This is a genomic window from Pseudarthrobacter sp. NPDC080039 (genome assembly GCF_040702335.1).
GTDB classification, from domain to species: Bacteria; Actinomycetota; Actinomycetes; order Actinomycetales; family Micrococcaceae; genus Arthrobacter; species Arthrobacter enclensis_A.
In genome coordinates this window covers 1-57671 of record NZ_JBFBKY010000017.1, presented here as the reverse complement: position 1 = coordinate 57671, position 57671 = coordinate 1, and the positions used below count along the sequence as shown (strand labels likewise).

At 64.9% G+C, this 57671-nt stretch carries 53 protein-coding genes and 1 pseudogene; 37 read left to right on the top strand and 17 right to left on the bottom strand.

Going from position 1 to position 57671, the window contains the following annotated elements; genetic code table 11:
- Positions 1-46: 46 nt before the first annotated feature.
- Complete coding sequence (locus AB0313_RS16350; protein WP_366306797.1) at positions 47-877, top strand: lysophospholipid acyltransferase family protein; 831 nt, start codon at positions 47-49, stop codon at positions 875-877.
- A gap of 96 nt (positions 878-973) precedes the next feature.
- Positions 974-2365, top strand: a complete 1392-nt coding sequence (locus AB0313_RS16345) for a class II 3-deoxy-7-phosphoheptulonate synthase (RefSeq protein WP_141940860.1) — start codon at positions 974-976, stop codon at positions 2363-2365.
- Between the two features lie 66 nt (positions 2366-2431).
- On the opposite strand, the gene pknB is transcribed toward AB0313_RS16345, so the two are convergent.
- Together pknB and AB0313_RS16335 are read right to left on the bottom strand one after the other, a co-directional pair.
- A complete protein-coding gene (gene pknB / locus AB0313_RS16340; protein WP_366306795.1) occupies positions 2432-4525 on the bottom strand; it encodes a Stk1 family PASTA domain-containing Ser/Thr kinase in 2094 nt (697 codons plus the stop codon).
- A 101-nt stretch (positions 4526-4626) separates the two neighbouring features.
- A complete protein-coding gene (locus AB0313_RS16335) occupies positions 4627-6024 on the bottom strand; it encodes a LysM peptidoglycan-binding domain-containing protein (RefSeq protein ID WP_366306793.1) in 1398 nt (465 codons plus the stop codon).
- Positions 6025-6272: 248 nt separating this feature from the next.
- Here AB0313_RS16335 and AB0313_RS16330 point away from each other — a divergent pair, with 248 nt between their 5' ends.
- Positions 6273-6626 carry an Rv2175c family DNA-binding protein gene (locus tag AB0313_RS16330; protein WP_174237489.1) on the top strand — a complete coding sequence of 118 codons (354 nt, stop codon included), beginning with the start codon at positions 6273-6275 and terminating at the stop codon, positions 6624-6626.
- A gap of 11 nt (positions 6627-6637) precedes the next feature.
- On the opposite strand, the gene AB0313_RS16325 is transcribed toward AB0313_RS16330, so the two are convergent.
- Positions 6638-7732, bottom strand: a complete 1095-nt coding sequence (locus tag AB0313_RS16325) for a polyprenyl synthetase family protein (protein ID WP_141940863.1) — start codon at positions 7730-7732, stop codon at positions 6638-6640.
- Entirely contained in the window at positions 7729-8253 is a 525-nt protein-coding gene (locus tag AB0313_RS16320; RefSeq protein ID WP_366306790.1) for a hypothetical protein, read from the bottom strand. The genes AB0313_RS16325 and AB0313_RS16320 overlap by 4 nt, the downstream gene beginning before the upstream one ends.
- A gap of 156 nt (positions 8254-8409) precedes the next feature.
- On the opposite strand from AB0313_RS16320, the gene dinB reads away from it, so the two are divergent.
- The 23 genes from dinB to dnaE all read left to right on the top strand — a co-directional run bounded on the left by dinB (position 8410) and on the right by dnaE (position 35285).
- On the top strand, positions 8410-9591 hold the full coding sequence (gene dinB, locus AB0313_RS16315; protein WP_366306810.1) for a DNA polymerase IV: 1182 nt from the start codon (positions 8410-8412) through the stop codon (positions 9589-9591).
- A gap of 250 nt (positions 9592-9841) precedes the next feature.
- Complete coding sequence (locus tag AB0313_RS16310; protein WP_141946250.1) at positions 9842-10213, top strand: DUF3040 domain-containing protein; 372 nt, start codon at positions 9842-9844, stop codon at positions 10211-10213.
- A gap of 355 nt (positions 10214-10568) precedes the next feature.
- Positions 10569-10997, top strand: a complete 429-nt coding sequence (gene mraZ, locus AB0313_RS16305; RefSeq protein WP_018763545.1) for a division/cell wall cluster transcriptional repressor MraZ — start codon at positions 10569-10571, stop codon at positions 10995-10997.
- A gap of 168 nt (positions 10998-11165) precedes the next feature.
- Complete coding sequence (gene rsmH / locus AB0313_RS16300) at positions 11166-12158, top strand: 16S rRNA (cytosine(1402)-N(4))-methyltransferase RsmH (RefSeq protein ID WP_141940865.1); 993 nt, start codon at positions 11166-11168, stop codon at positions 12156-12158.
- On the top strand, positions 12155-12865 hold the full coding sequence (locus tag AB0313_RS16295) for a hypothetical protein (protein WP_366306787.1): 711 nt from the start codon (positions 12155-12157) through the stop codon (positions 12863-12865). Before rsmH ends, AB0313_RS16295 begins: the two co-directional genes overlap by 4 nt.
- A gap of 47 nt (positions 12866-12912) precedes the next feature.
- Complete coding sequence (locus tag AB0313_RS16290; protein ID WP_141940867.1) at positions 12913-14718, top strand: penicillin-binding protein 2; 1806 nt, start codon at positions 12913-12915, stop codon at positions 14716-14718.
- Between the two features lie 95 nt (positions 14719-14813).
- Entirely contained in the window at positions 14814-16445 is a 1632-nt protein-coding gene (locus AB0313_RS16285; RefSeq protein ID WP_141940868.1) for a UDP-N-acetylmuramoyl-L-alanyl-D-glutamate--2,6-diaminopimelate ligase, read from the top strand.
- Between the two features lie 6 nt (positions 16446-16451).
- On the top strand, positions 16452-17915 hold the full coding sequence (gene murF, locus AB0313_RS16280) for a UDP-N-acetylmuramoyl-tripeptide--D-alanyl-D-alanine ligase (protein ID WP_141940869.1): 1464 nt from the start codon (positions 16452-16454) through the stop codon (positions 17913-17915).
- Entirely contained in the window at positions 17912-19021 is a 1110-nt protein-coding gene (mraY, locus tag AB0313_RS16275; protein WP_366306784.1) for a phospho-N-acetylmuramoyl-pentapeptide-transferase, read from the top strand. Before murF ends, mraY begins: the two co-directional genes overlap by 4 nt.
- A complete protein-coding gene (gene murD / locus AB0313_RS16270) occupies positions 19003-20580 on the top strand; it encodes a UDP-N-acetylmuramoyl-L-alanine--D-glutamate ligase (protein ID WP_174237490.1) in 1578 nt (525 codons plus the stop codon). The genes mraY and murD overlap by 19 nt, the downstream gene beginning before the upstream one ends.
- Before the next feature lie 2 nt (positions 20581-20582).
- On the top strand, positions 20583-21905 hold the full coding sequence (gene ftsW / locus AB0313_RS16265; protein WP_366306782.1) for a putative lipid II flippase FtsW: 1323 nt from the start codon (positions 20583-20585) through the stop codon (positions 21903-21905).
- A gap of 6 nt (positions 21906-21911) precedes the next feature.
- A complete protein-coding gene (gene murG, locus AB0313_RS16260) occupies positions 21912-23012 on the top strand; it encodes an undecaprenyldiphospho-muramoylpentapeptide beta-N-acetylglucosaminyltransferase (protein WP_366306780.1) in 1101 nt (366 codons plus the stop codon).
- Complete coding sequence (murC, locus tag AB0313_RS16255) at positions 23009-24388, top strand: UDP-N-acetylmuramate--L-alanine ligase (RefSeq protein ID WP_366306778.1); 1380 nt, start codon at positions 23009-23011, stop codon at positions 24386-24388. The genes murG and murC overlap by 4 nt, the downstream gene beginning before the upstream one ends.
- Positions 24381-25304 (top strand): FtsQ-type POTRA domain-containing protein, encoded by a 924-nt coding sequence (locus AB0313_RS16250; protein ID WP_366306777.1) that lies wholly within the window; start codon positions 24381-24383, stop codon positions 25302-25304. The genes murC and AB0313_RS16250 overlap by 8 nt, the downstream gene beginning before the upstream one ends.
- Before the next feature lie 185 nt (positions 25305-25489).
- Positions 25490-26743 (top strand): cell division protein FtsZ, encoded by a 1254-nt coding sequence (ftsZ, locus tag AB0313_RS16245; protein ID WP_141940876.1) that lies wholly within the window; start codon positions 25490-25492, stop codon positions 26741-26743.
- Between the two features lie 8 nt (positions 26744-26751).
- The gene (locus AB0313_RS16240; protein ID WP_366306776.1) at positions 26752-27441 is read left to right on the top strand and encodes a polyphenol oxidase family protein; all 690 of its coding nucleotides are present in this window, start codon (positions 26752-26754) and stop codon (positions 27439-27441) included.
- The gene (locus tag AB0313_RS16235; RefSeq protein ID WP_307310354.1) at positions 27434-28186 is read left to right on the top strand and encodes a YggS family pyridoxal phosphate-dependent enzyme; all 753 of its coding nucleotides are present in this window, start codon (positions 27434-27436) and stop codon (positions 28184-28186) included. Before AB0313_RS16240 ends, AB0313_RS16235 begins: the two co-directional genes overlap by 8 nt.
- Before the next feature lie 90 nt (positions 28187-28276).
- A complete protein-coding gene (gene sepF, locus AB0313_RS16230; protein WP_141940879.1) occupies positions 28277-28807 on the top strand; it encodes a cell division protein SepF in 531 nt (176 codons plus the stop codon).
- 132 nt (positions 28808-28939) lie between these two features.
- Positions 28940-29227 (top strand): YggT family protein, encoded by a 288-nt coding sequence (locus AB0313_RS16225; RefSeq protein ID WP_141940880.1) that lies wholly within the window; start codon positions 28940-28942, stop codon positions 29225-29227.
- A 176-nt stretch (positions 29228-29403) separates the two neighbouring features.
- On the top strand, positions 29404-30090 hold the full coding sequence (locus tag AB0313_RS16220; protein ID WP_141940881.1) for a DivIVA domain-containing protein: 687 nt from the start codon (positions 29404-29406) through the stop codon (positions 30088-30090).
- A 93-nt stretch (positions 30091-30183) separates the two neighbouring features.
- Positions 30184-30756, top strand: coding sequence for a signal peptidase II (gene lspA / locus AB0313_RS16215; RefSeq protein WP_366306773.1), 573 nt, complete (start codon positions 30184-30186; stop codon positions 30754-30756).
- Complete coding sequence (locus AB0313_RS16210) at positions 30749-31675, top strand: RluA family pseudouridine synthase (protein ID WP_141940883.1); 927 nt, start codon at positions 30749-30751, stop codon at positions 31673-31675. The genes lspA and AB0313_RS16210 overlap by 8 nt, the downstream gene beginning before the upstream one ends.
- Before the next feature lie 49 nt (positions 31676-31724).
- Positions 31725-35285, top strand: coding sequence for a DNA polymerase III subunit alpha (gene dnaE, locus AB0313_RS16205; protein WP_141940884.1), 3561 nt, complete (start codon positions 31725-31727; stop codon positions 35283-35285).
- Positions 35286-35374: 89 nt separating this feature from the next.
- On the opposite strand, the gene AB0313_RS16200 is transcribed toward dnaE, so the two are convergent.
- Positions 35375-35875 carry a flavin reductase family protein gene (locus tag AB0313_RS16200; RefSeq protein ID WP_366306771.1) on the bottom strand — a complete coding sequence of 167 codons (501 nt, stop codon included), beginning with the start codon at positions 35873-35875 and terminating at the stop codon, positions 35375-35377.
- Between the two features lie 127 nt (positions 35876-36002).
- On the opposite strand from AB0313_RS16200, the gene AB0313_RS16195 reads away from it, so the two are divergent.
- The 3 genes from AB0313_RS16195 (at position 36003) to nrdR (ending at position 38559) form a co-directional block, all read left to right on the top strand.
- Positions 36003-36536 carry a hypothetical protein gene (locus tag AB0313_RS16195; RefSeq protein WP_366306769.1) on the top strand — a complete coding sequence of 178 codons (534 nt, stop codon included), beginning with the start codon at positions 36003-36005 and terminating at the stop codon, positions 36534-36536.
- Between the two features lie 4 nt (positions 36537-36540).
- Positions 36541-37917: a histidinol dehydrogenase gene (gene hisD, locus AB0313_RS16190; protein ID WP_366306767.1), complete on the top strand. Its 1377-nt coding sequence runs from the start codon at positions 36541-36543 to the stop codon at positions 37915-37917.
- Between the two features lie 138 nt (positions 37918-38055).
- Entirely contained in the window at positions 38056-38559 is a 504-nt protein-coding gene (gene nrdR, locus AB0313_RS16185; RefSeq protein WP_141940887.1) for a transcriptional regulator NrdR, read from the top strand.
- Between the two features lie 51 nt (positions 38560-38610).
- Here the strand turns inward: nrdR and ppgK are convergent, their stop codons facing one another.
- A complete protein-coding gene (gene ppgK, locus AB0313_RS16180; protein WP_141940888.1) occupies positions 38611-39414 on the bottom strand; it encodes a polyphosphate--glucose phosphotransferase in 804 nt (267 codons plus the stop codon).
- A gap of 107 nt (positions 39415-39521) precedes the next feature.
- Positions 39522-40400 carry a type I methionyl aminopeptidase gene (gene map, locus AB0313_RS16175; RefSeq protein WP_141940889.1) on the bottom strand — a complete coding sequence of 293 codons (879 nt, stop codon included), beginning with the start codon at positions 40398-40400 and terminating at the stop codon, positions 39522-39524.
- 118 nt (positions 40401-40518) lie between these two features.
- Between map and AB0313_RS16170 the strand changes: the two genes are divergently transcribed.
- Positions 40519-40683, top strand: coding sequence for an SPOR domain-containing protein (locus AB0313_RS16170; RefSeq protein WP_018763572.1), 165 nt, complete (start codon positions 40519-40521; stop codon positions 40681-40683).
- Positions 40684-40855: 172 nt separating this feature from the next.
- Here the strand turns inward: AB0313_RS16170 and panB are convergent, their stop codons facing one another.
- The gene (gene panB / locus AB0313_RS16165; RefSeq protein ID WP_366306764.1) at positions 40856-41746 is read right to left on the bottom strand and encodes a 3-methyl-2-oxobutanoate hydroxymethyltransferase; all 891 of its coding nucleotides are present in this window, start codon (positions 41744-41746) and stop codon (positions 40856-40858) included.
- Between the two features lie 275 nt (positions 41747-42021).
- Between panB and glnA (AB0313_RS16160) the strand changes: the two genes are divergently transcribed.
- The 4 genes from glnA (AB0313_RS16160) (at position 42022) to AB0313_RS16145 (ending at position 47897) form a co-directional block, all read left to right on the top strand.
- A complete protein-coding gene (gene glnA / locus AB0313_RS16160; protein ID WP_141160830.1) occupies positions 42022-43362 on the top strand; it encodes a type I glutamate--ammonia ligase in 1341 nt (446 codons plus the stop codon).
- Positions 43363-43371: 9 nt separating this feature from the next.
- Positions 43372-46383 carry a bifunctional [glutamine synthetase] adenylyltransferase/[glutamine synthetase]-adenylyl-L-tyrosine phosphorylase gene (locus AB0313_RS16155; RefSeq protein WP_366306762.1) on the top strand — a complete coding sequence of 1004 codons (3012 nt, stop codon included), beginning with the start codon at positions 43372-43374 and terminating at the stop codon, positions 46381-46383.
- The gene (locus tag AB0313_RS16150; RefSeq protein ID WP_307310383.1) at positions 46373-46909 is read left to right on the top strand and encodes a GNAT family N-acetyltransferase; all 537 of its coding nucleotides are present in this window, start codon (positions 46373-46375) and stop codon (positions 46907-46909) included. The genes AB0313_RS16155 and AB0313_RS16150 overlap by 11 nt, the downstream gene beginning before the upstream one ends.
- A gap of 445 nt (positions 46910-47354) precedes the next feature.
- Positions 47355-47897 carry a hypothetical protein gene (locus AB0313_RS16145; protein WP_366306760.1) on the top strand — a complete coding sequence of 181 codons (543 nt, stop codon included), beginning with the start codon at positions 47355-47357 and terminating at the stop codon, positions 47895-47897.
- A gap of 559 nt (positions 47898-48456) precedes the next feature.
- Here the strand turns inward: AB0313_RS16145 and AB0313_RS16140 are convergent.
- The 5 genes from AB0313_RS16140 to AB0313_RS16120 form a co-directional block, all read right to left on the bottom strand.
- Positions 48457-48687 carry a hypothetical protein gene (locus AB0313_RS16140; RefSeq protein WP_366306758.1) on the bottom strand — a complete coding sequence of 77 codons (231 nt, stop codon included), beginning with the start codon at positions 48685-48687 and terminating at the stop codon, positions 48457-48459.
- The gene (locus AB0313_RS16135; protein WP_366306756.1) at positions 48687-50108 is read right to left on the bottom strand and encodes a phage major capsid protein; all 1422 of its coding nucleotides are present in this window, start codon (positions 50106-50108) and stop codon (positions 48687-48689) included. Before AB0313_RS16135 ends, AB0313_RS16140 begins: the two co-directional genes overlap by 1 nt.
- Positions 50109-50557: 449 nt before the next feature.
- The gene (locus AB0313_RS16130; RefSeq protein ID WP_366306754.1) at positions 50558-51157 is read right to left on the bottom strand and encodes a hypothetical protein; all 600 of its coding nucleotides are present in this window, start codon (positions 51155-51157) and stop codon (positions 50558-50560) included.
- Between the two features lie 2 nt (positions 51158-51159).
- Positions 51160-51882 (bottom strand): hypothetical protein, encoded by a 723-nt coding sequence (locus tag AB0313_RS16125; RefSeq protein ID WP_366306752.1) that lies wholly within the window; start codon positions 51880-51882, stop codon positions 51160-51162.
- Between the two features lie 312 nt (positions 51883-52194).
- Positions 52195-52371 (bottom strand): helix-turn-helix domain-containing protein, encoded by a 177-nt coding sequence (locus tag AB0313_RS16120; protein WP_366306750.1) that lies wholly within the window; start codon positions 52369-52371, stop codon positions 52195-52197.
- A 92-nt stretch (positions 52372-52463) separates the two neighbouring features.
- On the opposite strand from AB0313_RS16120, the gene AB0313_RS16115 reads away from it, so the two are divergent.
- Both AB0313_RS16115 and AB0313_RS16110 read left to right on the top strand, forming a co-directional pair.
- A complete protein-coding gene (locus AB0313_RS16115) occupies positions 52464-52952 on the top strand; it encodes a helix-turn-helix transcriptional regulator (RefSeq protein WP_366306748.1) in 489 nt (162 codons plus the stop codon).
- The gene (locus AB0313_RS16110; RefSeq protein ID WP_366306746.1) at positions 52933-54009 is read left to right on the top strand and encodes a tyrosine-type recombinase/integrase; all 1077 of its coding nucleotides are present in this window, start codon (positions 52933-52935) and stop codon (positions 54007-54009) included. Before AB0313_RS16115 ends, AB0313_RS16110 begins: the two co-directional genes overlap by 20 nt.
- Before the next feature lie 5 nt (positions 54010-54014).
- Here the strand turns inward: AB0313_RS16110 and glnA (AB0313_RS16105) are convergent, their stop codons facing one another.
- Positions 54015-55439, bottom strand: coding sequence for a type I glutamate--ammonia ligase (gene glnA / locus AB0313_RS16105; RefSeq protein ID WP_018763577.1), 1425 nt, complete (start codon positions 55437-55439; stop codon positions 54015-54017).
- A gap of 283 nt (positions 55440-55722) precedes the next feature.
- On the opposite strand from glnA (AB0313_RS16105), the gene AB0313_RS16100 reads away from it, so the two are divergent.
- Positions 55723-56160, top strand: coding sequence for an RDD family protein (locus AB0313_RS16100; RefSeq protein WP_141940893.1), 438 nt, complete (start codon positions 55723-55725; stop codon positions 56158-56160).
- Positions 56161-56253: 93 nt separating this feature from the next.
- On the opposite strand, the gene AB0313_RS16095 is transcribed toward AB0313_RS16100, so the two are convergent.
- The 3 genes and pseudogenes from AB0313_RS16095 to AB0313_RS16085 all read right to left on the bottom strand — a co-directional run.
- Positions 56254-56607: a DUF3817 domain-containing protein gene (locus AB0313_RS16095; protein ID WP_366306744.1), complete on the bottom strand. Its 354-nt coding sequence runs from the start codon at positions 56605-56607 to the stop codon at positions 56254-56256.
- A 117-nt stretch (positions 56608-56724) separates the two neighbouring features.
- A complete protein-coding gene (locus AB0313_RS16090) occupies positions 56725-57477 on the bottom strand; it encodes a DUF4191 domain-containing protein (protein WP_141940895.1) in 753 nt (250 codons plus the stop codon).
- A gap of 88 nt (positions 57478-57565) precedes the next feature.
- Positions 57566-57671 (bottom strand): annotated as a pseudogene (locus tag AB0313_RS16085) (lipoyl synthase); the annotation flags it as partial.

Genomic DNA, 57671 nt, shown 5'->3' with positions numbered 1-57671 from the left:
CGCCCGATGCCGGGCCTGGGGGCTGCCTTCCGGAGAGGTTCACCACGTGTTCTATTGGGTCATGAAGAGGATCTTCCTCGGTCCGGTGATCAAGTTGCTTTTTCGGCCGTGGGTCAAAGGCCTGGACAATATTCCGGCGCAAGGGGCGGCCATCATCGCCTCCAACCACCTGTCGTTTTCCGATTCGATCTTCATGCCGCTTATGGTCCGCCGGCCCGTGGTCTTCCTGGCGAAGGCGGAGTACTTCACCGGCACGGGTATCAAGGGCAGGCTGACGGCGGCCTTCTTCCGCCTTACCAACCAGCTCCCCATGGATCGCTCCGGTGGCGCCGCCTCAGCCGCGTCGCTGAACGCGGGCATGGAAGTGCTCAACGCCGGGGGCCTGCTCGGCATCTACCCGGAAGGCACCCGAAGCCCGGACGGGCGGCTGTACCGCGGAAAAGTGGGCGTGGCCAGGCTGGCGCTGCAGGCCGGTGTGCCCGTTATTCCCGTTGCCATGATCGGGACCGACAAGGTCCAGCCCATTGGCAAGCGGCTGCCCAACATCCGCAGGATCGGGATGATCTTCGGCGAGCCCCTCGACTTCAGCCAGTACCGGGACCAGGCCGGGGACAGGGCGGTCCAGCGCAAGGTCACTGACGAGATCATGGCCCGGCTGATGCGCCTTTCGGGGCAGGAATACGTGGATGAATACGCGGCCGTGGTGAAGCTTCGGCTCGCCGGCAAACCCGGGGAACGGCAGGCTGCGGCGGAACCCCTCGCGGCCCCGGTGGCCTCCCAGGGCGAGTTCGTGCAGGACGAGGCTGCGGCCAACGGCAGCCCGGCGTCCGCGCGCACGGTTGGAGACGACGACGCCGGGACAACAGCCGCCGGATAGCGGCACTTCCTGCCCGCCGCCATGGTTGTGACGGCGGGAGCGTGGAGCGTGACGGGCCGGTGCCCGCCGCTGCCGCCCTGCCGCTAGTCTTAGAGGGTGACTGAGCTATCTGCAAAACCTGCCTTTTCGCTGTCCAGCACCGCACAGAGCGGAGCCGCCAACTATCCGGGACTGGACAACTGGCGGGACCTTCCCATCTCCCAGCAGCCCAGCTGGCAGGACCAGGACGTTTTTGAGGCTTCCGTGAAGGAACTGTCAGTCCTTCCGCCCCTGGTGTTCGCAGGTGAAGTGGATGTGCTGCGCGAGCGGCTGGCCGCCGCCGCCCAGGGCAAGGCATTCCTGCTCCAGGGCGGCGACTGCGCCGAAACCTTCGACGCCGCCACAGCTGACAAGATCAGCGCCCGCGTCAAGACGATCCTCCAGATGGCCGTAGTCCTGACCTACGGTGCTGCGATGCCCGTCATCAAGATGGGCCGCATGGCCGGCCAGTTCGCCAAGCCCCGTTCCTCCAACGAAGAAACCCGGGACGGCGTAACCTTGCCCGCGTACCGCGGCGACATTGTCAACGGGTACGACTTCACGCCTGAGTCGAGGGGCCACGACGCTTCCCGGATGCTGCGCGCTTACCACACCTCCGCTTCCACGCTGAACCTCATCCGAGCCTTCACCCAGGGCGGTTTCGCCGACCTGCGGTCCGTGCACCAGTGGAACAAGGGCTTCACGGAGAACCCGGCCCACGCGCGTTACGAGTCACTTGCCCGTGACATCGACCGGGCCATCAAGTTCATGGATTCCTGCGGCGCAGATTTTGAAGCCCTGAAGCGCGTCGAGTTCTTCGCCAGCCATGAGGCACTGCTGCTGGACTACGAACGTGCCCTGACGCGCATCGACTCCCGTACTGGCTTCCCGTACGACACCTCCGCGCACTTCCTGTGGATCGGGGAGCGCACCCGGGAACTGGACCACGCCCACGTCGATTTCCTCTCACGGGTTCGAAACCCCATCGGCGTCAAGCTTGGCCCTTCCACCACCGGGGATGATGCCCTGCGCCTGATCGACAAGCTGGACCCGGAGCGCGAGCCGGGGCGCCTTACCTTCATCACGCGCATGGGCGCCGGCAACATCCGGGAGAAGCTGCCGGCCGTCGTCGAAAAGGTCACTGCCTCAGGAGCCCAGGTACTCTGGGTCACTGATCCCATGCACGGCAACACAGTCACGTCGCCCAACGGCTACAAGACGCGCAACTTCGACGACGTCATCGACGAAGTGCGCGGCTTCTTCGAGGTGCACCATGGCCTTGGGACGGTACCGGGCGGGTTGCATGTCGAGATGACCGGCGACGATGTGGCCGAGTGCCTGGGCGGCGCGGACCCGATTGACCAGGACGCCTTCCTGGACCGCTACGAGTCCGTCTGCGATCCCCGTCTGAACCATATGCAGTCACTCGAAATGGCCTTCCTGGTGGCCGGCGCCCTCACCAAGCACTAGGACTTCATCCAAACACCCGGCCAGCGGTCCGGGAGCGAAGGGGGCCGGCGCTGCCGACCCCCTTCGCTATACCACCGTGATGGTGACGACCGACCCCTCCGGTACCTCGCGGTCCACGGGCGACTGGTCCCGGACCGTCCCGAAAAAGCCGCCCAGGATGTTGTTGACCCGGACCTGGAAGCCCAAAGCCTCCAGCGCCTTACGTGCGTCTGACGCTTGTTTCCCGATATAGCTGGGGACCTTGACCATCCTTGGTCCCTTGGAAATGGTCAGCGTGACCGTTCCACCCCGGTTCAGCGTCCCGTTGGCAGGGGACTGGCTGACGACGGCGCCTTCAGGGACGTTTCGGTCGAACACTTCATCCGGAGCTACCTCAGCTGTCAGCCCTGCTGCCTGGACCGCAGCCACGGCGTCGTTCCTGGGCTTTCCGGTGACTTCGGGAACAGGGATGGGCTGCGGACCCTTGGAGACCCCGAGGGCCACGGGCGTGCCATGGCGCGCGGCGGTGCCGGGAGCGGGATCCTGGGACAGGACGGTGCCCGCCGGTGCGTTCTCGTCAAACCTTTCGGAGACGGTCCCCAGCGCCATCTCCGCCGCGTTGAGCGCCTTCTTCGCCGCGTCCAGGGTGCCGCCGGTGAGCTTCGGCAACGGGAAGAGCTGGGGCCCCTTCGACACCAGCAGGGAGACCGGCTGGAACTTCCGGATCTCGGTCCCCGCGGCGGGATCGCTGCCCACCACCAGCCCGGTGGGAACCTCGTCGTCGAAGACATCGCTGGTGCTGGAGTGGAAGCCGGCGCCACTGAGTAACTGCTGCGCCTGTGCCACGGTCTTGTTGGCCACGGCAGGGACGGCAGCGGCAGCACCCGGCCCCATGCCGAAGAACCATCCGGCGCCGGTTGCCAGGAGCGCGGCAACGATGAGGACCACGACCCAGAAGACGCCTCGGCGCCGCGGGTTCCCTTCACGCAGCGTACGCACAGGAGTGGACGCGGCCGCGGCGCGGAGCTTTTCGCTTTCCCTGTCAGCCCGGCGCTGGGCCCTCTTGCCCAGCCGCGGCGGCGGGGGAGACCAGCCGCCGTCGGCCTCGTCGTCGTCGGGCACTGTCAGAGCGCCACGCTGTTGGTACCGGACGTGGGCCGCCCCATGTCCCTCTGTGGTCCGGTCCGGTAACTGCCCGGATTGTCCGGGCGGATGCGCGGGCGCCGCCGGTCGCCCCGGTGGCAGTACGGTGGTTGGATGGCTGGCCCGGGCCAGGACCTCCGTCTGGTGCTGGCGTGCGGCGGCCGCTGCTGCAGGTGGTTGCAGGTCCAGTTCCGCATCGGTGAGGTTCGTCCGGATGTGCCGGAGTTCCTGGAGCAGCGCATTCCCGTCAACAGGCCGGTTCTCCGGGTCATTGGCGGTACACCACTGCACCAGTTCGTCCACCTCCCCGGCCAGCCCGGGCACCAGCAGCGACGGCGGTCCCACGGTGCCGTTGACATGCTGGTAAGCCACCTGGATGGGCACCTCGCCCTCGAACGGTTGCCGGCCTGTGAGCATCTCGTACAGCATGATGCCCACGGAGTAGACGTCGCTGCGGGCGTCCGCCGGCTTGCCCAGGACGAGCTCCGGCGAGATATAGGCCACAGTTCCAAGCAGGGCCCCGGTGCTGGTTGAGCTGGTGACCGCCCTGGCCAGTCCAAAGTCGCCAATCTTGATCCTGCCGTCATCGGCGATCAGGACGTTTTCGGGCTTCACGTCACGGTGGATGAAGCCGGCTGCGTGGGCAGCGCCCAGGCCCTCCACCACGGGGTCGATCAATGCCAGGGCCAGTCGGGGAGTCAGCGCACCCCTGTCCCTGAGCAGGTCCCGAAGCGTATGGCCCTTGATGTACTCCATAACCAGGTACGCGGTGTTTCCGTCGTGGCCCTGGTCCAGGACGCCCACCACGTGCGGATGTGAAAGGCGCGCGGCCGCCTTTGCTTCCCGGCCCAGCCTGTCGAGAAAGCTTTCATCGGAAGCAAGGTGCGGGTGGAGCACTTTGAGCGCCACCTCCCGGTCCAGTCTCTGGTCCACGGCGAGGTAGACGGTGGACATGCCGCCTCGGGCGAGCCTGGAAGTGACTGCATAGCGGCTGTCCACCAGCGTCCCTGCAACTGGGTCTGACACGTCTTCCTGCACCTTACGATCCTAATCCCGCAGCAAAACGCGTCCGAAACGAAAACGGGTCCGAACCGGTAACGGTTCGGACCCGCCGCACTGGCGTGGCCAGTGGAAGAGGCCTATCTGAAGTTCTTCTGGTGGGCCTTGATGGCGGCGACGTATGCCTTGGTGTCGTCGTACATGCCGTACTTGCTGACCGAGTACTGGCCCTGGTAGTAACCGGCAAGGGCGGTGTCCTGGTCCTTGCTGGTTGCCAGAAGCTGGCGGATGATGGCCACGCCGGCGGTGGCGTTGTCATAAGGATCCAGGAGGTTCAGCTTCCGTCCCACCAGGTCCGATGCCCACTGGCCGGAACTCGGGATGATCTGCATGGTGCCGATTGCATTGGCGGGTGAGACGGCCCGCTGGTTGAAGCCGGATTCCTGGTACGCGAACGCCAGGGCCAGCGAGGGGTCCACGCCCATGCGCCGCGCTGTGTCGGCGACGATGTTCTTCATTTCATCCCGTGAGGGAACAGGTGAAGCGTTCAGCAGTGCCTTGTTCGCATTGGCGGAGCTGACAACGGCGGCGGGGTAGCTGAAACCGAGGAAGGAACTGGGCACCAGGGGAGCTGCTGCCGGCTGCGGCGCTGCTGCCGGCTGCGGAGCAGGCTGTGCGGAGCCGCCGGGAATCACCAGCTTGCTGCCGGGGTAGATGATCGTCGTCATGCTCAGCTTGTTGGCCGCCAGCAGGTCTGCGAGCTTGACGCCATTGCGGGATGCAATGGCGGAAAGGGTGTCACCGGCTTTGATGGTGTAGGAGCCGGGCGCCGGTGCTGAGGTGTTTGCCAGGGCGGGTGCCGGAGCAGGTGCAGCAGGGGCAGGGGCAGGAGCAGGGGCTGCGGGAGCAGAATCGCCGGCGCTTACCTTGATCTTCTGTCCCGGATAGATGATGGAACGCATCGAGAGGTTGTTCCACGCAAAGACGTCCGAAAGTGACACGTTGTGCCTTGCCGCGATGGCGCCCAGGGTGTCGCCGGGCTTCACGGTATAGCTTGCACCGCCTGAGGGCGCCGGAGCCGGCGCTGCCGGGGCGGGCGCCGGAGCAGGGGCCGCGGGCGCGGGCGAGCCGGAGAGCTTGAGCTTCTGTCCCGGGTAGATGATGGTGTTCGACTGCAGGTTGTTCAGCTTGAGGATCTCCCCGGTGTCCAGGCCGAAACGGCCCGCAATCGCGCTCACGGTATCACCACGGACAATTGTGTATTCAGCCGGCGCAGCCGGCTGCGCCGGCTGGAAGGCTGCGGGAATAGTCGTTGAGACGAAGGCGGCAGGTATTACTGCGCCCGCCGCCTCAGCAGCGGCTTGGGCTTTCATTGCCGCTGCCAGGCTGCTGGGAATGCTCCGCGCCGGCTGGGCCGCCAGGGCGGGCTGGGCCAGGGCGAGGGAGGACATAACGACCGCTGGCAGCGCCGCGGTGGTGGCGGCGATCATCGGCAGACTCGGCTTGGGGGGCTGCTTGGGCGAGCGGGACATCGTCATCGGAAAAGATCCTCTTCTCAACTGCGGGTGCGGAGCGGACGGGGATGCCGCTGTCGTTCTTGATACTACTGTGACTTAAGTTATTCGTGTTACAACTGTGATCAATGAGAATCTCTCACGAATTTGCGATTAGCACAAGAATTTTGGGATTCCCTGTAATGACCTCTTTCCGGGAGTGTCTGCAGGTCGGAGCCCGGTTGAATTACCCCGGCTAGGCGCCGGGACGGCGAGCGTGGCACCCTTGATCCGTGAATAATGTAGAAAACCTGGTGGGTGAGTGGTTGCCGCTGCCCGACGTCGCCCGTTTATTGGATGTTTCAGTCACCAAAGTGCATAGCCTTATCGACGAACGTGCCTTGGCGGCCCTAAGGGTGGGGGAACGGAAAATCCGGTCGGTTCCTGCGGAATTCATCCAGGACGGCCAGATTGTGGACAGTCTCAAGGGGACAATCGTGGTGCTCGCGGATGCGGGCTATTCGGATGAGGACCTGATTGTGTGGCTGTTCACGCCAGACGAGTCCCTGCGCGGGCGCCCCATCGACGCCCTGCGGGAAGGCCGCAAGACCGAAATTCGGCGAAGGGCCCAAACACTGGCCTGGTGAACCGCCCGCTCTCAGGAGGTGCGGCTGACCGTCGCTTCGGCCAGCCGCTTAAGAGCTGTCTTTGGCAGCTCGTCCAAAGGAAGTCCTTCAAGCGCATCGAACGCGGCAGCGCCGAATTCACCGATAAGCACCTCGGTGGCCTGCAGGGCTCCCGAATCCTCGATAATGCGCCGGATCTCAAGGATGTCAGCCTGGGACAGGGCGGGGCTGCCCAGACGGGCATCAATGAATGCAGATTCTTCCGGTGAGGCCTGGTCCAGGGCAAGGGCCACCAGTACGGTGCGCTTTCCTTCCCTCAGGTCATCGCCGGCCGGCTTGCCGGTTGTCAGGGGATCACCAAAGACGCCGAGGACGTCATCGCGGAGCTGGAAGGCTTCGCCGAGCGGAAGGGCGAATGCCGAGTAGCCGCGGAGCAGATCATTCGAAGCGCCGGCGAGGGCGCCGCCCAAAGCCAGGGGGTGCTCAGTGGAGTACTTTGCGCTCTTGAAGCGGATGATGGATTGTGCCCTGCTGACGGCACCGGCCCGGTCCCGGACCGGGCCGGCCACTTCTTCGAGGATGTCCAGATACTGGCCGGCCATGACTTCGGCACGCATGAGGTTGAATATCAGCCGCGCCCTGCTTCCCGACGCAGCCCGTTCACCGATGTCGGTAAAGGCTTCCTCGCTGAAGGACAGGCACAGATCGCCGGCGAGGATGGCGGCGGCCTGCCCGAACCGTTCGCTGTCCAGCGCCCATCCTTGGGAGGTGTGCAGCTGGGTGAACCTGCGGTGCACGCTTGGACCGCCCCGCCTGGTGTCTGAACGGTCGATGATGTCGTCATGGATGAGTGCTGCAGCCTGGAACAGCTCGAGCGCGGCACCGGCAGTGACCACTTCGCTTGCCCCCGCCCCGCCGCCGGCACCGCGCCAGCCCCAGTAGCACATCAGGGCACGGAGGCGCTTTCCGCCGGTGACCAGGTTGGAGATAGAGCCCATGATGGGTTCGATGTCCGGGGAAATGCCGGCCATCAGGGACTGCCGCGTAGTCAGGAAGCCGGTCAGCTCGCCGGCCACCCCCGCTACGAAGTCTGCTTGTTCATTGCGCAGTTGCTCGGCGGCCGTCACTTGGCTGACTCAGCTGCCACATTGGCGCCAATGGTGAAGGTGGCCACGCCGTCCGTTTCAACCACGGAAAGGTTAACGGTCTCGGTGTTTCCGCGGACGAAATCCTTGGAGGCCACTGTCCCTACCTTGTCACCGGGAACGGCTTTGAAGCCTTCCCCTTCCAAGGTTTTGGTGTAGAAGTCGATGACGGAGGCTGTGGGGGCCTTGACCGTCCCCACGAGTGCGGCCGTAGCCGGCGCTGAGGCTTTGTCAAAGCTGCTGGAAACCACAGTTGCTCCGGTCATCAGGGGGAGGAGCTGCTGCGGAAAGCCTTCCACCACGGCGCCCACGGTTGCTGACGTGTTGGGTGATGCCGAGGGGCTTGGGGATGCCGTGAGCGTGGATTGGGTGGCGGCGACGGACGCCGGCTGGGATGGCTCTGCCTGTCCGGACGGGGTCTGGCTGCATGCGGCCAGAGCCATCGCCACGACGGCGGCAAGCGCGGCCAGGCCAGCTGGCTTGTAGTTTCCAATAGCCGTCACAGAGACTTTCCTCCTGGTGTTGTTGGCGGAACCAGCCTCCAGTTTAGCCAGCCTCCTGCTGGGTCTTGCCAAACCGATAGGATTGCAGTCGTGGGGCCCGCAGGTATAGACCAATCATCCGCCGCGCGCCTTACGGGCGGCCGGCGCACGTGCATCATGCATGTGGACATGGATGCCTTCTTTGTTTCCGTGGAGCTGCGGACGCGGCCGGAGCTTCGCGGCAAGCCTGTCATCGTCGGCTTTCCGGGTGAGCGTTCGGTAGTCCTCTCCGGATCATACGAGGCCCGCGCCTTCGGCGTTAAGTCTGCCATGCCCATGGCCGTTGCGATGCGCATGTGCCCGCAGGCAGTGGTGATTGAGCCCCGACACAAGCTGTACTACGAGGTGTCCGGGCAGCTGATGGGCATTTTCGAATCTATTACGGGCCTGGTCGAGCCGCTCAGTGTGGACGAGGCTTTCCTGGACGTCACCGGTGCCATTCGCCGGTTGGGGCCGCCCAGGGGAATTGGGGAGCTGGTCCGGCGGCGGGTGGCTGCAGAACTGGGCATCACCGCGTCCGTGGGAATCGCGGAAACCAAGTTCGTCGCGAAGATTGCCTCCACCCGCTGCAAGCCCGACGGACTCCTGCTGATCGGTCCGGACGAAACAGTGCCCTATCTTCACAGTCTTCCCGTGGGTGCTCTGTGGGGCGTGGGCGCCAAGACCGGGGAGGTTTTGGCAAAGATGGGAATCAGGACAGTTGCGGATGTGGCAGCCACCCCCGTGTCCTCTTTAAAGAGAGTGTTGGGAGCTGCGGGGGAACATGTGCACCGCCTTGCCTCGGGCATTGATCCCCGTCCGGTGACGCCCGTGCGGCTGGAAAAAAGCATTGGGGCAGAAGAGACCTTTGCGACGGACACCAACGACGACGGGCTTCTTCGCCGCGAACTGCTGCGGCTTTCGCACCGTACGGCGAGCCGGCTGCGCAGTTCCGGAATGGTGGCCCGGACCGTGGCTCTGAAACTGCGCTTCGCCGACTTTTCCACAATCACACGCAGCAGGACGGTGCAGACCCCGGTGGACAGCGCCCAGCTGATCTACGGAGTGGCACTTCAGCTGCTCGAGTCCCTGGGGCCGAGGGCCATGGCCGTCCGGCTGGTGGGGGTAAGGGCGGAGCAGCTTGAGGAAGCGGCCCGGACATCGCTTCAGCTCAGCATCGACCGCAGGGATGAGAACTGGAGGGCTGCGGAACAGGCGCTGGACCAGGTCACGCGGAAGTTCGGCAACCAGTCCGTCCTGCCCGCACGGCTGATGGAGCCGGAAAACCGGGCCGGGGACGGTGCGGGCGAGCCCGCCTGAGGCCTTTGCCCAAGTCATTGCCGTCTTTCAGTTCAGCCCTCAACAATCTATCCTTGGAGATACATAGTTTTCGAGTGAATGGACTTACTGCCGGACCCTCTTGGACATGCTCCCGCTCCCGCGGCGCATGCTGGAACCTGCTTTGGCCACCGTCGGCAAAGCGGGAACTTTCCAGCAACAGCAGGCGTTCTACGGAGTAGAAGTCGTGGCTGGGATCAGCCCGGACGTTGGCCTACAAAAGGAGGTCGTGATGCCGCTGTCGGAGCACGAACAGAAGCTGCTTGAGCAGCTTGAAAAGCAGCTTCACGAGGACGACCCGAAATTTGCGAACTCAATGGGTTCGGACCCGGGGCGTTCATGGTCCACGAGGCATGTGGTCATTGGAGTCCTGTGTGCACTTGCCGGCGTGTTCCTGCTGCTGGTCGGTGTCACCCTCCAGAACATCTTCGTGGGCGTATTGGGCTTCGTGGTGATGGGCGGTGGAGTCTACTTCGCCACCCTGCGAAGTTCCCGCGGAAGAAGGGGAGCCAAGGCCGTCGGCGGAAAGTCGGGCAAGCAACGCAGCTCATTCATGAGCAGCCTTGAAGAGCGTTGGGACGAGCGCCGCAGGGGCGAGCCCTAAGCGTCCGCCGCCTCCAGGTTCCCGGCTCCTCCATTTCGCTCCCCGTGTAATCGGAAAGTGCACGAAAAGACCCGCTTCGGCGGGTCTTTTCGTGTTTAAGCCCGTCGGAAGAATGAGTTGCCCCGCCCGCAGGGTTCGGTGGCCCTCCCCAGTTGGCCCGTAATGGCAAAAAGTCCTCCACTTTCCACCACCGCGGCAAATTCGCGCTTTTTGCAGCATCTTTTCCCACATTTAGGGGCGCGCAGGGGTCTGTTTGCGTTGACTGTGGTGGAAAGTGGAGTAATGTGGAGGACATAAGAGGGTGGTTGCAACATAGGGGATGTGCAGTTCCTGACGGCGGACAGGCGGTGGGCCAGTGTTTCTGGGCACTCACTCGCCGCGTCTGGATGAAAAGGGACGGATCATTCTCCCCGCTAAGTTCCGGGAGGAGCTTGCCAGCGGACTGGTGCTCACAAGGGGCCAGGAACGTTGCATCTACGTCTTCAGTGAGAAGGAATTTGCACGGGTCCACGAGCAGATGCGGGAGGCACCAATCTCCTCCAAGCAGGCGCGTGACTATATCCGCGTATTTCTCTCTGGAGCCTCTGACGAGGTACCTGACAAGCAGGGGCGTGTGACCATTCCACCGGCGCTCCGGGAGTATGCAGGACTCGGAAGGGAACTTGCCGTGATCGGCGCCGGTACCCGCGCCGAGATCTGGGACGCCCAGGCCTGGAATGAATACCTCGCGGAGAAGGAAACGGCCTTTTCCGAAACTGACGATCCCATTCCGGGCATTCTCTGAATCCCGGAGTAGGGCGGCAGGGGTTTCTTGGACGAGATCTCCAGCCGGCCAATCGGCTGCCAACCTGGCTCACCTTCCCCGGAGCCAGGCAGGCGGGACGGTAGGTGCGGATGGGGATCTGGTCCCAGAAGCGCAGCAGGTGACAACGACGGCGGGAAAGGACCAGGCATGACCGATCGACCCAAGCCCACGTCCGAACGCCATGTGCCGGTCCTCCGCGACCGGTGCATCAATTTGTTGGCGCCGGGATTTGAAGCCGCAAGGCTGCGTGGCGAGACGCCTGTTGCCGTGGACACGACCCTTGGCATGGGAGGGCACTCCGAAGCTATGCTCCAGAGGTTTCCAGACCTCCACCTCATCGGTATCGACCGTGACGAGGAAGCGCTTGCCCTCGCAGGGGAGCGCCTGGCTCCTTTCGCCGCCCGGACCGACCTCGTCCACGCGGTATACGACGAAATCCAGGACGTGTTGGCAGATCTTGGGGTGCCCGAAGTGCACGGGATCCTGATGGATCTCGGCGTCTCCTCCCTGCAGCTTGACGAGCGCGAGCGTGGCTTCGCCTACTCGTTCGATGCCCCGCTGGACATGCGCATGGATACCAGCCGCGGCCAGACTGCGGCAGACGTAGTGAACACCTACAGCGAAGAGGACCTCGTCCGGATCATCCGCAAGTGGGGCGAGGAAAAGTTCGCCGGACGCATCGCCAACAGGATTGTCACGGCGCGTGCCGCCAAAAAATTCACCACCACCGGCGAGTTGGTGGAGCAAATCCGCGCCGTCGTCCCCGCTTCTGCTGCAAAGTCCGGCGGACACCCGGCCAAACGGACTTTCCAGGCCCTTCGTATCGAAGTCAATGAAGAACTCGACGTCCTGGAACGGGCAGTGCCTGCAGCCGTCGATTCCCTGGCCCTCGGCGGCCGGATCGTAGTCATGTCCTACCACTCGCTGGAGGACAAGATCGTCAAAAGCGTTTTCCAGGCACGCTCCAAGTCTTCCGCTCCGCTCGGGTTCCCCGTCGAACTGGAAGAACACAAGCCCGAACTCAAGACCCTGACTAAGGGCACCGAGGTGCCCACCGCCGTCGAAATCGCCGAAAACCCGCGCGCTGCCTCCGCCAGGCTGCGCGCGGCAGAACGAATCAGAGCCAGGAGAGCTGCATGAGCACCGCCGCCGTCAAGACCTTTCCCATCGTTTCCGGCAGTTCGGCGGCCGATCCCAGGCCGGCAGGCGAACCGGGTGGCACGCGGAAGGGCCGTACACCGCTCTCCGTAGTCCGCACCGCACCGCGGAAGCGCCGCGCCCCTTTTGTGGTGCTGTGCTTTGGCATGCTTGCGGTGGCATTGGTTGCGGTGCTGGTCCTCAATATCTCGGTGTCCACCTCGCAGTACCAGCTGGTCGAGCTGCGCGCCAAACAGAGCAGCCTGACCAAGACCAACCAGGACCTCACCCAGCAGGTGCAGAACTTCCAGGCTCCGCAGAACCTGGCGGCCAAGGCCACCGAGCTGGGCATGGTGCCGTCCGCGGTTAAGGGCCAGATCGACCTGTCCACGCTGTCGGTGACCGGAAAGGCCGTCCCTGCAGTCAAGGGCGCAGCACCGGGAGCCGTCATCCCGTCACCTGCGGTTGCAGGCCAGCTCAACGTGCCGCCGGCGTCCACGAGTGCCGCTGCGGACAAGGCCGCCACTTCGGCCGCAGGCAATGCTTCTCCCGCGACCGGCCCTGCCAACGCTGCGCAGGCGGCCGCCGATAAGGCCGCTGCTGCACAGAAGGCGGCCGCTGACAAGGCCGCTGCCCCAGCGGCGGCTCCGGCCCCCGAGCTTCACGGCGGTTCCGTACCGGCACCCAAGCAGAAGGCCCCGGGTCAGTAGACCACAGGCAGGACACGCACCAGCGTCGAGCAGCAAGGAATATCACGGTGGCGGAGACGACCGGCAAGTCAGGAAACAGCAAGGCACCTAACGCCACGAAGCGCTTGCGCCTGGGACTGGGCGTCATGCTCACGCTCCTGCTGGTAGTGGGCGGAAAGCTCTTCCTGGTCCAGGGGCTGGATGTCGGAGGCATGGCGGAAGCCGCCCTGAACAGCCGGATGACGTCTGCAGTCCTGCCGGCGGAGCGCGGCAGCATCCTTGACTCACGCGGGACCGTCCTGGCCAACAGCGTGATCCGCTACGACATCGTCGTCGACCAGCGGGTCAATACCAAGACCGACTCCTACAAGCGGTATGAACCGCAGGCTGACGGCCACGACAAGCTGGTGGACGTGAGCCGCGACCAGGCCATCACGGAACTTGCCGCCGCGCTCGGCATGGACACCAATGCTGTCCGGAACGCCGTAACCGGCGAGCAGCCTTACTTCATCGTGGCCAAGGACGTGAAACCGGACGTCGAGGACCGCATCTCCAAGCTGCAGGTGCCCGGCATCGTCGCCGAAGGCGTCAGCAAGCGGGTATACCCGAACGGTGCTGTCGCCGGGGGAGTGGTGGGCTTCCTGCAGGACGGGACCACTGGGCTGGCCGGCATCGAGCAGACCCAGGACGACCAGCTGAAGGGCAAGGACGGCAAGCGCGTCTTTGAGATAGGCGCCGATGGGCTACGCATTCCCGTGGGCCTCGACGAGTTGACCCCGCCGCAGAACGGCAAGGACGTCAAGCTCACCCTTAATTCCGATCTTCAGTATTTCGCGCAGCAGGCCATCCAGAGCCAGACGGACAAACTCAGCGCCGAATGGGGCGTCATCATTGTGATGGACGCCAAAACGGGAAACCTCCTGGCTTTGGCGGACACCAACGCACCGGACCCCAACAACCCCGGACTGGTCGCAGCGAAGGACCGCGGCACCCGCTCGGTCACCGCAGCCTACGAACCAGGATCCGTGGAAAAAATGATAACGGCGGCGTCGGTCATCGATGAAGGCCTTGCCAGCCCCCTGGACAAATTCACCATTCCGCCGACTTACACGGTGGACGGCCAGACTTTCAGCGACGCGTTCACCCACGGGACCGAGGAACGGACGCTGGCGGGCATCATCGGATACTCCATGAACACCGGAACGGTGATGGCCGGACAGCGTCTGAGCAAGGAACAGCGTTACGACTGGCTGAAGAAGTTCGGAATCGGCGAGGCGCCGGACATTGGACTTCCCGCGACGGCTTCAGGCATCCTGTCGCCCCCTGACCAGTGGGACGGGCGGCAGCAGTACACCGTGCTCTTCGGCCAAGGGGTGTCCCAGTCCACCCTCCAGACCGTCCGGGCCTACCAAACCATCGCCAACGACGGGGTCATGCTGCAGCCACGCTTGATTGACTCCTACATTTCCCCCGACGGGACGGAGGAGAAAGTGCCGGCCCAGCCATCGCGGCGGGTTGTCTCCGACAACACGGCCCACCAGGTCAAGGACATCCTGGAAAGCGCCGTCACCGAGGGTGAAATCAAGGACGCGGGCATCGATGGCTACCGGGTGGGAGCCAAGACCGGTACGTCGGAATCACCCTGCGACGACGGCAAGCCGGGCTACTGCGGCTACACGGCCTCCATCGTGGGAATGGCGCCGATGGATGATCCGCGGTTTATTGTGGAGGTGGTGCTCCAGCGGCCGAAGGGCAGCATTTACGGCATCACCAACGGGCCGGTATTCCGGTCGGTCATGAGCCAGACGCTGCGGACCTACAACGTCCAGCCTTCGACCGGCGAGCCGGTCAGGTTGCCGCAGTACGCCAAGTAGCCGCGCGCCACGCCGGAAGTACCAGCAGCATCCAGCGCACCACAGTGCCCGGCGCCAACCAGGCCGGGCATGCACTAGCACCATCGGAGAGCCCCTTGCCAGAATTACCCACGCCCGGAAGCGACGCTGCCCGGAACCAAAACCCCGGCCGCTTCAGGCCCGCCGACGTGGCGCCCGTGCCGCTGTCCGCCGTCGGGCAGGCCCTGGGCGTAGCCGTCCCCGCTCCGGGGGCCGGCGTGGAAATAACCGGCATCTCCATAAACTCCCGGACGGTTGAGCCCGGGGATCTGTATGTCGCCCTTCCCGGCGCCAGCAGGCACGGGGCGGACTTCGTGACTGATGCGGTCGCCGCGGGCGCGGCTGCCGTTCTCACTGACGACGCCGGGGCGCGCCTGCTTGCCCTGTCCGCGGACACCCCCGTGCCAGTGCTCGTCGTGGACAGGCCACGCAACGAGGTGGGACCACTGTCGGCCATGATCTACCGGAGCCAGGCGGCGGACGACCGCCCGTTGCGGCTTTTCGGTGTCACCGGGACCAACGGGAAGACCACCACCACCTACTTCATCACCTCGCTGCTGCGCGCGCTGGGTCAGCAGACCGGCCTGATCGGGACCATTGAGATCCTCGCCGGTGCGGACCCCATCCCCAGCCTCCTCACCACGCCCGAGTCCCCCGAGGTCCATGGGCTGCTCGCCCTGATGAAGGAGCGCGGGCTGGACGCCGCAGCCATGGAGGTTTCCTCCCACGCCATTTCCTACCAGCGGGTTGACGGGCTGCTGTTCGACGTCGCCGGTTTCACCAACCTCACCCAGGACCATCTGGACCTGCACAACACCATGGAGGAGTACTTCGCCACAAAGGCGGAGCTCTTTACGCCCGGGCGCGCCCGGAGGGCCGTAGTCACGGTCGACGACGAGTGGGGCCAACGCCTGGCCGGCGGCAGCGCGGTGCCCATCACCACGCTCAGCACCAGCGGGCACACCCCGGCCGACTGGACGGTCACCGGGTCGTTACCGCAGGGCCTCGGCACCCGCTTTACGCTGGCCGGACCCGGCGGCGAAGTCCTGAACATCCACACCGGGCTGCCCGGCAGCTTCAATGTGGCCAACGCCGCCCTGGCGGCGCTCATGGTGCTCGCTGCAGGAGTTGAACCGGGTGACCTCCAGGCGGCGCTGGACAGCGCAGACCCCTTCACGGTGGCCGTACCCGGACGCATGCAACTGATTGCGCGGCAACCTGCCGCCGTGGTGGACTTCGCCCACAACACCGACGCCCTGGCCCGGGCCTTGGAAGCCGTCCGATCGGCCGAACCGGGCTCCCGGCTGATCGTGGTCTTCGGGGCCACCGGGCAGCGGGACCAGGGCAAGCGGCCGGCGATGGGAGCCATCGCTGCCCGGCTTGCCGACACCGTGATCATCACCGACGACGACCCGCACGACGAAGACGCGGCAGCAATCCGCGCGGACGTCCTGGCGGGCGCCCGGCGTGCCATCGAGGAGGAATCCCTGGCGGCGGAGCTGCTGGAGGTTTTCCCGCGCGACGAAGCGATCCGCCGCGCAGTTGCCTTGGCCCGGCCGCAGGACACGATCCTGGTGGCCGGCCGCGGCCATGAGGTGTGGCAGGAAGTGAAGGGCGTCAACCTTGCCCTGGACGACCGGGTGGAACTGCGCACCGCCTTGACAGCCAGGGGATTCAACGTTCTCCCAGCCGACCGGATAGAGTCCTAGACCGAGATGATTGCATTTACTGCGGCGGAAATCGCCGAAATCACCAGCGGGCGCCTGGACGCCGATCCCGGACTGACGCCCCTCTCGGTGGTGACGGATTCACGCGAAGCCACCCAGGGTTCGCTTTACGTCGCAAAGCCCGGCGAGCTTGCCGATGGCCATGACTTTGTTGGTGCCGCATTTGCGGCGGGTGCCGTCCTGGCCCTCGTGGAGCGTCCCGTTGCAGCACCGGACGGCACCGCCTACCCTTCGATCGTGGTTGCCGACGCAGTCCTGGCCATGGGGGACCTCGCGGCCGAAGCCGTGCGCCGCATCCGCGCTGCCCGGGCAGAAACCGGAAGCCAGCTGACTGTCGTCGGCATCACCGGTTCCGCCGGCAAAACCACCACCAAGGACCTGCTCGCCGGAATCCTTTCCACGCAGGGCAACACCGTGGCGCCCCAGGGCTCCTACAACGGTGAGGTGGGCGTACCGCTCACGGTCTTCCGTGCAGGCACCGACACCCGCTACCTGGTCATTGAAATGGGGGCCACCGGCATCGGGCACATCCGCTACCTCGCCGAGATGGTCAAGCCGGACATCGGAGTGGTCCTGGCAGTAGGCACCGCCCATGCCGGCGAGTTCGGGGGAGTGGAGAACATCGCGCTGGCCAAGGGCGAGATGGTGGAAGGCCTGACCGCCCAGGGAACCGCGATCATCAATCTCGACGACGAACGCGTTGCCGCCATGCGCAGCCGGACCACGGCTGCAGTCCTCGGCTTCTCCGCGGAAGGACGCCCCGACGCCCAGGTGCAGGCACTGAACGCCGACACCAACGCCGCTGGCTGCCCCGAATTCGACCTCCTCCTCCCCGACGGCTCAGCTCCGCGCCATGTGAGCAGCCGGCTCATCGGAGCGCACCATGCGGGTAACCTCCTGGCAGCTGCAGCAGCCGCGTGGGCCGCAGGAGTGCCGGGCGACGACATCGCCGCATCACTGAGCAACCAGGCTGCGGCAAGCCGCTGGCGGATGGAACGCACTGAACGTCCGGACGGCGTCACCATCATCAACGATGCCTACAACGCCAACCCTGAATCCATGCGCGCCGCCCTTCGGACCCTGGCCGACCTTGGGCGGGGCCGCCGTACCTGGGCAGTCCTGGGAGCCATGCTGGAACTCGGCGACGATTCCATCCGCGAGCACACTGCCGTGGGAACCCAGGTGGTCCGGCTGAACATCTCCCGGTTGCTGGTAGTGGGCCGCGAGGCCCGTGCCCTCTATGTCTCCGCCGTCCAGGAAGGCTCCTGGGGCGACGAATGCCTCTTCGCGGAAACGGTGGATGAGGCCTACGGCATCCTGGATGCAGAACTCGAACCCGGGGACCTGGTGCTGTTCAAGTCTTCCAACAGCGTTGGACTTCGCCATTTGGGCGATCGGATAGCATTACCCCCAGTCCCGACCCCTGCCGACGAAAGGAGCACTCTGCTGTGATTGCTCTGTTGATCGGCGCAGGCCTGGCCCTGCTCTGTGCATTGGTGGGCACCCCGCTTTTCATCCGCCTCCTGGTACATCGCGGCTACGGGCAGTTCATCCGTGATGACGGCCCAACATCGCACCACACCAAGCGGGGGACGCCTACTATGGGCGGGACCGTTGTTGTTGCGGCCGTGCTGCTGAGCTACGGGCTCACCCACCTCATCATGCTGATGATGAACCCGGACTCGCCCGGACCTTCCGCATCGGCGCTCATCCTGCTGTTCCTCATGGTGGGCATGGGCCTGGTGGGCTTCCTCGATGACTTCATCAAAATCTCACGCCAGCGGAGCCTGGGCCTCAACGCGAAGGCCAAGCTCATCCTGCAGGCCTCTGTTGGCATCATCTTCGCCATCCTTGCCTTGAACTTCCCCAATGATGCTGGACTGACCCCGGCGTCAACGAAAATCTCCCTGGTGCGGGACCTGCCGTGGCTTGACCTGGCCTTCGGCGGCACCGTCCTTGGCGCCATCCTGTTCGTCATCTGGTCCAACCTGATCGTCACCGCGGCCACTAACGGCGTCAACCTCACCGACGGCCTTGACGGCCTTGCCGCCGGCGCCTCAATCATGGTCTTCGGCGCGTATACCCTGATGGGCATATGGCAGAGCAACCAGGCCTGCGGTTCCCCGCGTGAGGCCGGCAGCGGCTGCTACCTCGTCAGGGACCCGCTGGACCTCGCCCTCCTTGCTGCCATCCTGAGCGCGGCGCTGGTGGGGTTCCTGTGGTGGAACACCTCGCCGGCCAAGATCTTCATGGGCGACACCGGCTCGCTCGCCATTGGCGGGGCGGTGGCTGGTTTCGCCATCCTGTCCCGCACCGAACTGTTGCTGGGCATCGTGGGCGGCCTTTTTGTGCTGATCACCCTGTCCGTCATCATCCAGGTTGGCTACTTCAAGGCAACCGGTGGAAAACGCGTGTTCAAGATGGCGCCCCTGCAGCACCACTTCGAACTGAAGGGATGGGCGGAAGTCACCGTCGTGGTCCGGTTCTGGATCCTCGGTGGACTTTTCGTCGCCGTGGGACTGGGCATCTTCTATGCTGAATGGGTTGTACTGCTGTGACCGTTTCCCACCGCCTGGAAAACCTCGTCTCCTGGGACTCCGACTGGGCCGGCCTGCGCGTCGTCGTCACCGGAATCGGTGTTTCGGGCTTCGCCGCGGCAGACACCCTGATCGAACTCGGCGCACGCGTCGTGGTGGTTGATGCGGCCACCAGCGAAAAAGCGCGGGCACACGCCGACACCTTGAAGATCGTTGGCGCCGCGGACGTGCTGCTGGGCCCGGACGCGGTCACCCATATCCCGCGCATCGACGGCGAACTCCCTGAACTGATCGTTACCTCGCCGGGATGGCGCCCGGACCAGGCCCTGCTGGCAGCAGCCGCACGTGCGCATATCCCGGTCTGGGGCGACGTCGAACTGGCCTGGCGCGTGCGGATCCGGGAAGGCCGGAAGACGGCAGACTGGCTGGCCATCACAGGTACGAACGGCAAGACCACCACGGTGGGACTGACCGAATCGATGCTGCGTGCCGCCGGACTTAAAGCCATCGCCGTGGGCAACGTGGGGACTCCCATCCTGGACGCCCTTCGCGACCCGGTGGAGTACGACGTCTTCGCGGTCGAACTCTCCAGCTTTCAGCTGCACTGGGCTGAATCCGTCTCGCCCGTCGCCAGTGTGTGCCTCAATGTGGCCGAGGACCACGTGGACTGGCACGGCTCCTACGATTCGTACCTGGCTGACAAGGCCAAAGTCTACGAACGGACGCAGAAGGCCTGCATCTACAACGCCGAGCAGGTGGAAACCGAACGCATGGTGGAAGAGGCCGACGTCGTGGAGGGCTGCCGGGCGGTCGGCTTCACTACCGTCACGCCGGCCATCAGCATGCTTGGAGTGGTGGAAGGGCTGCTGGTGGACCGCGCTTTCATCGAGGAGCGCAGGAACAGCGCTGCCGAACTGGCCTCGATGGCAGACCTCGGGCCGCTTGCACCGCGCCATATGGTGGCCAACGCCCTGGCCGCCGCAGGCCTGGTGCGCGCTTACGGCGTGGACGCGAAGGCTGTGCGCCAGGGCATCCTGGACTACGTACCCGGAGACCACCGGATCCAGCCGGTGGCCCGCCTGAACGGTGTCCTCTGGGTGAACGACTCCAAGGCCACCAACCCCCACGCAGCTTCTGCCTCCCTGTCGGCCTTCAACAACGTGGTCTGGATTGCCGGCGGCCTGTCCAAAGGCGTGAGCTACGACGACCTGGTGAGGGAGCACGCGGCACGGTTCAAGGCCGTGGTGCTGATAGGAACGGACACCGCGCTACTGCGTGAAGCCCTCAAGCGACACGCGCCCGATGTCCCCGTGATCGAACCGGAGGCAGGTGACACTGAAAAGGTGCAGACTGCTCCGGCGTCCGGTGGGACCACTGCCGGTCCCTCCGGCAATGGAGAACAGGTGATGTCCTGGGCCGTGGCGTCAGCAGCACGGGTTGCCGAATCCGGCGACACCGTCCTGATGGCTCCGGCAGCTGCTTCCATGGATCAGTTCTCTTCCTATGCTCACCGTGGTGGTGCTTTTATCGACGCTGTCCGAGAGCTGGTGGAAGGGCAGGCCCAGACCGGCGAGGAGTAACAATGGCCAGCACGCCCACGTGGCCCATGAGCGGCAGGATGCGCCCCGGCTCCACGGCCACGGCCGGCCGCCGGCCTGCTGCCGGCGCCTGGCTACGCACGCTGTACCGCCGCTTCTGGTCGGCGCTTGAGGGCACGGGAAAGTCCCGGAGCGGCTCGACCTACTACCTCATCCTTGGCGCCACGCTGGCCCTGACGGCCATCGGAATCATGATGGTCCTCTCCGCATCAAGTGTTGAATCAATCGCCGCCGGCAAGTCCCCATATGGGGATGCCCTGAAACAGGGAGTATTCGCAGCCATCGGGATTTCCACCATGTTCGTGCTCTCGCGCATCAACGTGGTATGGCTGAAGCGGCTCGCGTGGCCCGCCGTCGCGGGTGCCGTGGTGCTCCTCGCCCTGGTGCAGGTGGTAGGCGCCGAGATCAACGGCAACCGGAACTGGATCGACGTGGGCGGCATTACCTTCCAGCCATCAGAGGCGGCCAAACTGGCACTCGCCCTGTGGCTTGCGACGGTGCTTGCACGGAAAGGGAAGCTGCTTGGCAGGTGGCAGCACGTGTTGGTCCCTGCCGTGCCCATGGCGGCCGTCGTCATTATCCTCATCCTGGTGGGCAACGACCTTGGCACTGCGATGATCATCATGATGATCGTCGCAGCGGCCCTGTTCTTCGCAGGCGTTCCGCTGTACCTCTTCGGCATCGCCGGCTTCGTTGCAGCTGCAGGCACGGCAGTCATGGCAGTCACCAGCTCCAACCGCATGTGCCGCATCACCTCCTGGTGGACCGGGCAATCCTGCGCGGACGGCATCGACGCGAACTACCAGTCCACCAACGGCATGTACGGCCTTGCTTCCGGAGGCTGGCTGGGGGTGGGCCTGGGGCAGAGCCGGCAGAAGTACAGCTGGATCCCCGAAGCCCACAACGACTTCATTTTCGCCATCATTGGTGAGGAACTCGGCCTCGTGGGGACCGTCGTCGTCCTGGTTCTTTTCGCCATCCTCGGTGCTGCCATCTACCGCGTGGTGGTAGCCCAGGAGGACCTGTTCCACCGGGTCCTCGCCGGCACCATCATGGTGTGGCTACTGGGCCAGGCGACCGTGAACATGTCCGTGGTCGCGGGGCTGATGCCTGTCATCGGCGTGCCGTTGCCCTTTATTTCCTACGGCGGCTCGGCCCTGTTGATGTCGCTGTGTGCCGTCGGGGTGGTCCTCTCCCTGGCGCGGGAACAGATGGCGCCGGCAATGCGTCCCAAGAGGACGCTGACGTTCCCGTTCCTGGCAGGACGGAATACAAGCCAACCAAAGATTTCCAGAAAGCGTGCCTGACCCCAGATGACTACCACTAACCCCTCCATCGTCCTGGCGGGCGGCGGAACAGCCGGCCATATCAGCCCGTTGCTTGCCATTGCCGCCGCCATCCGCAGCCAAGCCCCCAACGCTGCCATCCTGGCCGTTGGCACGCCCTCCGGAATGGAAACCAGGCTGGTTCCGGCCGCAGGCGTTGAGCTCGCCACGATCGACCGTGTGCCCTTTCCACGCAGGCCCTCCGCCGACCTGTTCCGCCTGCCCGGAAGGCTGGCGGGGGCCGTGCGGCAGGCCGGCGCCATCCTGGACCAGGCCGGGGCCGACGTGCTGGTGGGGGTCGGCGGATACGTCTGCACGCCCATGTACCTGGCTGCACGGAAGCGGCGGGTGCCAATCGTGATCCATGAGGCGAATGCCCGCCCCGGACTCGCCAACCGGGTGGGAGCCTTCCTGCGCGGCCGGGTGGCCGTGGCCTTCGAGGGCACCCCGCTCCGCGACGCGGTGCACGTGGGGATGCCCATGCGGAAGGAGATTTCCGGGCTGGACCGGAAGTCCGCCCGCGCTTCCGCCCGCGAAGCGCTTGGCCTCGATCCCCAGCAACCCACCCTGATCGTCACGGGCGGTTCATCCGGGGCGAAGAGCATCAACCGGACGATCGCGGGAGCGCTCGCGCAGCTGGCTGATGCCGGCATCCAGACCCTCCACATCACCGGACGCGGCAAAACCGTCCTGGACCAGGCCGGACGGCCCCTCGCCGCAAAGGGCTACCGGCAGGTGGAGTACATCGACGGGATGGAACTCGCCTACGCCGCAGCGGACCTGCTCCTGGCCAGGTCGGGGGCTGCGACCGTATCTGAGATCGCAGCGGTGGGCGTCCCCGCGGTCCTGGTGCCCCTGCCCATTGGGAACGGTGAACAGGCGCTCAATGCTGCGGGCCTGGTGGCCGCTGGGGGAGCACTGCTGGTGGCGGACCGGGATTTCACCCCGGAATGGGTTGAGCGTGAGCTGATTCCGCTGATCGCCGATAAAGCGAGGCTCGCCGAAATGGAAGCCAAGTCCTACCGGCTCGGTATCCGAAATGCCGACCAGCGCATGGCTGGTCTTGTCCTGGAAGCGGTATCTGCATGAGTCCCCATAACGCCCCCCGCCTTGAGTCGCTGGGAAAGGTGCACTTCATCGGCATCGGCGGAGTAGGCATGTCCGCCGTAGCCCGCATCATGGTGGCCCGCGGTGTTCCGGTCAGCGGGTCGGACGCGAAGGACCTGCCGGTCATGGCCGACCTCGCCGCGGCCGGCGCCCGCATCGCTGTTGGCTACGCGGCCGTCAACTTGGCGGACGCGCAGACCATCGTTGCCGGATCGGCTATTAGGGAGGACAACCCAGAGTTGGCGGCAGCGCGGGAGGCCGGCCTGCCTGTGCTGCACCGGTCCCAGGCGCTGGCAGCAACCATGGGCGATGACACGGTGGTGACGGTGGCCGGAACACACGGCAAGTCCACTACGACGTCGATGATCACCGTGCTGCTGCGTGCGGCAGGACTTGATCCTTCCTTTGCCGTGGGCGCCAACATCCCGGCGATCGGGGTAAACGCCGCCCACGGTTCCACCGGGATCTTCGTGGCCGAGGCAGATGAATCCGATGGTTCCTTCCTGAACTACCGGCCGCGCATCGAGGTCGTCACCAACGTGGAGCCCGACCATCTCGACTACTACGGCACGGCGGAAGCGGTTTACCAGTCCTTCGACCGGTTTACCGCTTTGCTCCCCGCGGACGGCCTGCTGGTGGCCTGCGCTGACGACGCCGGCGCGCTGGCACTCGCCGAGCGCACCAAGGCGCGGGGCAACACCCGGGTGCTCCTGTATGGCGCCAGCGAAGCGTCAGATATCAGGCTTGACGACGGCGGCCCCGGACAAGTGGCTGTGTCAACCAGGGATGGTGCGCGCTATGGGTTGTCGCTGCAGGTTCCCGGACGCCACAACGCCCTGAACGCGGCGGCTGCCTTTGCCGTTGCCCTCGAACTCGGCGTGGATCCAGCGACGGCGGCCGACGGCCTGGCGCATTTCTCCGGTGCGTCCCGCCGCTTTGAACTCAAGGGCACGGTACGGGGCGTGCGGGTTTTCGATGACTACGCGCACCACCCCACCGAGGTCCGGGCAGCCCTTACCGCAGCCCGCTCTGTAGCAGGGGACCACAACGTGCACGTCCTTTTCCAGCCGCACCTGTTTTCGCGGACCCGGGAGTTCGCCGCAGAGTTCGCCGAAGCCCTCAATCTCGCCGATACCGCACTTGTCCTGGACATCTACCCTGCCAGGGAAGACCCTATTCCCGGTGTTACCAGCCAGTTGATCGCCGACCACCTCACGGGCGGCGGCCGGCTGGTTGGGTCCGAGGACGCCGTCAGGTCCCTGGCTGAAGCCGCGGTGGACGGAGACGTTGTCCTCACAGTGGGCGCCGGTGACGTGACAGCCTACGGCCCCCGGATTGTGGAGGCGCTGCGTGCCTAGCTCCCGCCGCCCCACGTACTCACCGCCCAAGCGGGACGCCCGGCCAGCTCCCACGGCGGAGAACGGCAACCGATCCCCGAACGCTGCTGCGGAAGTCGTCGGCGATGCCGCCCGCGGCGACGTCATCACAGCCTCGCGCAGCGTCCCGGAACCGCCGGCCCCGAAACCCGTGCGGGAGGAAAAACCTTCAGGTGCGACGGTCCTGGCATTTCCCGAACCCAAGGGACGGCGCCGCAGGAAGAAGGTCATCCTCGCCGTCGTAACGGTGTTTGTGGTGGTGGCCGGGCTCCTGGCCGCCGCGGTTTATTCTCCTGTCCTGGCCCTGCAGACTATTTCGGTCACGGGCACCCGGCTGCTCACCCCAGCCCAGGTGCAGGCTGCACTCGAACCGCTGCGCGGCAAGCCCCTGCCGCAGATCGGTGAGGACGATGTTCGCGGCCTGCTCGGCTCCCTGGTCCAGGTCAAATCCGTATCTGTGGAGGCCCGGCCGCCATCAACGCTCGACGTGGCCGTGCATGAACGCGTGCCGGTTGCCTTGGTGAAGCAGGGGGAGAAGTACGAGTTGGTCGACGTCGACGGCGTCCAGCTGGCAACCACCGACGACCCGACGTCCGCGTCGCTGCCGGTGATTGACGGCGGCGCCGGGGCGATCGGCCAGGACCTGTTCCGCGCTACCGCGGCGGTCCTGGGGGCCCTGCCGCCGGATGTGCTGGCGAAGTTGTCCAACGCATCCGCGCAATCGGTGGATGCCGTGGAGCTGAAGCTTGTGGACGGCCAGACCATCGTGTGGGGCAACGCCTCGGAGAAGGAGCTCAAGGCCAAGGTTCTGGCCGCCCTCCTCAAGGCTCCGGCGGATCCGAAGAACCCGGTCAAGGTCTACGATGTCAGTGTGCCCCGGCACCCCGTGACGCGCTGACACCCTTTCTTTCCCGGTATTAATCCGACACGCGGACCCGGTTATTGAATGTGGGAACCAGAGGAAATACCGTCACAGACAAGAGTTACTTGACATAACTATAACCTTCAACTCGAAGGTTAAGGTTTCAGCCTTCAAGCTCTTCATCAGTTTTCGCAATAAGACACGAACAAGGGACACGTAACGTGGCAGCTCCGCAGAATTACTTGGCCGTCATCAAAGTCGTCGGCATCGGCGGCGGTGGCGTGAACGCAGTCAACCGCATGATCGAGGTCGGCCTCAGGGGTGTTGAATTCATCGCCATCAACACCGACGCCCAGGCCCTGCTCATGAGCGACGCAGACGTTAAGCTCGACGTCGGACGCGAGCTGACCCGTGGCCTCGGCGCCGGTGCCAACCCCGAGGTAGGCAAGCAGGCTGCCGAAGACCACGCTGACGAAATCGAGGAAGTCCTGCGCGGCGCCGACATGGTCTTCGTCACTGCCGGCGAAGGCGGCGGCACGGGCACCGGCGGCGCCCCAGTCGTGGCCCGGATCGCCCGCTCGCTCGGCGCCCTGACCATTGGCGTTGTTACCCGGCCTTTCACCTTCGAAGGCCGCCGCCGCGCCGGCTCTGCCGAGGCAGGCATCGACGCCCTCCGCGACGAGGTGGACACCCTGATCGTGATCCCCAATGACCGACTGCTGTCCATCAGTGACCGCAACGTCTCCGTCCTTGACGCGTTCCGCTCCGCGGACCAGGTCCTGCTGTCCGGCGTCCAGGGCATCACCGACCTCATCACCACTCCCGGCCTGATCAACCTGGACTTCGCAGACGTCAAGTCCGTCATGCAGGGTGCAGGTTCGGCCCTGATGGGCATCGGCTCGGCCCGGGGCGAAGACCGCGCCGTCAAGGCGGCGGAACTTGCCATCGCCTCGCCGCTGCTGGAAGCATCCATTGACGGCGCCCACGGCGTCCTGCTCTCCATCCAGGGTGGCTCCGACCTGGGCCTGTTCGAAATCAACGAAGCCGCGCGGCTGGTCCAGGAAGTGGCACACCCCGAAGCCAATATCATCTTTGGTGCCGTCATTGATGACGCCCTCGGCGATGAAGCCCGTGTGACGGTCATCGCTGCCGGGTTCGACGACGTCAAGGCCACCTCGCCCTCCATGGACCAGTCCCAGCCGCAGGCCGCCCCGCAGCGTCCCGCTGCCCCTGCTGCCGCTCCTGCCTCGGCCCACCCGCAGGGTGGCAACCACCAGGGCAACGGCAACCACCAGCAGAACGTCCAGCCGATCCACGCCGGTGTCGGTGCCGCTGGACTGAGCAACTGGGGCCAGCAGCGCCCCTCGGCCGTCCCTGCTGACTCGGGCTTCGACGTCGACCTGCCCTCCGTGGTGGAGCCGGACCTGACCGGTACCCACCCGGACGACCTGGATGTTCCCGACTTCCTGAAGTAGGTAGCGGCTTGTTCCATTGGCGCGCCGACATCCTGCCTGGGGTGTCGGCCGCATTCACGGATGAAGGTGCGGGAAACCTGGCGCTGCACGTGGGGGATGATCCTGCTGCAGTCCAGGAACGCCGTATCCGCCTGGAGCAGTCCATAGGCCTGGAGCCGCAGGCCCTCCGCTTCATGAACCAGGTTCACGGCACCACAGTTGCCCTGATGGACGCGCAGTCGCCGGTGCCCGTGGCTGATGCCATGGTGTCCCGTGGCCTGCCCCTGGCGGTCATGGTGGCCGACTGCATTCCGGTGCTTCTTGCGGGTGAGTCCGGAAGCGGGCCAGTGCTGGCCGCAGTCCACGCCGGCCGGCCAGGTGTCGCTAACGGTGTCCTGCCCGCTGCCGTGGACAGCATGAAGGCGCTGGGTGCCTCCCGGATCCGGGCCTGGATGGGGCCGTCGATCTGCGGGTCCTGCTACGAGGTGCCGGCAGCGTTGCGCGATGAGGTATCCGCGCTGGTCCCGGCAACCCGGAGTACCACGTCCTGGGGAACGCCCGCACTGGACCTTCCTGCCGGTGCCCGGAGCCAGCTTGAGGCTGCCGGGGTGGACGTGGAGTACTCCGGAGTCTGCACCCTGGAGACGGAAACGCTCTATTCGTACCGCCGCGACCGGAATACCGGCCGCTTCGCAGGGCTGGTCTGGCGCCATGACTGACGTGTCGGATGCCGGCCGCGGGCAGGGCGGCGATGCACGGAGCGTCGAACTCGCCGAGCGGCTGGCGGCAGTGCGGAAGCGGATCAGTGCAGCGGCCGAAAGCGCCGGGCGCGCAGACCGGCCGCCGGCGCTGATCGTGGTGACCAAGTTCCATCCAGCCGACGACATCCGCCGGCTGGCCGCCCTCGGGATTCGGGATGTGGGCGAAAACCGGGACCAGGAGGCGGCGGCCAAGGCCCTGGAACTTGCCGACCTTGCCCTCACCTGGCATTTTGTAGGCCAGCTGCAGACCAAGAAGGCCAAATCGGTGGCACGTTACGCGGCCACGGTGCACTCGGTGGACCGGCCGCAGCTTGTCGATGCGCTGGCGAAAGCCGTGCGACACGAGATGGACTCAAGCGGACGTGGGCCGTTGGGCTGCTTCATCCAAGTCAACCTTGAAGACGACGGCGATGCGCACCGCGGCGGGGCAGCCCCTGCCGACGTTGCCCTCCTGGCAGAGCGGATCGCCGGGTCTGAGGGCCTGGACCTGATGGGCGTGATGGCGGTCGCGCCGCTGGGGGCACCACCGGAGCCCGCGTTCGAGAAGCTGTCCGGAGTTTCCGCCCGGCTGACCGAGACGTACCCCGCTGCCACGGCGATTTCGGCGGGCATGAGCCAGGACCTGGAAGCCGCCATCGGGTTCGGGGCGACACACCTGAGAATAGGCTCCGATATTCTCGGTTCCCGCCCCGCCGTGGGGTAGCGTCGGAACTATTGGAAGTGATGGGCGGGGGACTCCAGTGCTGTCAAATCATTGGGCGGCCCGCTTACGGGACACGATTAGGAGTCGACCATGGCCGGCGCTCTGCGCAAGACAATGATCTATCTTGGGCTCGCCGACGGCGATGAGTATCACGAGCCCGAGCAACAGACCACACGTAAGGATGAGGACGAACCGATGGAAGTTGACCGCGAGGAACGCCGTGCTCCGGCGCCGGTCCGCGAAGTCAGCCGCGAGGCGTCCTACGCCCCCGAAGAGGAATACCGCGCCCCTGTGACCCCTATTAAGCGTGCGGCCTCGAGCCGCGAGGAGAATACCGGTCTCCGCCAGATCACTACCATCCATCCCCGTTCCTACAATGACGCCAAGCTCATCGGTGAGAGTTTCCGGGACGGCATTCCGGTGATCATGAACGTTACCGACATGGGCGAGGCTGACGCCAAGCGGTTGGTGGATTTCTCCGCCGGACTCGTTTTCGGCCTCCGGGGAAGCATCGAGCGTGTGACCAACAAAGTGTTCCTGCTCTCACCGTCCTACGTCGAAGTGATTGGTGACGACAAAAAGGCCAGCGACACGCAGGCCAGCTTCTTCAACCAAAGCTGAGCATCAGGCTTTGCAGATGCCAGGCAGGGACGCCTGTCTGGCATCTGTGCTGAAATAGACAAGACGACAGCTGCGCAACAGTGGCAGGCCCGAGTGGTCCGCCGCACGAACCCTGGAGATATGAAATAAGTCATGGGAATTGTTTTCGGACTTCTCTATCTCGCCCTGCTGTTGTTTTTCGTCGCCCTCATCATCCGGCTCGTATTCGACTGGGTGCAGATGTTTGCGAGGGACTGGCGCCCCCGCGGTGCGGCCCTGGTGGTGGCACACGCCGTGTACTCCATCACCGACCCGCCGCTCAAGGGGCTGCGGCGGCTGATTCCGCCCCTCCGGCTCGGCGGAGTCTCCCTGGACCTGGGCTTCCTGATTCTGTTCATCGGCGTCAGCATCGCCATGAACGTCACCAGGAGCCTGGCCTGATTCACCGATTTAGACCCAGCGATGCAGGCCGTTGCCCCCGTGAACGGCTACTGTAAAGCGAAGAAACCTCCCGTTTGACACCGCAGTGTTGAATTAGAGTAAGCAGACCAAATTTAGGTACCGTAGTTTTGACGGCCGGAAGGCCTACTGACTAACCAGACCAGTGAGGTGACCAGATGGCTTTGACGCCAGAAGACGTTGTCAACAAGCGCTTTCAGCCCACCAAGTTCCGCGAGGGCTATGACCAGGACGAGGTTGACGACTTCCTGGACGAAATCGTCGTTGAACTCCGCCGCCTGAACCAGGAAAACGACGAGCTCCGCAAGAAGCTCGCCGAAGCCGGGTCCAGCGTGCCGGCAAGCTCTGCTGCCGCGCCTGTCGTGGAGAAGGTTCCCGCGCCGGTCAAGGCCGACAAGGACGAAGCCCGCGAGAAGGCAGAGGCCGAAGCCAAGGCTGCCGAAGCGAGCAAGAAGAAGGACGTCCAGCCGGCCGCCCCTGCTGCCGCCGCACCGGCTGCTCCCGCAGCTGTCGCTACCCCCTCGGCCGAGTCCGCTGCCGGACTGCTGGCCATGGCCCAGCAGATGCACGACCGCCACGTTGCTGACGGCCAGGCCCAGAAGGACAAGATCATCGCCGAGGCGCAGATCGAAGCCAGCAGCCTCGTCAACGACGCCCAGGAGAAGTCCCGCAAGATCCTCGGTGCCCTCGAACAGCAGCGGTCCGTTCTGGAGCGCAAGGTGGAGCAGCTCCGCGGTTTCGAGCGCGACTACCGCTCGCGCCTCAAGGCCTACATCGAGGGCCAGCTCCGCGACCTGGAAGCCCGTGGCTCCGTTGCGACGCCGGAAGTCAGCGAAGCCAACTAAGTCTGGCAGCACGTATTCTGAAAGCCGGTGGCTGAGGATTCCTCGGCCGCCGGCTTTTGGCATTGACGCCCAGTTCCACGAATTGAAAGCACCATGACTGACGAACTTGCTGCCGACGCGGCACGCCCTGTCCCACACCCGCACCGCCCCCGCCGGGCAGTCCTGCTGTCCCTGTTTGCCGGGTTCGCGCTCTTCGCCTACGTCCTGGACCAGCTGACAAAACTCTGGGTCACTTCCACGATGGTCGAAGGGGAGCGCATTCCCGTGCTGCCGCCCCTTCTGCACTGGTACTTCATCCGCAATTCGGGTGCCGCGTTTTCCATTGGCGAGAATGTCACCTGGGTGTTTTCCATCATCATGGCCGGCGTGGCCATCGCGATCCTCTTCCAGGTCCGCAGGCTGGGCTCGGCCTGGTGGTCACTGGCCCTGGGACTGCTGCTTGGCGGCGCCCTGGGGAACCTGACGGACAGGCTCTTCCGGGAGCCGTCCTTCGGCCTGGGGCACGTGGTGGACTTCATCCAGCTCCCCAACTTCGCCATCTTCAACATTGCCGACTCCGCCGTGGTGTCAGCCGTCGCCATCATCTGCATCCTGACCGTCCGGGGGATCGCCCTGGACGGAACCCGGCTCGGAAGCGGACACAAGGACAAGCCTGGCCATGACTGAACGCATCGTCATCGCCGAAGAGTTTGGCGGAACGCGGGCCGACGCCGGCCTGGCGGGCATCCTGGGGGTATCCCGTTCAGTCGCCGCGTCCCTGCTGGCCGAAGGCCACGTGCTGAACCGTGGCAAGGCGTTGGGAAAGTCGGCAAAGCTCGCCGCCGGTGACGTCCTGGACGTCACCGTTCCGGAACGGCGGGACCCGCTGGAAGTCGTGGAGGAAGTTGTGGAAGGCCTGAATATCCTGCTTGACGACGACGATTTCGTCGTCGTCGACAAACCGGTGGGCGTGGCAGCCCACCCCTCGCCCGGCTGGGTGGGGCCCACCGTGGTGGGCGGCCTGGCCGCCGCCGGGTACCGCATCTCCACATCGGGCGCCCCGGAGCGGGCAGGCATAGTCCACCGGCTCGACGTCGGAACCTCCGGCGTGATGGTGGTGGCCAAGTCAGAACGGGCCTACACAGCCCTCAAGCGGGCCTTCAAGGAGCGCACCGTGGACAAGGTGTATCACGCTGTGGTGCAGGGCCTCCCCGATCCCCTGGCCGGAACCATCGACGCCCCCATTGGCCGCCACCCGGGTCATGACTGGCGCTTTGCCGTCATTGAGGACGGACGCCCCTCGGTAACGCATTACGAAGTCCTGGAAGCATTCGGCAAGGCCAGCCTGGTGGAAGTCCACCTGGAAACCGGCCGTACGCATCAGATCCGGGTCCATTTTTCCGCTCTTCGGCACCCCTGCGCGGGTGACCTCACCTACGGCGCGGACCCCCGGCTTGCCGCCAACCTCGGGCTTACCCGTCAGTGGCTGCACGCCCGGGAGCTCTCGTTTGACCACCCGGTCACAGGGGAGCGCGTCACGGTCACCAGTGACTATCCGCAGGACCTGGCCTACGCACTGGAAGTGCTGGAGTCGGGCCAGGCCTGACACGGTAGGGCTGGCCTGGCTGCGAGGGGGCAGCGCTTAGAATGGTGCGGTGAGTTCCAGCAATGATTCGTTTGTCCACCTGCACACCCACACCGAATATTCCATGCTGGATGGAGCCGCCCGCCTGGGTGAGCTGTTCGACGAGACCGAACGACTGGGCATGCCGGCCCTCGCCACAACCGACCATGGTTACCTGTTCGGTGCGTTCGACTTCTGGCAAAAAGCCCAGGCCAAGGGCATCAAGCCGATCATCGGCGTCGAAGCGTATGTAACGCCGGGTACGGCACGCACCGATAAGGAGCGCGTTCGCTGGGGCGATGAATCCCAGCGCAAGGACGACGTCTCCGGCGGTGGCTCCTACACCCATATGACGCTCCTGAGCTATAACAACGTGGGCATGCGGAACCTCTTCCGCGCCTCGTCCATAGCCTCCCTCGACTCGGTGTTCGGCAAGTGGCCGCGGCTGGACCGGGAACTGCTCAATACCTATTCCGAGGGCCTGATCGCCACCACGGGCTGCCCGTCCGGCGAAGTGCAGACACGCCTGCGTCTGGGCCAGTACCGCGAGGCGCTTGAGGCCGCGGCGGAGTTCCGCGATATCTTCGGCGCGGACAACTACTTCTGTGAACTGATGGACCACGGGCTGGACATTGAGCGGCGGGTCACCGGTGACCTGCTGCGGCTGGCCAAGGACCTGAACCTTCCGCTGGTGGCCACGAACGACCTCCACTACACCCATGAACACGACGCCAAGGCGCACGAGGCCCTGCTGGCCATCCAGTCCGGCTCGACCCTGCTGGAACCCACCTATGACAACGGTGGTTCCCGGTTCGCGTTCTCCGGCAGCGGCTACTACCTCAAGTCCCCGCGGGAGATGAGGGAGCTGTTCCGCGACCATCCCGACGCCTGCGACAACACACTGCTCATCGCCGAGCGCTGCGAGGTGTCCTTCAACACGGACGCGAACTACATGCCGCGGTTCCCCTGCCCGCCCGGCGAGGATGAGACTTCCTGGCTGGTCAAGGAAGTGGACAAGGGCCTGAAGTACCGGTACCCCGGCGGCGTCCCCGATGAGGTGCGCAAACAGGCCGACTATGAGCTCGGCGTCATCACGTCCATGGGGTTCCCGGGATACTTCCTGGTGGTTGCGGACTTCATCAACTGGGCGAAGAACAACGGCATCCGGGTGGGGCCGGGCCGTGGCTCGGGTGCAGGCTCCATGGTGGCGTACGCCATGCGTATCACCGACCTGGACCCCCTGCGGCACGGGCTGATCTTCGAACGGTTCCTGAACCCGGACCGCGTCTCCATGCCCGACTTCGACGTCGACTTCGATGACCGGCGCCGTTCCGAGGTCATCGACTATGTGACCCGCAAGTACGGCGACGAGCGTGTGGCGATGATCGTCACGTACGGCACCATCAAGACCAAGCAGGCGCTGAAGGACTCCTCCCGCGTCCTGGGCTATCCCTTCAGCATGGGGGAGACGCTGACCAAGGCCCTGCCGCCGGCGGTGATGGCCAAGGATATCCCGCTGGCTGACATCCAGAACCCGGAAGCCAAGCGCTACAGCGAGGCAGGAGACTTCCGGCAGCTGATCGCCACGGACCCGGAGGCTGCCAAGGTCTTCGAGACGGCGCTGGGCATTGAGGGCCTGAAGCGGCAGTGGGGCGTGCACGCGGCAGGCGTGATCATGTCCTCGGACCCCATCATCGACGTCATCCCCATCATGCGCCGCTTCCAGGACGGCCAGGTGATCACGCAGTTCGATTACCCGACGTCCGAGGGACTTGGCCTGATCAAGATGGACTTCCTGGGCCTGCGGAACCTTACGATCATTTCCGACGCCCTCGAGAACATCAAGATGAACCGCGGCATCGACCTGGACCTGGAAAACCTCGAACTTGACGACGCCGCGTCCTACGAGCTCCTGGCCCGCGGCGACACCCTGGGCGTGTTCCAGCTCGACGGCGGTCCCATGCGGTCGCTGCTCAAGCTGATGAAGCCTGACAACTTCGAAGACATTTCCGCCGTTCTGGCGCTGTACCGCCCGGGCCCCATGGGCGCCAACGCCCACACCGACTATGCGCTGCGCAAGAACGGCATCCAGGAGGTCATCCCCATCCACCCGGAGCTGGAGGAGCCCCTCAAGGAAATCCTCGGCGGGACCTATGGCCTGATCGTGTACCAGGAGCAGGTCATGGCCGTGGCGCAGAAGCTGGCCGGCTACTCGCTGGGCCAGGCAGACATCCTCCGCCGGGCGATGGGCAAGAAGAAGAAATCCGAGCTGGACAAGCAGTTCGCCGGCTTCTCCCAGGGCATGCAGGACAACGGCTACTCCATGGAGGCAGTGAAAACCCTGTGGGACATCCTGCTGCCCTTCTCCGACTACGCCTTCAACAAGGCCCACTCCGCTGCCTACGGCGTGATCTCCTACTGGACCGCGTACCTGAAGGCACACTATGCGCCGGAGTACATGGCGGCGCTGCTGACGTCGGTGGGCGATGACAAGGACAAGTCCGCGATCTACCTCAACGAGTGCCGGCGCATGGGCATCACCGTGCTTCCACCGGACGTCAACGAGTCCGCGCTCAACTTCACCCCGGTAGGCAACGACATCCGCTTTGGCATGGGCGCCATCCGCAACGTGGGCGTCAACGCCGTGGAGGCCATGGTGGCCGCCCGCGAAAGCGAGGGCGCGTTCACCTCGTTCAAGGACTACCTGATGAAGGTCCCGGCCGTGGTCTGCAACAAACGGACCATCGAGTCCCTGATCAAATCAGGCGCCTTCGACTCGCTGGGCCACCACCGCCGTGCCCTGGCCATGGTCCACGAAGAGGCCATCGACTCCGTCATCACCCTCAAGCGGAATGAGGCCATCGGCCAGTTCGACCTCTTCGCCGGGTTCGAGGACGCCGGGGAGGAATCGTCCTCCCTGAGCATAGAGATTCCGGACCTGCCGGAGTGGGAAAAGAAGGACAAGCTCTCCTTCGAGCGGGACATGCTGGGCCTGTACGTCTCCGACCACCCGCTGCAGGGGCTGGAAGGCCTCCTGGCCCAGCACGCCGAGATGAGCATCACCACCATCCTCGGCGAGGACGGTCCGCAGGACGGCGCCATCATCACCATCGCCGGAATGATCACGTCGCTGAGCAGGCGCATCGCCAAAGCCAGCGGCAACGCCTACGCCCGGGCGGAGGTGGAAGACCTCGGCGGTTCCATCGAAGTCATGTTCTTCGGCCAGGTCTACGGGCCCATCGCTTCGGTCCTTGCCGAAGACCTGATCGTGGTGGTGAAGGGCCGCCTGCAGAAGCGCGACGACGGCGCCATCACCCTGAACTGCATGGAGCTGTCCGTCCCGGACCTCAGCGAGGGGCTGCACGGGCCCCTGGTGATCACCATGCCCACCTTCAAGGCCACCGAAGCCGTGGTCACCGAGCTGGGTGATGTGCTGCGCACCCACCGGGGCAACTCCGAAGTCCGGCTGCACCTGCAGGGCGACACCCGGACCGAAATCATGGGCCTGCCCGTCCACCTCCGGGTGAACCCCAGCCCGTCACTGTTCGGCGACCTGAAGGTCCTGCTGGGCCCGGCCTGCCTGGACGCATAAACCGGGACGCCTGACAAAGACGCGGTCGACGGCGGGAAGCACCTCCCGCCGTCGACCGCGTCTTTCATGCCCGGTTGGTGTTGCCGGGGTCAGATTTCGTAGTCGAGCGGCACCGGCTGCCCGTAGGCGCCGCCGTGGTACAGCAGGGGCGAGCCCTCGCCGCCTACCTGGCCGTCCACCACTTGGACCACCACCACCGCGTTGTTCTCGAACGAGAGCCTCATTTGCACCTCGCCGATCAGCCAGCCGGCAACATCCTTCAGGATGGGCACGCCGTGAGGTCCGATGTCCCAGTGCTTGCCTTCGAAACGGTTGCCTGGCCGGGCGAAGCGCGCGGCAAGCTCCTGGTTTTCCAGCCCCAGCATGTGTACGCCCAGGTACTGGGTGTTGGCCACGGCCGGCCACGACCTGGAACTGCGCGCCATGTTGAAGGTAAAACGCGGCGGCTTGGCGGACAGGGAGGCCACGGAGGTCGCGGTAAAGCCGTAGGGCTCATCCTGGTAGTTCACGGTGATGATGGCGACGCCCGCGGCGTGACGGCGGAACATCTCCCTGAACGTCTGCTCAAAGGGCTCGCTGTTGTCGGTCACCGGAACTCCTGCAGTAGGTGGCGTAATTCTCTCTCCAAGAGTATTGGTCCCCGGCGGTGGCGGGAAAACAGCCGGCGGCAGCAGTTCCGCCCCTGTCCTTGCAGGAACCTTTGTTAAGGTGTGTTGCATGACAAACTTGGCCCGCCCTGCCCGGCGCCTGCTGCCTTGGTCCCTGCTGCTGGTTCCGGTGGTTGCGGGCATCCCGGCCGGCGTGCTGTGGTGGCTCCTTGCCCCGGGCGGATTGAACCTGATCACCCGGGATCCGGCGCTGGCTTCCGGTACCGCTCCCGTGGTGTGGCTGCCCCGCGACCTCACCCTGGCAGGCATCCTGCTGCTCGGCGGCTGCCTGCTTGCCGTGTTCCTGGCGGACGGCAGGCGTCCGTCACCGCAGGCGGCGCTCTTGACGGGCCTGGCGGGAGCGTTGGCCGGCAGCGTGGTGGCATGGGGAACAGGTATCCTCGTGGCCCGGCTCTTCGGTCCGGCCGTTGATACGTCCGCCAATGCCAGCCTTGCCTTCTCCTTGCGGGCGTGGCCGGTGCTGCTGCTCGGCCCCGCCGCCACAGCCGTGTCGGTCTTCGTCCTGGAACTCGTGGGTACGGGCAGCACGAAGCCCGCGGCCGGCGATGCCGGAACTCCGGCCGGCCTCGGCGCCGTAAAATAGTCCGGTGACCACTTCCCCCGACGTTCCCGCCCCCGTGACAGCCGCCGTCGACTTCCGCACCGTCGATCTTCGCGGCCGCGACCTGACCCTCGCCGCCCTCCGTGCCGCCGTTCCCCGCGCCAAGGGCCAGACCGTGGCCGATGCCGAGGACAAAGTCCTCCAGATCATTTCGGCCGTGCGCGGGCGGGGCTTCGCTGCCCTGTCCGAGCTGGCAGAGAGGTTCGACGGCGTTGCGCAGGAACACCCGCTGGTCCCCATAGAAGCGCTCGCCAACGCCCTTGACCAGCTGGATCCTGCCGTGCGGGCCGCGCTGGAGGAGTCCATCAGCCGGGCACGGAAATTCGCCGACGGGCAGCGTCCGCGCAATGTCGACGTGGAACTGGGTGACGGCGCCGTGGTCAGCCAGAACTGGGTGCCCGTGGCGCGCGTGGGACTGTACGTTCCCGGCGGACTTGCGGTGTACCCCTCGTCGGTGATCATGAACGTGGTGCCGGCACTGGCGGCAGGGGTGGAATCAATTGCCCTGGCCTCGCCCCCGCAGAAGGAGTATGGCGGGCTGCCGCACCCCACGATCCTGGCCGCGGCTGCACTGCTGGGTATCACGGAGGTCTACGCCATTGGGGGCGCCCAGGCCATCGCAGCCTTCGCTTACGGCATCGAAGCCAGCGCCGCCGGACCGGCCCTGGAACCGGTGGACGTGGTGACCGGACCGGGCAACATCTTCGTTGCCACCGCAAAGCGCCTGGTTAAGGGCGTGGTGGGAATCGATTCCGAGGCCGGGACCACGGAAATCGCCATCCTGGCCGACGATTCCGCGCAGCCCGCGTTGGTTGCCGCGGACCTCCTCAGCCAGGCCGAGCATGATCCCAAGGCGGCGTCAGTCCTCATCACCGACTCCGAGGACCTTGCCATGGCTGTACGGGCCGAACTGGCGCTCCAGGCCGCAGCCACCAAGCACGCGGCCAGGGTACAGGAGGCGTTGTCCGGCCCGCAGTCCGGCGTGGTGCTGGTGGACGGCCTGGAGCAAGGGATTGCCGCCTGCGATGCCTACGCCGCCGAGCACCTGGAGATCATGACCCGGAATGCCGCGGCCGTGGCAGCGCGCATCCGCAACGCCGGCGCCATCTTCGTGGGCGACTACAGCCCCGTCAGCCTGGGGGACTACTGCGCGGGCTCCAACCACGTCCTGCCGACCAGCGGCACGGCCGCGTTCTCGTCCGGGCTGAACGTGACCACCTTTTTGCGCGCCATCCAGGTCATCAACTACAGCCGGGATGCACTGGCCGAGGTCAGTGGGCACATCGTGAGCCTGTCCCAGGCGGAGGACCTGCCTGCCCACGGGGACGCCGTCACGGCGCGTTTCCCGGGCAGCAACGGGTGACACTACTACATGTAGTAATTACAGGATTGTTATTACCCCAAATATGCCCGTAAACTGAAGGATGCCACGGCATCGCCCCCCGGCGGTGCTGGTGGCTTCCAATGATGCTGCACGCTACAAGCGAAAGGGGGGAACGCCATGTACTGTCCGTTCTGCCGCAACCCCGACTCCCGCGTGGTGGACAGCAGGATGGCGGATGACGGTTCGGCCATCCGCCGCCGCCGGCAGTGTCCTGAATGCGGCCGCCGGTTCACCACCGTTGAGACCACCAGCCTTTCGGTGATCAAACGGTCGGGCGTGGGCGAGCCCTTCAGCCGCAGCAAGGTCATCAACGGCGTGCGCAAGGCCTGCCAGGGCCGCCCGGTGAGCGAGGATGACCTCGCTATGCTGGCCCAGGAAGTGGAAGAGCAGATACGCTCCTCCGGTGCCGCCGAAATAGACGCCCACGAGGTGGGGCTGGTGATCCTGGGGCCGCTGCAGAAGCTGGACAAGGTGGCGTACCTTCGCTTCGCCAGCGTGTACCAGGCGTTCGAGTCCCTCGAGGACTTTGAGACCGCCATCGCACTGCTGCGCCACGAGGCCGAGGAAGACGCCAAGGGCGCAGCCGGTGGGGCCAGGAACTCCGAGAAAAGCCCCCTCTAAACTCCGGTGGCGGCAGCGGAGGGGAAGCCGCAGCCGCCACCGGCACCACTCCTATTTGGACAGCTGGTGCTTGATGGCAATTTCCAGCGCGGCCCCCACAATGCCTGCCTCGTTGCGCAGGACTGCCGGGACAATCGGTGTGCGCAGCTTGAGGTTGGGAAGATATTCGTCGGCGCGCTTCGAAATGCCGCCGCCCACGATGAACAGTTCCGGTGAGAACAGGAACTCCACGTGCGAGAAGTACCGCTGCAGGAGCACGCTGTACTCGTCCCAGGTCAGTCCGTCGCGTTCGCGGGCTACGGCCGATGCCTTCGATTCGGCGTCGAAGCCGTCAATTTCAAGGTGGCCAAGCTCAGCGTTGGGAACGAGTTTGCCGTCGAAGATGAACGCTGAGCCGATGCCGGTGCCCAGGGTGATCACCAGGACCGTGCCGGACACGCCCGCGCCGGCACCGTAGCGGGCTTCGGCCAGGCCGGCGGCATCGGCGTCGTTGATGACCTCCACGGGCCGGCCAAGACGGGCGGTGAGGAGGGCGTCGATGTCCGTGTCAAGCCAGCTCTTGTCCACGTTGGCGGCGGAGTGGACCACGCCGTGCTGGATGATGCCGGGGAAGGTCACTCCCACGGGCGAGCCGGCCTCGGGGGCCTCAGGGCGTGCCGAAAGCTCGGCCACCACCAGAGCCACGGCCTCCGCGACGGCCTCGGGGGTGGCGGGCTGCGGGGTGGGTACGCGGAAGCGTTCGCCCAGGAGCTTGCCCTTCTTCAGGTCGACAATGCCGCCCTTGATGCCCGTACCACCGATGTCGATGCCGATCAGCGGTGCGTTCTTGTGCGACTTCTCGTCCTTCTTGGCCAATGGGATTCCGTTCTTAACAGGGGCGGGCAGGAAAACGGGCCAACATGGGTGGCCCATAACAGGTGTCCGGTCTGCACCGGCAGCCATGCCTGGGGGCATGGGATGAACTACGGGAGGGTGAGGATCTCGGCGCCGGCCTCGGTGACCAGCAGGGTGTGCTCGAACTGGGCGGTACGCTTGCGGTCCCGCGTGACGACAGTCCAGTCATCGCTCCACATGTCCCACTCCACGGTGCCCAGCGTGAGCATCGGTTCGATGGTGAACACCATGCCGGTTTCGATCACTGTGTTGTAGGCAGGGGCGGCATCGTAGTGCGGGATGATGAGTCCGGTGTGGAAGGCCTCCCCGACGCCGTGACCGGTGAAATCGCGGACCACGCCGTAGCCGAACCGTTTGGCATAGGACTGGATGGCCCGGCCAATGACATTGATTTCGCGCCCCGGAGCCACGGCCTTGATGGCCCGGTTCAGGGACTCCTGGGTGCGCTCCACCAGCAGCCGGGATTCCTCGTCCACGTCACCCACCAGGAAGGTGTAGTTGGTGTCGCCGTGAACGCCGTTGATGTAGGCCGTGATGTCGATGTTGAGGATGTCGCCGTCCTGGACCACCGTGCTGTCGGGGATGCCGTGGCAGATGACCTCGTTCAGCGAGGAGCACAGGGATTTGGGGAACCCCCGGTAGCCGAGCGTAGACGGGTAAGCGTGGTGGTCCAGCAGGAACTCGTGGCCCACCTTGTCCAGCTCATCAGTGGTGACACCTGGCTGAATGTGCTTGCCGACTTCCACGATGGCCTGTGCGGCAATCTTTCCGGCGACCCGGATCTTTTCTATGGTCTCCGGGGACTTGACCTCGGAACCGGTGAATTTGGCTGGAGCTGTCTTGCCGACGTACTCCGGACGGGGGATGGACGCCGGAACGGGACGCTGCGGACTCAGGGTACCCGGGGTGAGGGTGCCAATGGGTGCAGTCGAGGCAAGGGAAGGCATAGATTGATCATATAAGGCACCACAGAACGCCTAACAACCGACAAGCGGGGAGGGCGCACGTAAGTGTTTGTGTTACGTGGGTCACCCCATGCGCCTGTCGCCGGAACGAGGAGCAACGATGACTGAGTACTGGTTCAACGTCAACACCCACGAAGTGGAAGAAGACCGGCTCTCGGACTGGAGCCAGCTCATTGGGCCCTACAAGACCCGCGAAGAAGCGGAACACGCCATCGAGAAGGTCAAGGCGCGCAACGAGGCCTGGGAAAAGGGCGACGACGACTGACCGGTTGGGGGCAGGCGTCAGGGCGTCGGGCGGCACTCCTCCGCGGACTGCCTCGGCCGCGGACGGCCTCACCTTGACGTCCGCTTCCGGAGTACCGCCCGGACGCCGCAGGTCATCCGGGCATATCCGTCAGTCGCCGGTTCCGAGGTGGCGTCCGGCCGAAGTTGAAAGTTTAGAAGGAGTGTTCCGGGCCGGGGAACTGGCCTGAACGGACGTCGTCACCATAGGCGGTGGCGGCGTCGAGCAGTGTGCTGCGGAGGTCCGCGTACTGCTTGACGAACTTGGCCATCCGGCCGCCCCGGAGCCCGGCCATGTCCTGCCAGACCAGCACTTGGCCCGTGGTCGCGTTTCCGGCGCCAATGCCGATGGTGGGGACGTCCACGGCGGCATCGACGGCGGCCGCGGTTTCGGCCGGCACCATCTCCATCAGCACGCAGAATGCCCCTGCGTCGGCAAGGGCGCGGGCGTCGTCGATCAGCCGCTGGGCGTCGTCGCCGCGGCCTTGGACGCGGTATCCGCCCAGCGCGTGTTCGCTCTGCGGGGTGAAGCCGATGTGCGCCATGACCGGAATGCCCGCCTGCACCATGGCCCGGACCGTTGGTGCGTAATACTTTCCGCCCTCGATCTTTACCGCGTGGGCAAGCCCTTCCTTGAGGAACCTGACGCCGGCGCCCACGGCCTGTTCGGCACTGACCTCGTAGCTGCCGAAGGGCAGGTCCGCCACCACCAGGGCACGCTTGGCTGACCTGGCTACTGCGCGGCACAAAGGGAGCAGCTCGTCCACGGTGACCGGGAGGCTGGTCTCATTGCCAAAGACGTTGTTTGAGGCGGAATCTCCCACCAGGAGCACCTCGATGCCTGCGGCGTCGAAAATTTCGGCCGTGTACTGCTCGTAGGCGGTGAGCATGGCGAATTTGGTGCCTTCGCGCTTGGCCTGCTGCAAGTGGTGGATACGGACCTTCGCCGGCTTCCGTTCGGCCGCAGCCGGTGTGTCTGGCCCGCTGCCGTACGGTGCGGGTACTTCTGCGGACGCGCTGGAGTCGGAGCTGTTGCTGGATGCCATGGGATGAGCGTAATGCGGTACCCGCCGTACTAGCTACCGCGCTCCGCATCGGGACCGGTGATTAGCGTCATAACGGGAGCCGGCGGAAGGGCGTCACATGCCGTCGGAAACGGGGCCGGCGGCATCTGACGGCGGGGCGGCAGGTTAATGCTGTGTTACGCAGGCCCCAGGCTTCAGCATGAGCGGCGAATGATTAGTACAGTGTTGATGAACTGCTGCCGGCTTTCCCCTTGTGCGGACCCGGAGCATGGACGTTGACCGGAGAAGAGGCCATCATGGACCGCCAGCAAGAGTTTGTCCTGCGCACGATCGAAGAGCGCGACGTACGTTTCGTGCGCCTGTGGTTCACCGACGTCGTGGGTTCGCTGAAGTCCGTGGCGCTTGCACCGGCAGAAGTGGAGGGAGCGTTCGAGGAAGGCCTGGGCTTCGACGGCTCCTCCATCGAGGGCCTGGCCCGCGTCTTCGAATCGGACATGCTGGCCCAGCCCGATCCCGCCACCTTCCAGATCCTGCCGTGGCGCGGCGAGACCGAGCAGACCTCGCGCATGTTCTGCGACATCCTCACTCCCGATGGCGAGCCCTCGGCGGCGGATCCCCGCAATGTGCTCAAGCGAACCCTGGCCAAGGCCGCGGACATGGGCTTCACCTGCTACACCCACCCGGAGATCGAGTTCTACCTGCTCAAGTCCCACGAGCCGGGGCCGAATGGCGCGCCGGTGCCGGTTGATGAGGGCGGCTACTTCGACCACGTTCCTGGCGGTGTGGCCCAGGACTTCCGCCGCACAGCGGTGACCATGCTGGAATCGGTGGGCATTTCCGTTGAGTTCAGCCACCACGAGGCCGGCCCGGGCCAGAACGAAATCGACCTCCGCTACGCGGACGCACTGCAGACGGCCGACAACATCATGACGTTCCGCACCGTCATCAAGGAGGTGGCGCTGCAGCAGGGTACCTACGCCACGTTCATGCCCAAGCCGTTCACCGACCACCCCGGGTCCGGGATGCACACGCACTTCTCGCTCTTCGAGGGCGACAGCAACGCGTTCTTCGAGGCCGGTGCCGAGTTCCAGCTGTCCAAGACGGCCCGGCAGTTCATCGCCGGCATCCTCAAGCACGCTCCCGAGTTCACAGCTGTCACCAACCAGTTCGTCAACTCCTACAAGCGCCTGTGGGGCGGCGGCGAGGCGCCCAGCTACCTGAGCTGGGGGCACAACAACCGCTCCGCGCTGGTCCGTGTGCCGCTGTACAAGCCGGGCAAGGGCCAGTCCGCCCGGATCGAATACCGCGGCATCGACTCCGCGGCGAACCCGTACCTGGCCTACGCCGTCCTGCTCGGTGCCGGCCTGAAGGGCATCGAGGAAGGTTACGACCTTCCGGCTGCCGCCGAGGACGACGTCTGGTCGCTGAGCTCGGCCGAACGCCGTGCCATGGGCCACGATCCGCTCCCGGCCAGCCTGCACGACGCCATCCGTTCGATGGAAGACTCCGAGCTGATGCCGCAGATCCTGGGCGAACAGGTCTACGAGCACTTCCTGCGCAACAAGCGCGCCGAGTGGCAGGACTACCGCCTGCAGGTGACGCCCTACGAGCTGCAGCGCAACCTCGGCATCCTCTAGGTGCCCGGCGTGAGCCTGGCACGCCGCCTCATCGCGGCCGGATTCAGCGACCTGGAAAAGGGCGAAAGGTTCCTGGCCGCGCGCGAACTCGAAGGACTGGACCAGGACAGGCTCTTTGCCGGGCTGCAGCTCGCAGCAAGTCCGGACACTGCCCTCCAATCGCTGGTCAGGCTGATCGAGAAACACCCGCAGCTGCGGGACCTGGCGGCCGCCGAGCCGGAGGCCAGCGAACCGATGTACCGCGTCCTGGGCGCCTCGGAGGCCTTGGGGGAGTTCCTCATCCGGCACCCCGAGCACCTGGACGCATTCCGGGTCCGTGCCAGCCCCGAACCCCTGCCAGCCGAGCCGCAACGGCTGCGCGCCACGCTCCTGCAGGTGGTGGGCGCAGATCCCCGGGCGGCCCGCCCCGTTGCCTCCGTCACCGGCGTTGACGCCTACGCCGCCCTGCGCACCGCCTACCGCCGCGGACTGGTGGACCTCGCCGTCAAGGACCTGTGCGCGGCGGATCCGCTGGATTTCCTCCCGTCGGTGGGCGGTGAACTGGCGGACCTCGCTGCCGCGGCCATCGAAGCTGCCCTCGCCGTTTCGCGGGCGGAGGCCACAGAGCAACACAGCGCCGCCGACGTCGCCGACGTTGGCCTGGCGGTCATCGGGATGGGCAAGTGCGGAGCCCGGGAACTGAACTACATTTCCGACGTCGACGTCATCTACGTGGTGGACCCCGGCAGCCTGGAGGACGCGCACGCCAACACCATCGGCACGGCGCTGGCAAGCGGCATTTCGCGGGCCATTTCGTCCGTCGCCAGGGAACCGGGCCTGTGGGAGGTGGACGCCAACCTGCGGCCCGAGGGCAAATCGGGTCCTCTGGTGCGGACCCTTGCCTCCCACCAGACGTACTACGCCAGATGGGCCGAGAGCTGGGAATTCCAGGCGTTGCTCAAGGCACGCACCATCGCCGGGGATGCCGCGCTGGGCCGGGCCTACGAGGACGCCGTGGCGCCCCTGATTTGGAACTCGGCGGGCCGCGAGGGCTTCGTGGAGTCTGTCCAGGCCATGCGCCGGAGGGTGACCGAGCACATTCCGGCGGCTGAGGAGCAACGCCAGATCAAGCTGGGGCGCGGCGGACTGCGTGACGTTGAGTTCACCGTGCAACTGCTCCAGCTGGTGCACGGCAAGGCGGATGAATCACTACGACGCCGGGACACCACTTCAGCGATCGCCGCCCTGTCAGCCGGAGGTTACATCGGCCGTTCAGACGCCGCTGCCTTTGATAACGCCTACCGTTACCTGCGGCTCCTGGAACACCGGATCCAGCTGTTCCAGTTGCGCCGCACCCACCTCATGCCGGTGGCGGAACCGGCCCTGCGCTCCCTGGCCAAGGCCGTCCTGGGGCCCTTCTCCAACGAGCGCCCCACTCCCGACTCCCTGCTTTCCACGTGGCAGCGCACCAAGCGCTCGGTCCGTGAACTGCACGAGCGCATCTTCTACCGCCCGCTGCTGAATTCCGCGGCCAAGCTCAGCAGCGAGGACGCCAAGCTGACGCCGGAAGCAGCACAGGGACGGCTGGCCGCCCTCGGCTACCGGGACCCGCAGGGAGCCATGCGCCACATCGAGGCGCTGACCGCCGGTGTGAGCCGCCGTGCCGCCCTGCAGCGCCAGCTCCTGCCCATCCTGCTTGACTGGCTCGCCGAAGGCGTTGACCCGGACGCCGGCCTCCTCGCGTTCCGCCGGATCAGTGAAGCGCTGGGCACAACGCACTGGTACCTGGGCCTGCTCCGCGACTCCAACGCCGCCGCCGAACGCCTCTGCCACATGCTCTCCAATTCCCGACTGATCGCAGACCTCCTGGAAGTTTCGCCGGAGTCTGTGGCATGGCTGGGACAGGACAAGGACCTGGTGCCGGTGGGCTTTGAAGCCCAATGGCAGGAGATCACCGCCAAGATGTCCCGGCACGAGGATCCCGAGAGTGCCATGCGCCTCATCCGGCTGATCCGCCGGCGGGAAATCCTGCGCATCGCCATCGCCGATTCCGCCGGCCTCCTCGACCAGGAAGCCGCGGGCAGGGCGTTGGCGGACACGGACCGCGCCGCCGTCCTGGGCGCCCTGCGCGTGGCGGAAGGCATCGTCTCGGCCGGTGGACCACTCAAGACCTCGGTGCTGGTGGTGGCCATGGGCCGGCAGGGCGGCCGCGAGATCGGCTACGGCTCCGACGCGGACGTCATGTATGTCCACCGGGCCCTTCCCGGTTTCGCCGAAGCGGAGGCGCAGGAGCAGGCCGCCCGCATCGTGGCCAAGGTGTCCAGCCTGCTCACCCAGCCGCTGAAGCCGGCCATCATGGCCGAACGCGTGCTGCAGATGGATGCCGACCTCCGGCCCGAAGGCAAGAACGGGGCGATGGTGCGCTCCCTGGACTCCTACGCCGAGTATTACCGGCGGTGGTCCCTGATCTGGGAAGCCCAGGCCCTGTTGAGGGCACGCCCCATGGCCGGCGACGACGCGCTGGCGGCTGACTTCCTGGAGCTCATCGACCCCATCCGCTACCCGGAGTCAGTTGCCGAACAGGACGTTCGCGAAATCAGGCGCATCAAGGCCCGCGTTGAATCCGAGCGGCTTCCCCGCGGCGCGGACCCCGCCCGACACCTGAAACTGGGGCGCGGCGGCTTGAGTGACGTCGAATGGCTGGTCCAACTGCTGCAGCTCCAGCATGCCGGGAAACATCCGGAGCTCCGCACCACATCGACACTGGAGGCTCTGGCAGCGGCGGCGGAACTTGGCCTGCTGGACGCCGCCGACGCCGCGCTCCTGGTCGAGGCCTGGCGCCTGGCCAGCCGCATCCGGTCCGCCAACGTCATCTGGAACGGCAAGGCCTCGGATCTCCTGCCGTCTTCGCGCCGCGACCTTGAGGCCGTGGCGCGCTGGTGCGGCTACGAGCCGGGACAGGCCGCCGTGCTGGAGGAGGATTACCTGCGGGTCAGCCGCCGGGCCCGGGCAGTCTTTGAACGCGTCTTCTATGGGCACTGACTGGGTCTGGCTCATTGCCCTCCGGGACCTGGACCAAGATGCCCGGGCCATCCAACTGGGGGCAGTGGCGGACCTGTCGCTGCTCCCCGGCCAGGAACGTTTCGTGGGCGACCCCCTGCGAATGGCCCTGGCAGGACTGGCAGAAGAATCGCGCCGGCCCTACGTGGTGGAATCCGGCGGTGACGCCGTCGGTCTCTTGACTCTCCAGCTCGGAGCCGCCAGCGTCGCCGGGTGGCCTGACGACCGGTCTGCGTGGCTGCTCCGCGGCTTCCTCATCGATCGCCGGCACCAGGGGAGAGGGCTGGGTACCCTCGCGGCCGCCGCCGCCGTGGAGGCCGCACACAGGCTCACCGTCCGGCACCAAGGCGGCGAGTCCGGCGTCGTACTTTCCGTCAACGAAGAAAACCATGCGGGCCTGGCCGCTTACCGCCGCGCCGGCTTTCTCGACGCGGGGCGGTACCTGGGTGGATCCGCGGGGCCGCAGCGGACCCTGTTCCGCAGCTTCGCCACCCTGCCGCCGCCGTAACGCGCCGCGCCGGCATTGCGCTTAGCAAGCGTTTGCCCGATTATGTGGATGGCGGTGTTCTCCAACCTTGTTGGGGGGAAGGCTGGACAGTCTTCGTCTCGGGGGGCATTCGTCAGGGGGTCCGGCTCCCGGTCTCAGCACGTCTGGAGGCGGGCCCCCACCTACGGTCTTCGTCCGCGGCCTGACGGCCCTGCGGACAACGCAAAAGGCGGCCACCGGATGTATCCGGTGGCCGCCTTTTGCTGGTTCAGCAGTCCTGCGGGGCAGGCTGCAGACTAGACGCCGTAGTAGAGCTCGAACTAAACAATGCTGATTGGCCCTTCTCGGGGACCGTTGAAACCCGCTAGATTCCGGGAATTCTTGGTTGCTGACGATTGGGCGAAAATGACGCGTTGCGGACTTTTTGCGGACTCGCTGCGGACTCCTGGAAGGCATAACCCAAGAAATGAACACAACTCAGTCCCAGTACAAGATGATCGATCCGGGCGCAGAGTACGGCCTGGACATTGAGCAGGCGTCAATGCTCATCGGCAAGGCCCGCCAGTGGGAGCCTGGCAGCCCGCAACGGGAGATCGAGCGGAACAGTTTCGGCTGGAAGATCCTACGGGCCTACCAAGGCCTTCGGGTGGCTCAACTGGAGCAGATGACCGGCGTAGAACGGTTCGAGTTGCTGACGACAACGGGCCGGGAATTGCGTCTTGTGTTCGGCACGGCGCGGCCGGCGTGGGCGTTCCACACGGACTACGCCGACAAGCACCGGGGCGGAACCGGCCCCTGCTGCATCCATTCCCGGGACCTGATCGCCACGCATGACGCGTACGTGTCGATCCAGCGGCTCGACACTCTGGATGAGACGACCGGGGAAATTAATATTGGTAGGCCCTCTGTTTTTGTCCAGGCTGACAGTGAGAACATGAGTCCATCAACCCTGCTGCACCTGGCGAGAGCTTGCAGAGCAGCGACAGAGCAATTGGCCTGGATCAGGTAAAGCGGGAAGGGCCAATGAGGGACCGGTACGGGGGGCGATAGAACCAGGCACCCACCACACCCTGGGACCCCCCGTACCCGTGCTTGCGAAGAAGACCGCTGACACAATGAAAAGAGATCCCCTACCGGAAAGGTCGGGGATCTCTTTTCATTCGGCGCTGGGAGGATCGCCGGCCCCTGAAAGGGATTGGGTGCCTCCGCTCCCATCGTTGCCCAGCCCCGTCAGTGAACAGCCGGAAAGCTAAACGGGCCTGGGCTGACGTTCACGCCCAGTGTCACGTCTCCGTGACAGGCTTGCGGCCCTTCTTCGGGGGCTCGGGGGCCGGTGGCACAGCTTGCGCCGCTAATTCCCGCTCCACGAACCATTTCGGCTTGGCTTCCCCGGGGACGAACGTAACTGGCCCGTGTTCCGGGTGTTCCGGGTTCACAGCCTGTGTGACCTCCGTAAACACCGGGGCAACCGTCTGAGGCGCGTCCCCAAGCTGTAAGGGTTCGGACCTATCCCGCGCCCCTGTAGGCCACGGGCCGCCTATCCTAATATCCGTCATGACTTTCTCCTTTTACCGGTAGGGCAATGCCCAGGTTGGTAGACTTTCCCCGACCAGAAACGTCACAGGGACGCCGTTCGGGTCGGTCAAATGCATCACCCTAAGGGCATCCGTCCGCGGGGTGGGGACAGCGTTCGTCGTTGCCGGCAGCCGGGGGTCCGATGCCCCTTCGTGGTAGTCCTGGTCCTCAATGGACGGCAGCGAATAGTTGAGCATCCGCCCGTAGGGTGTGTTCAGTACCATCAGACGCCGATCAGACCCTTGTAGACCGCAAACGCACTTGAGCGTGCGATCCCGAAGTCACCGCGCCAGTGGCAGATGAAAGCTACCTGTCCGGCGTCGATGTAGCGCTGGTCAGCACGCTGGAGCGTGAAGTCGAGGCGCTGCCCCACCAGAAGCTGCGAGAAGTCCCCAGTGAAGGCGTCGGCGGCCGTCGTAGCCGTGCCCAGGGCGTAGCCGGACTTGACCTGGTTTGTGATGACGAAAGGGAGATTTTCGAGGGCGGGCGGAACGTTCAGAGGCCTGTTCTGCGCGTCGGTCATCTTTGCGTACGCGCGCCATAGCCGGGACGGGTAGAGCAAGGAATTGGGCGACTCGTTCAGGTCCGCACAAGCGCCAACCAAATCGATCAACTCGTTGTATCTCGTCGGGGGTGTACCGTTCGCGTTGCCCGTGCCCAGCACGTTCGCCGGGCGCAGCGCCAGCAGGGTTGCCGCGATCCCGCGCGGACCAGGCACAACGGGTTCGTTGATCCCGGCCCAGGAGTTCGTCGTCACGATTCCGCCGTACAAAGCGAGGTAGTCCAGCCGCAGCGCCATTGACTTGGCAATTTCATTGACGATCATTTCCTCGCCGTTGATGCTGTCCTGGAGAAATTCCATGGTCGTCACAACCATGCAGCTCATGGTTTTTGCCTGCAACTGGACGTTGTCCAGACTCGGGTCTGACGCCGTAATGGCCGAGCCCTCAGCACGGAAGGCCGACGTCGGGTCACCAGTAATGCGGCCGATGTTAACCACGTTCGCGGACATGGGTACCAAAGTCGCGCCGGCCTTCATCACCGCGGAATAGTTCCGCGCGAGGTCGATAAGGTCATTGCTCCAGTCAGTTGGCACAATGGCGGACGTACCGGAATCCGTGACCGTACGGACCATCTGCGCGAGGCTGCCGCCGTACACGCCCTTGACTGTGGCGTCATTGGCGGCACGCGCGGCGGCGAACTCCCGGGCAATCGGGTGATCCGCGAACCGCTGCCCGCGGTCCACGGATGCAGGAACATCAGGCCGGTCACGCAGCACAAACCGTGACTTTGACGCGCTGTCCGCACGGTTCACAGGGGCGCTGTCGCCCGCCCGGTAGTCGCCGTCACCAAGGCCGGCCCCGCGGGCGAGCAGGCCCGCGGCAGTCGGAATGCTACGGCTGGCGAGCGCGAGGTTCCGCTCATCCTCGGCTTTCTCAGCCCGCAGTTCGGCAATGCGTTCATCCAGGACGTCGATTTCGGCATCCAGGGCGTTCTGTGCGCCACGGACGCGGGAAATTTCCGCCTCGTTCGGTGCGTCCATACCGCGCAGCTCAGCGAGCCGTGCAGTGTGTGCGTTGCGCTTGGAGAGCTTGGATGCACGCTGTTCCAATTCCCTGGCAATGAGTTGGTCGATAGTATACATTTTTCTGGTCCTTTACGGCCTAAAAGATTCTGAAACCTGAGCGCAAAAAGGGCGCTTCGGGGTGTGGCCCTCTAGAGGGGCCTCGTCGCGGGGATACGGAGCCGGCTGATCAGGCTGGCCACCTTCCAAGGCGACATCCACTGGGCTTCACGGTTCATAGGGTCAGGCCGTAACGCGACGCAGTCCGTGAGTAACGCAGTGGGCGTCTCACCGGGTCTCCACGTTCCGTTCATGTTTCACCATGAGTCCGAGGCCGAGCGTCGGAAGCGCGATCCGTGAATTGCCGCAGTGAGCTTTCTAGCTAAAAGCAATTTTAGCCCCGCCTGACGTGGGAAACAACATAGGTGCAATTCATTCCGCGGCGCGCCGCTGCGGCGAGCAACTGCCCAAAGACAGGCAGCAACGGCAGCAGCGCTGTCAGGAGCTGTCCAAGCACCGGCATCAGCGCGTCAAGGACCGGCATAAGCCCAGCCAGGAACGACTTCACGAGCTCCAGGACAAACTTTGTCATCACGGCGAAGACGGGGCCGCCTACAGTGGCGAGGTTCCCGAAGAAAGTGCCCAGTATCAAAGGTGTCATGCAGAAGCGGCCCGAGCTGATGCAGTGCAGTCGCCGCGTTCGTAGCAATGGTGCCGAATATGGTCGTCATCGGCTCGGTGGCCGTGAGCATGTCCGCCTTGATGGAGTTGCCCGCGTCAGCAAACTGCTGCTTCAGGCCGGCATTGGTTTTCGTCGCCTCACCAACCATGAGCAGACCCGCGCCGGCGAACACCAGTGGCAATGCGCCCAGGGCGGCACCAACAAGCGCAGACGAGGCAGCAGCAGCGGCGGCGATCCCAGCAAGCGCCCCCGTCGTAGATAAGGCAGCCGCGCCCATGCCCGCACTCGCCTCTGTTGCCGACGTGCCCACCTTACCGATCCCGGACCCGGCCACGTCACCGGCAGCAGCGGTTTCCGCACCCATGGCCGTGGCCCGCTCAGCGATACCGTCCAGGGTCTTGGTTACGTTGACGTCATGACCGAAAATGTTGAAAACCATGTCAGCCATGACTACACGTCCTTGTAAGGGTCAAAAGGAGGATTGAAATCTGAATGTTGCCAGGCTCTTGGCTGGTCCTGAGAATGGGTGCGGGAGTGTTCAACAGCGCCGAGAATCCACTTACGCCACGTTGCTCCCCAGTCCGCGCTCTTAGTTCCGTGAGAGATTTGGTATTCAACGAACTTCTTTGTCTCCAGATCCAGATCAATCGCTGGAGCCTCTGTAAGTGCCCAGAACTGTAGATGCTGTGAGACTGAAAAATCAGCAGGGAGCAGAGAACGCCGGACGGGTTTACCCGTCCGGGGCTCTCTCTTCTTTTCTTCTTGGTCTTGGTCTTCTTTAACTCTTGTGTTCTTAGTGTCGGATTCACCTACGTAGGCTGAACCTACGTAGGAATTTCCGACGCTGGAAATCCGCGGGTCATCGGCCACGGGCGGCGCCTGAAGCACGTACTCCATACCGGCAAATTTCTGGTTCCCGGTCTTCTGACGCTGACGTTCCCGCTTCAGGTATCCCGCGTCTTCCAGCTCTTTGATCGCCCCGCGGATTGCGTCACGGCCTTCCGGGCCTTTGCTCACAAGGCTCTCAATGGTGATGACCCAGCCGGCGTCATGAGTCATGATTTCTGCGAGTAGGCCGCGGGCACGGCGGCTGATTCTCGTGTCGCGCATCCACTCATTGGGTATCTGGACGAACTGGCTTTCGAACGCCAGGCGTGGACGGCGGATGCTCACAGTCCTGCCTCCGCTTCTGCGGCTGCACGTACCCGGCAGACCGGCCCTAGCTTGGCGGAGACGCTGCGGGAATTCCACAGCGGAGCGTTACAGCGGCTGCACCGGCAGCAAAGAGTCAGGCCGAATGCCGCGGCCGACTTACGCAGAATCGCCAGCGACACGTCTGAGGGATGGGCGTGGCTTGACCGCTTGGCCGGCACGTCTAAGGTAGAATCTTCAGTGAGGTCTAGAGACAGGCCCTTGAAGATCCCCGCATCGTCCCCCCACGACGCGGGGATCTTCTTTGCCCTAATGACGGCGTCGCCCGACATTTCAGCCGGCCGCCGCGAACTGTGCTTCTACCCAAGCCACAACGTCAGCACGGCGGTACATAACCCGGCCGCCGATCTTTGCCGCCCTCGGTCCGCAGCCGTTATGACGCATCCAGCGGATTTGCGCGGGACTCTTGCGGAGCAATTCCGCCACTTCTTCCAGTGTCAGGAGATCCACGGCCTAACCTTTCATGATGTAGGAACTTAACACTTAAAAGACTACGCCCTCAGTGCATGTACAGCAATGCGATTTTGTGTGAGACTTAGGTTGTGATTGAACAGCGCACAATAGGCACCGCTGACGAGGACCGTTTCGTTGAGACGATGAGGCACATCCGGGAGATTCAGGGCCTGTCCCAGGGCGAGCTGGCAGCTCGGCTTGCAGAGGCCGGATGGGACGGTTTTAGGCAGACGACCGTCTCCAGGATTGAAAAGGGTGAAAGGACCGTCCGGTTGGCTGAGGCCCACGCAATTGCCCAAGTGCTGGGAACGTCCTTGGCTCGGATGACAGATGAAACGGCCCAAGGAGACGCTCAGCGCATCAGGGAGCTTGACGGTCTTATCGAAGGTCTAGAACAACAGATCAGCGCCTGTCGCCAGAAGTTGGTCCAGTACCAGGTGGAAAAGCACATGTTGACAGCAGCTTCAGGCGGCCCCGAACTGGAGATGCCGCTGCTCTACCGCGCGTACTACTACGCAATGCAAAAAGAGGACATGGCGGAAGATGCGGTGACGCAAGATGTCGATTACGAAGCGTGATAACGGCTCTTGGCGGGCCAGGTACCGTGACGAGACGGGCAAGGAACATGCGCGGCACTTCTCCCGGAAGGTTGACGCTCAACGGTGGCTGAATGAGGTCACGGCCTCTGTGGTCCGTGGGGACTACGTTGATCCGAAAACGGCGCAGACCACGGTGCGGGAGTGGTCGGAAGTATGGATGAAGGGCTACGAGAGCAACAGGCCCTCAACTGTCAGGCAGGCGCGGACTCATCTGAAGCGGATCAACGCCACATTCGGGGACCGGACATTGAAGAGCGTTCGGCCGTCCGAGGTCAAGGCATGGACGGCGAAACTCAGTGCGGAAGGCCTCGCTGATTCCACTGTCTACGCCCTGCACTCCCGGCTTGGGCAGCTCTTCGCTGATGCCGTCCATGATGGGATGCTGCCGAAATCACCGCTGAGCAGGCGGACATCCCCCAAGGCTGGAAGGCAGCGGCCATATGTGGCGACGACGGCCCAGGTATGGGGCCTATATGACGCGATGCCGGCCGGGGCGAGGCCAGCGGTCCTACTGGCCGCGTTCGCCGGTCTGCGGGTCGCTGAGGCCGTTTCGCTGCGAGTCTCAGACGTCGATTTCATGCGCGGAGTCATCACGCCGGCCATCCAGTACCCGGGAGTTGAACTAAAAACCGAGGAATCCAAGAATCCGATCCCGATTCCCCAGGATCTGTGTCTGGAGCTGTCAGCAAATCCCACAAAGTGGGGGAGTCCCACCCTCGTTACCAACGAGTGGGGCCGTGGCATGTCGCCGCACCGGCTGGAGCATTATTTCCGGGAAGCTCGGGCCACGGTCAAGGGCCTGCCGGAAGGCTTCAGGTTCCATGACCTGAGGCATTATTTCGCGTCCCTGCTGATCTCCAAGGGACTCGATGTGAAGGTGGTCCAGAAGTCGCTGCGGCACGCATCAGCCAAGACGACCCTGGACGTTTACGGGCACATGTGGCCCGACAAAGAAGAGTCCGCACGAGCTGCCGTCGCGGAAGTGCTGGCAGCTCGTGCGGACTCTCTGCGGACTAAACCCCGTTTAGCCCGGTAAATACACTAGACGCCGTAGTAGAGCTCGAACTCGTAGGGGTTCGGGCGCAGGGACAGCGGGCGGATCTCGTTCTCGTACTTGTACTCGATCCAGGTGTCAATGAGGTCCTGGGTGAAGACGCCGCCGGCCTGCAGGAACTCGTTGTCCTCGCGCAGGGCCTCCAGGGCCTCCTCGAGCGTGCCCGGAGCCTTGGGGATGTCCTTTGCTTCCTCGGCGGGGAGCTCGTAGAGGTCCTTGTCGATCGGAGCCGGGGGCTCGATGCGGTTGCGGATGCCGTCGATGCCGGCCATCAGCTGGGCAGCGAACGCCAGGTACGGGTTGGAGGAGGGGTCCGGTGCGCGGAACTCGATGCGCTTGGCCTTCGGGTTGGAGCCCGTGATGGGGATACGGATACCGGCGGAGCGGTTGCCCTGCGAGTACACCATGTTGACCGGAGCCTCGAAGCCCTTGACCAGGCGGCGGTAGGAGTTCACCGTCGGGTTGGTGAACGCCAGGACGGCGGAAGCGTGCTTCAGCAGGCCGCCGATGTACCAGCGGGCGGTGTCGGACAGGCCGGCGTAGCCCTTCTCGTCGTAGAACAGCGGCTCGCCGCCGTTCCACAGCGACTGGTGGCAGTGCATGCCGGAGCCGTTGTCACCGAAGACCGGCTTCGGCATGAAGGTGACGGACTTGCCCCAGGCGTCAGCGGTGTTCTTGATGACGTACTTGAACTTCTGCAGATCATCGGCAGCGTGGGTCAGGGTGGTGAACTTGTAGTTGATCTCGGCCTGGCCGGCGGATCCAACTTCGTGGTGGCTGCGCTCAACCTCAAGGCCGGCTTCGTCCAGTGCCACACACATGGCGTCGCGCAGGTCAGCCTGCTTGTCCGTGGGGGAGACCGGGAAGTAACCGCCCTTGACCGGGGTCTTGTAGCCCAGGTTGCCGCCCTCTTCCTCGCGGCCGGTGTTCCAGTGGGCTTCCTCGGAGTCGATCTTGTAGAAGCTGCCCTGCGGGGAGGACTGGTACTGGACGTTGTCGAAGACGAAGAACTCGGCCTCGGGGGCAAAGAATGCGGTGTCGGCGATGCCGGTGGAAGCCAGGTAGGCCTCGGCCTTCTCGGCCACGCCGCGCGGGTCGCGGTGGTAGGGGTCACCGGTCCGCGGGTTGACGATGGAGAAGTTCAGCGCGAGGGTCTTTTCCATGCGGAAGGTGTCCAGGAACGCGGTGGTGACGTCCGGGATCAGCTGCATGTCGGATTCGGCGATGCCCTGGAAGCCGCGGATGGACGAACCGTCGAAGAGCTGGCCGTTGACGAAGAAGTCGGCGTCAACACTCTTGGCGGGGACGTTGAAGTGCTGCTGGACGCCCGGAAGATCGGTGAAGCGGATATCGACGAACTTTACATCTTCGTCCTTGATGAACTTGAGGACTTCGTCCGCAGTCTTGAACATCTATGCTCCTAACGCATATGTAAATATCTGGCATGCAAGCCACATGATCCAGCGCAATCCAAAAGCAGGGAGAACGCTTGTTTTCCCTGCTGTGTGTACCTGCCGGGGGATTGCTTGAAACTGCTAACAGACTATGGATGCGGCATTTCCCGTCCGTGTCCGCATTGTTTCGGGCAGGTTACAGATCACCCTGCTATGACCACGCTATCTTCCGTCCACAGTGCGGTCGAGTCCCATCCACACTGTGGGCGCGCTGCGTCCGGCGGCTCGGTAAGCTTGGACAGTGGTAGATCGCAAAGATATCGGGTCCTGGCTCACCGGACCGGACACTTCCGGCATTTCGAAATATCCCGGTGAGCGGCTGGGCCTTCCCGAGTCCGGCCCCGGCTCCATCGCCCGCGCAGGACGCAGGATCGCGGCGATCATGATCGACTGGGGCATCGCACTGCTGATCAGTAACTTCGCTTTCGGCGGGGACTCCTGGGCCACCCTTGCTGTCTTTGCCATCGAGCAGATCCTGCTGGTGGGAACCCTGGGCTACAGCATCGGCCACCGCGTCATGGGCATCGCCGTGATCAGGCCGGGCGGCGGCACTCCGGGTCCGCTCGCGGCACTGGTCAGGGCAGTTCTGCTGTGCCTGGTCATTCCCGCCGTGATTTTCGATCCCGACCAGCGTGGTCTCCACGACAAAGCGATGAACACCCTCCTCATCCGCCGCTAGCAGCAGGACCGCCTCTTAGGTGCCGCGCGGTCTTCCGGCAGTTCGCAGCGACGCCAGGGCAAGATGTCGTAGAAGGTTCTTAGCCCGGCAGGCCTATGCCCGGCTGGGCTCGAGGTCGGCTTCCGCACTCTCTGCCCCGGAGGCAGCCAGGTACCCCCGCCGCCCGGCCCAGCGCTCGAACAGGATGGTGGCGAAGGGAAAAACGGCGGAGACTCCAGCCAGCACGGCCACCAGGAACGGCCAGCGCTGGAGGCGCCAAAGCAGCAGTGCAGTCACCCCGTAGGCGATGAACAGCGCACCGTGGACGGGCCCGGCAATCTGGACGCCAAGTTCCGTGGTGCCCGCAATCCACTTCAGGTACATCCCTGCCAGGAGCGCGGCCCAGCTGCATGCCTCCGCCACCGCGAGGATGCGGAAGGCGCGGATGGTCGGTGTCTTCAAGGGCATGGTCAGGTCCCGTCGTTATCGGTGAGCGGCTTGGGTGCGGAAGTGCGTCCGGGAGCTGTCCGGGGCAAGAAAAACGCCCCGGTGGCCGGCTGTGCCGGTACCGGGGCGTCCTGGTGGCTAACGCCCGCGGTTGGGACGGGCCTTGTACGGGTCGATGCCCTTGGGGATGGGAAGCCTGGTGCCCATGGACGCGATGCGCTTGGAAACCGTGCTTACCTCGAGCTTGGTCAGTTCGTTCTTCATCTTGCCCATCTGCTTGGCAACCTGGCTCAGGGGTACCTGGCCTTCGCCGCGCCCGGTCTGGATGGTGTGGACGGGAACGTTGGGCAGGATTCGCGCCAGGCGCTTGCGCTCGGCATCCAGCAGCGGCTTCACCCGGTGGGTAGGGCCTTCACTGACGAGGACGACGCCGGGACGGCCGACGGCGCGGAACACGGCATCCTGCGTGCGCGGGTTCACAGCGACGGGCTGCTCCTCGGTGATCCATCCCCGGCGCAGCGTGCCCAGGGCAGCGCCCGAAGCTCCCGGCTGGTCTTCGATCTGGGCGAATGCGGCGCGCTCGGCACGACGGGAGAGGATGAAGGTGGCCGCCAGCAGGCCCAGCGGAATGCCGATGATGAGGCCCGTGATCCAGTTGTCCAGCAGGAAGCCCACCAGGAAGCTCACAGCCACCACACCCAGGAACACCAGCAGCATCAGCCACGGAACCATGGGATCGTGGCGGCGGGTCATGGTGAAGACCTCGCCGATCTGCTTGAGCCTGCTGGGCTTCTTGGCCTTTGCTTCCTTGGGTTTGCGCGTGAACATGCTGCGCTTCACCGCGCTTGAGCCCGCGGAGGAGGAGTTGCTGGAGTCAGGGGATTTCGCCATAGTGCCTCAATTCTACGTGACTTAAACCAAACGGCCGGACGCCGGAATCTTCCGGTGTCCGGCCCTTGGGCACTTCACGGATTGCGGGTCAGGAGTGTGCTGCCAGGAGGGTGGCGGCTTCCTGGCGGGTGGTGCCGGAGTCCTGGATGCCGTCGGCGATGTGGGCGAGTTCGGCGGGGATGTCGCGTCCTTTT

Excerpts from the sequence above, each read along its gene's own strand:
- AB0313_RS16095 (WP_366306744.1), bottom strand. The coding sequence starts at position 56,607 with ATGCCCTTGAAGACACCGACCATCCGCGCCTTCCGCATCCTCGCGGTG.
- panB (WP_366306764.1), bottom strand. The coding sequence starts at position 41,746 with ATGGCATCCAGCAACAGCTCCGACTCCAGCGCGTCCGCAGAAGTACCC.
- murD (WP_174237490.1), top strand. The coding sequence starts at position 19,003 with ATGGGTTGTACTGCTGTGACCGTTTCCCACCGCCTGGAAAACCTCGTC.
- AB0313_RS16110 (WP_366306746.1), top strand. The coding sequence starts at position 52,933 with ATGTCGATTACGAAGCGTGATAACGGCTCTTGGCGGGCCAGGTACCGT.
- AB0313_RS16195 (WP_366306769.1), top strand. The coding sequence starts at position 36,003 with ATGACAAACTTGGCCCGCCCTGCCCGGCGCCTGCTGCCTTGGTCCCTG.
- nrdR (WP_141940887.1), top strand. The coding sequence starts at position 38,056 with ATGTACTGTCCGTTCTGCCGCAACCCCGACTCCCGCGTGGTGGACAGC.
- AB0313_RS16220 (WP_141940881.1), top strand. The coding sequence starts at position 29,404 with ATGGCTTTGACGCCAGAAGACGTTGTCAACAAGCGCTTTCAGCCCACC.
- map (WP_141940889.1), bottom strand. The coding sequence starts at position 40,400 with ATGCCTTCCCTTGCCTCGACTGCACCCATTGGCACCCTCACCCCGGGT.
- AB0313_RS16090 (WP_141940895.1), bottom strand. The coding sequence starts at position 57,477 with ATGGCGAAATCCCCTGACTCCAGCAACTCCTCCTCCGCGGGCTCAAGC.
- murF (WP_141940869.1), top strand. The coding sequence starts at position 16,452 with ATGATTGCATTTACTGCGGCGGAAATCGCCGAAATCACCAGCGGGCGC.
- glnA (WP_018763577.1), bottom strand. The coding sequence starts at position 55,439 with ATGTTCAAGACTGCGGACGAAGTCCTCAAGTTCATCAAGGACGAAGAT.
- AB0313_RS16130 (WP_366306754.1), bottom strand. The coding sequence starts at position 51,157 with ATGGCTGACATGGTTTTCAACATTTTCGGTCATGACGTCAACGTAACC.
- ftsW (WP_366306782.1), top strand. The coding sequence starts at position 20,583 with ATGGCCAGCACGCCCACGTGGCCCATGAGCGGCAGGATGCGCCCCGGC.
- AB0313_RS16310 (WP_141946250.1), top strand. The coding sequence starts at position 9,842 with ATGCCGCTGTCGGAGCACGAACAGAAGCTGCTTGAGCAGCTTGAAAAG.
- AB0313_RS16335 (WP_366306793.1), bottom strand. The coding sequence starts at position 6,024 with ATGACGATGTCCCGCTCGCCCAAGCAGCCCCCCAAGCCGAGTCTGCCG.
- AB0313_RS16225 (WP_141940880.1), top strand. The coding sequence starts at position 28,940 with ATGGGAATTGTTTTCGGACTTCTCTATCTCGCCCTGCTGTTGTTTTTC.
- AB0313_RS16150 (WP_307310383.1), top strand. The coding sequence starts at position 46,373 with ATGGGCACTGACTGGGTCTGGCTCATTGCCCTCCGGGACCTGGACCAA.
- AB0313_RS16135 (WP_366306756.1), bottom strand. The coding sequence starts at position 50,108 with ATGTATACTATCGACCAACTCATTGCCAGGGAATTGGAACAGCGTGCA.
- AB0313_RS16295 (WP_366306787.1), top strand. The coding sequence starts at position 12,155 with ATGAGCACCGCCGCCGTCAAGACCTTTCCCATCGTTTCCGGCAGTTCG.
- rsmH (WP_141940865.1), top strand. The coding sequence starts at position 11,166 with ATGACCGATCGACCCAAGCCCACGTCCGAACGCCATGTGCCGGTCCTC.
- lspA (WP_366306773.1), top strand. The coding sequence starts at position 30,184 with ATGACTGACGAACTTGCTGCCGACGCGGCACGCCCTGTCCCACACCCG.
- glnA (WP_141160830.1), top strand. The coding sequence starts at position 42,022 with ATGGACCGCCAGCAAGAGTTTGTCCTGCGCACGATCGAAGAGCGCGAC.
- AB0313_RS16145 (WP_366306760.1), top strand. The coding sequence starts at position 47,355 with ATGAACACAACTCAGTCCCAGTACAAGATGATCGATCCGGGCGCAGAG.
- AB0313_RS16235 (WP_307310354.1), top strand. The coding sequence starts at position 27,434 with ATGACTGACGTGTCGGATGCCGGCCGCGGGCAGGGCGGCGATGCACGG.
- AB0313_RS16210 (WP_141940883.1), top strand. The coding sequence starts at position 30,749 with ATGACTGAACGCATCGTCATCGCCGAAGAGTTTGGCGGAACGCGGGCC.
- dinB (WP_366306810.1), top strand. The coding sequence starts at position 8,410 with ATGCATGTGGACATGGATGCCTTCTTTGTTTCCGTGGAGCTGCGGACG.
- AB0313_RS16170 (WP_018763572.1), top strand. The coding sequence starts at position 40,519 with ATGACTGAGTACTGGTTCAACGTCAACACCCACGAAGTGGAAGAAGAC.
- sepF (WP_141940879.1), top strand. The coding sequence starts at position 28,277 with ATGGCCGGCGCTCTGCGCAAGACAATGATCTATCTTGGGCTCGCCGAC.
- murC (WP_366306778.1), top strand. The coding sequence starts at position 23,009 with ATGAGTCCCCATAACGCCCCCCGCCTTGAGTCGCTGGGAAAGGTGCAC.
- murG (WP_366306780.1), top strand. The coding sequence starts at position 21,912 with ATGACTACCACTAACCCCTCCATCGTCCTGGCGGGCGGCGGAACAGCC.
- AB0313_RS16140 (WP_366306758.1), bottom strand. The coding sequence starts at position 48,687 with ATGGTACTGAACACACCCTACGGGCGGATGCTCAACTATTCGCTGCCG.